Source organism: Thalassospira sp., from assembly GCF_002709775.1.
Classification (GTDB): Bacteria; Pseudomonadota; Alphaproteobacteria; order Rhodospirillales; family Thalassospiraceae; genus Thalassospira.
In genome coordinates this window covers 1-57,671 of the sequence record NZ_PAQR01000024.1, presented here as the reverse complement: position 1 = coordinate 57,671, position 57,671 = coordinate 1, and the positions used below count along the sequence as shown (strand labels likewise).

Sequence of the window (57,671 nt, the reverse complement as noted above, 5' to 3'; positions counted from 1 at the left end):
AGCTCCGCACGGCGCTTTTTCTTTGGCAGTGAAGATTGCCTGATCAGGAACGGGCGGCATCAAACTGACGGCGCGGCATCAGAAGATCGCAGAACGGCAGAACCAGCGTATCAAACGCCGATGCCGCGCGCGGGGCGTCAATCCGGATGATGTGCTGTTCAATATCGCGCTGGGTTGCGAATTCTCCAAGCGGGGCCAGTTCCGGCAGCGCATCGACCATGGTGGCATAAAAGGCAACCTGATCATCGCGCGCCGTTCCGGCGGCAAGATTGCCCAGATGATTATAAAGCGCCATGGCAAGGAACCAGCGGCAATAGGGCATCAGACCTTGCAAAATCTCGCTCCGCTGTTGCGGCTGCACATATTGCTGCAGGTCGCTATCAAGCCAAACGGCATTTTGCACCCCGGCAACAAAGGCATTGCGAAGGGCCGGATATTCATCGCTAAAGAACACGGTCGTCAGCCAGGATGACAGATCATCAAGGGCTGCCCGGCGTGATGCCGGTGTGCTGTCATTTGCAAAATCAAGCGCGGGCATCGGCGGCTTGCCCGACATGGCAAGGCTTGCCACCGCCGGATCAATGAGCGCATTGGAAAGCCACGCCTGATGCCAGATTTTCATTGGTCGGAAATAGGGTTCCTTTTCAGAACCGCCGGCCTCGATCCAGCTTTCAATCAGGTGCGCCCGCCCCAAGGCGATACCAAGACGCAGGGCATCTTCAAACCCCATGCCGTTTCCCAGGAAAGGGGCGCCCAGCATGTCTTCGAGTAACGGCAACATAGCAGCAAAATTGTCAGACCGAAGACCCGCACCCAGCGGCTGATAGAACGATGCACCATCGCTATGGCCCAGAATGGCGCGCGCATGTTTGGCAAAATCACCCCAGAAAACAAGCTTCACCGGCTCTGCCCGTTTGCGCCAGAGCGGTCGGGTCATGTGCCAGTCTTCGCATTCGAAATTCGCCATCGGCATCGCATCGACCAATCGGGCAAGCGGCTTGGCCACCGCCATTTCCAGATTGGCTTCCGATCCGACATGGCCGATCGACAGACGCCAACCCGGTTCTTCATGCGGATGACGATCAAGCCACAACATGGCAAAACCGTTTGAATTGGCGCGCGTCCCCGCAGGCGCGACCAGATCAAAAAACAGCGACAGGGCCGCCGGGATTTCAGGCACCGAATGATCGGTCAGGGCATCGCCCACCGTCCATGTTTTGACCATCACATCATCGGCATCCGGGCGTTTGTGAAAACGCGGCGGCAAAAAGCCGGAATACTCGTTTGCAGGTTGGATGGAATCGGTCATGGCAGCCTCTTGGATGCGAGGGGGGCACGATGATTGGTGACTTCGTGCATCGCGCTGCTGATACCCAAGGAAACCAAGCAGGTCAATCATGTGCCATTCAGTCTGTGTCCGCAGAAGGCACCGAACGTGCGAAAGAATGGGAGCGCCTCAGGCCCGGGTCAGACCGGCATGCCCGATGCTGGCTTCGCGATAGACAGAGGGCGGCATGGCAAGCAAGCGTCTGAAATCGCGCGAGAAATGGGCATTATCAGTAAAGCCGCACCAAAAGCCAATCTCGCCAACCGACAGGTTGGTGCCATACAGCAACCGACAGGCTTCACGCACACGCACCAGACGCAGCAAATCGGAAAACCGGCTATTGGCCTGTTGCAAGCGGCGCTGCAAGGTGCGCCCGGATGTGTCGAGTGCGGCGGCAACCTCGTCAATTGTCCAGCTGCGCCCAACGTCATGTTCCAACACGGTACAAAGCTGTTGCACGATTGGCCGCTGCGCCCCGATCGACGGCGCGGTGCCCGGCATATTGGCCATAAACGGATAGGAAGATGAAACCTGTTCGAAACTGCCCCAATTGATGCGGAAGCGTAATCCGCGCCCGGCAAAGGTCAGCTTGTCACTAATCCGGCCCTTGCGCATGACGCGCACCGCCGGACCATGGCTTGGCAGGATGGTGGCATCAATTTCTTCGGCCCCGGCTGCTTCAAGCAAGCCGATCAAAAAGCCCAGCGACAAAAGGTTTTCAACACGTGCCGGCGGTTGGCCCCGCACAACCCCGCGATGGATCGTCATGGATTTTCCGGTGACGGAAAAGTCGCTGCGCGCGCGGGCATGAGAATAGCCCTCCAACCGGCGCCAACGATCGGCAATGACCGACGGGGTTGCCGAATGGCGCAACATGGTCAGGATCGGTTCCTGTTCCTTGGCGGCAAGGTAACGCCCAAGGCGCACAAGCACGGCCGGACCATTAATCTCTTCAAGGGCGAGCATGATGCTGCGCAACTTGGCAGAGGTCACAACCGTCCCGGCCGGAACAAGGTCATAACCCCGCGGCAACCAGGCCAATTGCCGGATCAGGGCAACATGCAAACCGAAAGAAACAAATTCCTGCATCAAAACGCGCCAAGACAATAAATATTGGCGCGATCATACAAACTAATGACTGAGCTGTCAGCGCAGGATCCAAAATGTCACGAAGCTGTTACATTAACCGTGTTTTTTGGCACAATCGTCAATGGCGCAGCCTTTTGACCCTGACAGGGCATTGCCCGGGGAATGCGACCATGTCACTGTAAAACCTTCTTTTGCGCCCTTCCATCAATACGGATTGATAACGTGATCAAGGTTCTGTTCGTCTGTACCGGTAATATCTGTCGTTCGCCCACCGCCGATGGTGTTTTTCGCAAACTGGTGCGCGATGCCGGGCTGGAGGATCACATTAGCGTCGATAGCTGCGGCTTGTCGGCCTATCACGTCGGTGAACTGCCCGACCCGCGATCACGCGAAATGGCCAAAAGCCGCGGCATCGACCTAACCGACATTCGATCGCGCAAGATCCGCCGGGACGACTATTACGAATTTGACTATGTTCTGGCGATGGATGACGGGCATTTCCACGATATGCGCCGTCAGGCACCCGCCAGCCATCATGACCGGATCGAGATGTTTCTTGATTATCATCCGACCATGGCTGGCCAAAGTGTGCCCGACCCCTATTACGGTGGGGCAAACGGATTTGTGCATGTGTTTGACATGATCGAGGAAGCCTCAAGCAGCCTGCTTTCGCACATCCGCGAAAAACACGGGATCTAGATCCAAACCGAAACCGGGATTCGCCATGGATAAAAGCGCGCTGGCAGATTTGATCAAACGCCACACCGGGGCAGGTCTGAGTTCCGTTACCCCGCTTTCTGGTGGATGCGTTGCCAATGTAATGCGCGCCGACCTTGATGACGGACGGCGAGTGGTGATCAAGCAGGGCACCACAGAGGATGCAGGCCTTCTGATCGAGGCCGAAATGCTGCGCTATTTCAAATCCCATTCTCCAATCATCTGCCCTGACGTCATCCATGCCGATGCGACCTGTCTGGTGATGAGCTTCATTACCAATGACAATCACATGAGCACCCAAGTACAGCTTGATCTGGCCGAACAGCTCGCCGCCCAGCATCGGGTGACATCCGATACCTTCGGACTTGGTTTTGACACCCTGATTGGCGGGCTGCATCAACCCAACACCCAGGAAACAAGCTGGATCACCTTTTTTGCCGAACACCGACTGCGTCATATGGCGGAGTGTGCCCATAGTGAGGGCAAGCTTCCCGGCAGTATTGTCGCACGGCTGCATCGATTGATTGATCAACTGCCGGAATATTTGCCGACAGACAGTACTCCATCCCTCCTGCATGGTGATCTGTGGGGTGGCAATATCCTGTGCCATTCAGACAAGTTGGCGGGCTTGATCGACCCGGCTATCTATTACGGCGACCGAGAGATCGAGCTATCCTTTGGCACCCTATTTGGCGACCTCACTCCGGAATTTTTCGCGCGATATAATGAAATCCTGCCGATTACGCCCGGATTTTTTGAAGAACGCCGTGATTTGTATAACCTTTACCCGCTATTGGTTCATGTCCGCCTGTTTGGCGGGCACTATGTCAGTGCTGTGAACCAGATCCTTGCCCGTTTTGGCCCTTAAACGTCATAATTTCCCGCAACCCGAAAATCTAAAAAGGAAGAGAGATTTGAAAGTTCTAGCAGGTGCCGCCATCGCACTTTCCATGACCGTCAGCATTGCTGCCATCGCCCATGAAGGCGCGACCGGCGTCGTCAAGGAACGAATGGATGGCATGAAGGCCATCGGCCAGCAGGTCAAGATCATGGTGCCGATGATGAAGGGTGCACTGCCCTATGACCCGGCACAGGTCGCAAAATCGGCTGCAATTATTGAAAGCCATTCGGGTGAAACATTCACCGCCCTTTTCCCGGAAGGCAGCAATGAAAAACCGTCAGAAGCGCTTTCAGATATCTGGGATGACTGGTCGAAATTCACCGATCTTGCCAATGAACTGAACAGCACTGCCGGGAACCTCAAAACTGTTGCTGAAAACAACGGCTCGGAAGACGAGTTCAAAGCAGCCCTGGGCCAGATGATGCGCACTTGCAAAGCCTGCCACAGCGATTTCAAGGAATAGCGCGCACTGCAATTTTGCGCGTGGCGTAAATGGAAAGGCCGCAGCATTTATCGTGCTGCGGCCTTTTGTGTTCTCTGGTCGTCGATGTGTGGCTTAGCGGCCAATCATCGCAAAGAATTCGCGCCGCGTGATCGGGTCATCGCGGAACGCACCCAGCATCCGGCTGGTGACCATGGAAACGCCGGTCTTGTGCACACCGCGCGTGCTCATGCACTGGTGATTGGCATCAATCACCACCGCAACACCAAGCGGATCGAGTTCTTCCTGAATGGTGTTGGCGACCTGTGCCGTCATCTTTTCCTGAATCTGCAGGCGTTTGGCATAAACCTCGACAACGCGGGCCAGCTTGGAGATCCCCACAACACGGCGGCGCGGCAGATAGGCGACATGCGCGACCCCGATGATCGGCACCATGTGATGTTCGCAATAGGATTCGACGCGAATGTCGCGCAGAACGACCATTTCGTCATAGCCGTCGGTTTCTTCGAACGTCCGGCGAAGGATTTCAGCCGGGTCCTGCTGATAACCGGCAAAGAATTCGCCATAAGAGCGCGCCACACGATCAGGCGTTCCGCGCAATCCTTCGCGGTCGGGATCATCCCCGGCCCAACGCAGAAGTGTCCGGACCGCCTCTTCTGCTTCTTCGCGTGTCGGACGCTTCACCGGGTTATGTTCGCTGCACATACCAAATCCTTTTGTCATATTCCGCAGGATTAACGCCTGCCTTGGTGGGGCTCCTGACCCGCTTTAACTGATACTGTTGGCTGATCGGATCAGTTCACAGTGTGTTGCCCATGCGGACTGTCGAGCGAAAAGGCCGGAACCGCAATATCAAAATGATTGCCGTCCATATCCGTCATTTCGAAAGTCCCTACCATGAAGCCACTTGGCGTGGTCAATGGCGCCCCACTTGTGTAATTGAAACTTTCACCGCACGCCAGAACAGGCTGTTCGCCAACGACACCCGGACCTTTGACTTCCTGGGTTTCGCCGCGCGAATCCGTAATCCGCCAATGACGGTTCAACAACTGAACGGTTTTCGATCCGAGATTTTCAATCTCGATGCGATAGGCCCAAACATAACGATGGGTTTCCGGATCTGATTCGTCCTCGAGGAACATCGGATTTACCGACACCTTGATATCGTGGGTTACGGTCGAATACATGCATGTCTCCGGGCCAAGTGTGTTCCAGTCAATTTTGCATCAGCCAAGAATGCGATAGATGGACCTTTATGTAGACAATCCGTCCCGAAACTACCAGTCGCCAGTCAAAACAAACCAGCACGGCGTCCAGGGCAGATACGAAAGGGCCCGCACAATGTACGGGCCGGATCGATGTCAGGATTACTGTTGTTCCAAGCTTTTAAACAGCAAGGGCCGCCAACAGATCTTCCTTCAGGTCATCAATGTCTTCCAGACCGACAGATAGACGCAGCATGCCCTCGGTAATGCCCATTGCAAGCTTGTCCTCGCCCGGCACGCGCTGGTGCGTCGTGGTCCAGGGGTGGGTCGCCAGACTTTTGGCATCGCCAAGGTTGTTGGAAATATCAATCAGCTTGAGGTTATCGAGCAGCGAGAAGGCTGCTTTCTTGCCCCCGGCAAGCTCGATTGCGATCAATCCACCACCCCGGCCAGACATCTGGCGCATTGCCAATTCGTGCTGCGGGTGACTTTTCAGTCCCGGATACAGAACGCGCGAAACCTGCGGCTGTTCCGACAGGAATTCGGCCAAGGCTGTAGCATTGCGGATATGTTGATCGACACGAAGGCTAAGGGTTTCAAGGCCCTTGAGCAGCACCCAGGCGTTAAACGGGCTCATGCTTGGCCCGGTATGGCGCAGGAAGGTGGTCAGATGTTCGTCGTGCCATTCCTTGTCGTTAAACAGGATCGCACCACCAAGGCAGCGGCCCTGACCATCGATATGCTTGGTCGCGGAATAGACAACGATATCAGCACCCAGTTCCATCGGCTTTTGCAGGATCGGCGTGGCAAAGACGTTATCAACGATGACCTTGGCCCCGACCTTGTACGCCAGTTCGGAAATGAAGGCGATATCAAGAACCTCAAGCGTCGGGTTCGACGGGGTTTCAAGGAAAACCGCATCTGCCGGTTTGGAAAGTGCCTTTTCCCAAGCAGCCTTGTCCGTGCCATCGACCAGCTCGGTTTCAACGCCAAACCGCGGCAGAAGCGTGGTGAGGATAAATTCGCATGACCCGAACAGGGCGCGTGATCCGACCACACGGCCACCGGCCTTGGTGCTTGCTGCCAATGCATTCCAGACAGCAGACATGCCCGATGCCGTCGCGCGGCAATATTGCGCGCCCTCGATCAGGGCAAGGCGCTCTTCGAACATGCCGACGGTCGGGTTGGCAAAACGGGAATAGACATAACGTTCCGGGCCGCTGCCATCAAAGGAGGCTTCTGCCTCGGCGGCGGTGTCATACACATAGCCGGAATTCATAAAGATGGCTTCGGAAGTCTCGCAAAAGCCGCTGCGCGCTGTGCCGCCACGTACGGAACGGGTCGCCGCGCGCCAGTTATCGGAAGCCTTTTTTTCGGTCGTCATCGTCTTGCTCCTACATGCCCGGAATATGGTGTGATCCGGACACAAAAAAACCCTGACCGGCATGAATGGGTCAGGGCCGAAGCCAAGCTACCCCTCTTTAGCGATTTTTTACGTGGCCGCAAGCCGGTCGACAAATCCCACGATTGGCAGACGATACGTCCAGTTTTCCCCTACGTCAAGCGCCACTCCCTCAGGATTTTTGCGCATATCCGGGTCCGCTATCGCGTCACGTCGGACAAATTCCCCTCACGCAATGGTGAAGGCAGTTCATGAGCAAGTTTTGAATTTTCTCTCTAATGTTGGATCAAATGATGCGATCCTGTTTTGAAGGGTTTGCTCATCACACCAAATGAACGACCTGCAAGAGCCTGAAATAAATGACCAAAACCAGTTCAATGGCGTCACACTTGTCCGACCAGAAACCAGATATCCAAGCGGAAATCAAAGGCGCGTCAAAGCCGCTCTGGCGGAAGCTTTTACCTGTCGCGGTGCTGATTATCGGTCTTGTCATTGCCTGGGCCAGCGGCGCTCTGGATTTGCTGTCATTTGATACGCTGCGTGAAAATCGCGACCTGTTGCAGGGCTTTGTTGCCGATAATCCGGTTTCAAGCGTGCTGTTTTTCATGGGGCTTTATGTTGTTTCCGTTGCCCTGTCCCTGCCGATCGGCTCGATCCTGACCATCACAGGTGGCTTTTTGTTCGGATCGTTCCTTGCGACAAGCTACATCGTGATCGGTGCAACCCTTGGCGCAACAATTGTGTATCTGGCCGCACGCTATGCGTTTTATGACCTGATGCGCGCCAAGGCCGGTAACGCCGTTCGCAAAATGGAAGAAGGCTTTGCCGAAAACGCCTTCAGCTATCTGATGGTTTTACGCCTGATCCCGATTTTCCCGTTTTGGCTGGTCAATCTTGTGCCAGCTCTTCTTGGGGTCAAATTGCGCTCCTTTGTTTTGGGCACCATGATCGGCATTATTCCGGGCACCTTTGTATATGCTTCCATTGGTGATGGGCTTGGAGCCTTGTTTGATCAGGGCAAGACGCCCGATCTAGGCATCATCTTTGAACCACGTATCCTGACCCCGATCATCGGATTGGCCGTGCTGGCCCTTCTGCCGGTGGTTTATAAGAAACTGCGCCAAGGCAAAAGCGGGGCGGACAAACATGAATAAGATCATCCATACTGATATCTGCGTGATTGGTGCTGGGTCCGGCGGCCTATCGGTTGCCGCTGGTGCTGTCCAGATGGGAGCAAAGGTCGTCCTGATCGAAAAGGGCAAAATGGGTGGCGATTGCCTTAATACCGGTTGCGTTCCGTCCAAGGCGCTTTTGGCGGCTGCCCATGCGGCCGAAAATGCACGACAGGCTTCGCGCTTTGGTGTTTTGACCGGATCGGTCGATGTCGATTTTGGCCGGGCAATCGACCATGTCCATTCCGTGATCGCTGGCATCGCCCCGCATGACTCGGTCGAACGGTTCGAAGAACTCGGCTGCACCGTCATTCAGGCAGAAGCACGCTTTACCGGCCCTGGCGAGGTCATTGCAGGGGATAGCACGATCAAGGCCAAGCGCTTTGTCATCGCCACCGGTTCACGCGCCGCCATCCCGCCGATCCCCGGTCTTGAAAGCGTTTGCTATTTCACCAACGAAACCATTTTCGAAAACCGCATTCGCCCCGAACATCTGATCATCATCGGTGGTGGGCCCATCGGTTTGGAAATGGCACAGGCCCATCATCAACTGGGTGCAAAAGTCACCGTGATCGAAATGGGCACCATCCTGCCCAAGGATGATACCGATCTGGTGGCGGTTGTCCGCGACCGCATCAAGGCCGATGGCATCAGCTTGTATGAAGGTGCCAAAACCAAGGAAATCCTTGATGTGAATGATCAGATCAGGGTCGTGATCGAACACCAGGGCATCGAGATCACCCTTGAAGGCAGCCACCTTTTGCTGGCAACCGGACGCAAACCCAATGTCGAAAATCTTGGTCTGTCAGATGCCGGGATTGATCACAGCGAACGCGGCATTTCCGTTGATGCGCGTCTGCGCACCTCAAACCGCAAAGTGTTTGCCATCGGTGACGTCACCGGCGGACTTCAATTCACCCACATGGCCGGTTATGACGCCGGGATCGTGATCCGCAATGCGCTTTTCCGCCTTCCGGCCAAGGTCGATCACAGCGGCGTGCCATGGGTGACCTACACCAACCCGGAACTGGCCCAAGTCGGCCTGACGGAAACGGCCGCGCGTGAAAAGTTCGGCGATGATATCCGCGTTGTGACCTGGGATTATGCCGAAAATGATCGTGCGCGCGCAGAAGCAGACACCGAAGGCTTTATCAAGGTCATCACCACGCCAAAGGGCAAGATACTGGGTGCCGCCATTGTCGGCAGACAGGCGGGCGAGCTGATTGGCGTCTGGTCGCTTGCCATCAGCAAGAAGATGAAGATCGGTGCGATTGCCGGCATGATCGCGCCTTATCCGACCCTTGGCGAACTGTCCAAACGCGTTGCCGGGGCCTGGTATACGCCCAGCCTGTTTAGCGAAAAAACCCGCAAGCTGGTCCGCTTCCTGCTTAAGTTCGGATGACCGGTTTTATTGGTTCGCATATAAAAACAAGCATCTGTATTGCTGTACTTTTTTCGGCTTCTTGGCCTAACATCATCTCATGAATAACCGGCATCTGAAATTGCCCCCATGGGCCAAGTCACTTTCCGCGCGCCTTCTGGTGCTGACGGTAAGCTTTGTGATGCTTGCAGAGGTGTTTGTTTTTGCCCCCTCTGTCGCGCGATTTCGGATTGACTGGCTGAAGGCGCATCTTGATTCCGGCTACCTTGCAGCCCTTGCCCTTGAAGCCACCCCGGATCAAATGATCCCTGATGATCTTGAGCGCGAGCTGCTTTCCAATGCCGGGATCGAGGCCGTTATTCTGCGTCGTGAAGATCGGAAGTTGCTGCTGCAACGCGATGATATGCCTGCCAAGGTCGACAAGGATGTCCAACTGACAAACTTTTCGATCCCGATGGCCCTGATGGAAGGGTTATCAACCCTGACTCAGACCGAGAACCGGGTGCTGCGGGTTGTCGGCATGCCATCCATGGCACCGGATTTCGAGATCGAGGTCCTTGTTCATGAGGACCGTTTGATTGAAGCCATGCGCAATTTCGGTTGGCGGGTATTTGGCCTGTCGCTGATGATTTCGTTCTTTACCGCTGGGCTGGTTTATTTCGCACTCAACCGGTTGCTGGTTCGGCCGATGCGGACCCTGACCCATGACATGATCCGTTTCCGCGAAGACCCGCAGGATAAATCATCGCTGATCGATCCGGGCGAACGTGACGATGAAATTGGCGTTGCGCGTCAGGAACTCGCCATGATGCAGCAAGATATTCAGGCGATGCTTAATCAGCGCCGCCGCCTTGCTGCCCTTGGCACAGCTGCCACCAAGATCAGCCATGATCTGCGCAATGCACTGGCAACTTCGATGCTGATGACCGAACAGCTTGCCAGAAGCCAGGATGACGAAGTCCGCGCTGTTGTGCCGAGGCTTCTATCATCGATGGAACGCGCGGTTTACATCAGTGAACAAACCCTGTCCTTTGCGCGCGAAACCCCGCCACCGCGCGACCTTGCGACCTTTACCCTGATCGAGCTGATCGAAGAAATCCGTGATCAGATTTTGCTGCATAAATGCGAGCAGCTTCTTGATGGCGCCATGGATGACACGCAGAAGGATGATGAACCCTGCCCGACCCGCATCGAAATCGACCTTCCCGAAGACGTCATGCTGGAAGCCGATTACGACATGTTGTTTCGCGCCTTTAGCAACCTGATGCGCAACCCGATCGAAGCCGGGGCAACGGTCGTTACCATCACCCACAACATTCAGGCTGAACCCGAAGCTGGTACGGAAGGCCGCACCGAATCGGGCAAGACCCGCAGTTTCATTGATGTGATCATCACCGATAACGGTCCGGGATTGCCGGAAAAGGCGATCAAAAACCTGTTCGTTCCGTTTGCGGGCAGCGGACGTGAAGGCGGCACCGGGCTTGGTCTTGCCATCGCGCGCGAGCTGATCAGTACCCATAACGGCGAACTTCTCCTCACTGCAACAGGACCGGATGGTGCTGTTTTCACAGTCACATTGCCGATCAGCAGCTGATTGCTGCGGCATTGCACCACCGCAGCGCACCTAATTCATAGATTTTTCCTATCGAATTTTATTTGATATTCGATTTTATCTTTTTAATGGCATTTGCCACCTTGGGTTATGGCGATGCCGGGCCTGATCCCGATCCCCGATCCGCTCCTGACCCAAGGTTCGGTGTCGCCACCCGAATTAAAGCGTTCCGTATTGATATTTAAGCCTCCCGATCCCCTGTTGCACCCTCCCCCTTGGTTGGCACCTCAAGCGATACGGAACGACCGAGACCCTATAATCCTTGCCGGATTATCATCAGGGGATCTGCACCGGTCCCCGCCCTCAAGACCCCTTGTCCCAATACTGGGCAAGGGGTGTTTTTTTTATGGTTTTGCGTTAAACCGGGCGCGTCATTGATAGACGCATGTCTTCAATCTGTTGACGTAAAAAACAACCTTGCGCGTGATCATTGATCAGGCCCATTGCCTGCATGAAGGCAAACACCGTCGTCGGTCCGACAAACTTCCAACCCCGTTTCTTAAGGTCCTTGGAAAGCGCAACGGAGGTCGGCGATGTTGACATAGATTGTGGCGGGTCTACTTCATCTGGTTTCGGCTCGAAGCGCCAGAAATATGCGGCAAGTGACCCTTCCTGCGCGACCATCTCGCAGGCCCGCTTGGCATTGTTAATGGATGCTTCGATCTTGCCGCGATGACGGATGATCCCGGCATCCCCAAGCAAGCGTTCAACATCCTCTTCATCAAATTGCGCGACCTTGTAAAAGTCAAAACCGGCAAAGGCTTTGCGGAAGTTTTCGCGTTTACTCAAAATCGTGCGCCAGCTTAAGCCCGACTGAAAACCTTCAAGGCAGATTTTCTCAAACAGACGGATGTCATCGGTAACCGGAAATCCCCATTCCGTGTCGTGATACGTATTGAACTCAGGTGCTGCATCACACCACGCGCACCGACATTTTCCATCCGTTCCGATTGTTGTTTTGCTCATGGGTCAGGCCATCAGGAAATTAAGGCGTTCATCGGCACGCGCGGGCGAGATTTCATGAATTTCAGATGTCACGATACCCTCGACAACAAACGGGTCATCATTCACACGCGCTTCAATCGCATCTCGCGACACACCATGCGCCAGAACGACACCGCCCATATTGGGTTGTAGGCTCCCGACCATCAGAAACACGCCATCATCAAAACCTTGCTTGATCCATGCCTTATGCGCGTCCATGAATTCCGGGGCTTTTTGGCGATTTTCGGCAAACTTCAAAAAGATCGTAAACATTCCCTACTCCCTGATTGAGTTGTTGGTGGTGGTAAGGCCTGCAATCTGATCATCAAGCCAGGCACACATCAGATCGACCTCGTGATGCAGGAAACCATCATCGTCAAACGCATTGGCAAGGGTCGCAACACCTTGGCTTCGGCCAAGGATATGCATCGCCAATTCGTCCGATCTATCACCAAAGCCCAGACGTTCGAACTGCCGACGTAGCCAACTGCGAAACAGGGTAAACAGTGCCGCTGCATCACTTTTCGCGGCATGGTTCAGTTTCGCCAGTTCTGAGGATAACGTGCCCACCGGGCAGCCGAATTTCCGGATCTTCTCGCCATTCACGATCAGAATATGAATGAAACTGCGAATACGCTCAGCCGGGTCTGAACCGGTTACTTCCCAGCGATCAAGCATCTGCTCGGTATTGGCAAGGCGCCGGTTAATCACGCTATCAAGGATGTCATCCTTGGTTTTGAAGTGGTGATAGAAGTTGCCACGCGATATGCCAACGGCACTGGCAATATCGGCAAACGATGTGGCTTCGAACCCGTGCTGATAAAATAGCAGGTCTGCTGCCTCGATAATTCGATCCCGTGTTTCTACTGCCATTTCCCGATCTATCACCCGATTCAATCTGCATTTGGACAGTCGTCCTATATCTAGAATTAGGTCATTTGTCCTAGACTGTCAACCACATGAAAAAGCACCTGCAAGCATCGCCTGCAGGTGCCTGAAAACTTAAGCGTTAACCGTTGTAGGTGTTGGTTAGTCCCGCCAGAAGGCCGGGAACAGCAAAACCAGAACCGTAAAGACTTCCAGACGGCCAATCAGCATCCCGATCGACATCAGCCATTTTGCCCCGTCCGGAAGGGTCGCAAAGTTGCCCGACGGGCCGACAATCGGGCCAAGGCCCGGCCCGACATTGGCAATCGCCGTTCCGGCACTTGAAACCGCCGTGATGAAATCAAGCCCCATCGCACCAAGGCCAGCGGCCAGCACGACAAAGCAGAAGACAAACAGGAAGAAGAAGCTCAGAACCGATTCCGTGACGTCTTCTGACAGCGGTTTACGGTTATAGTAGGCAATGAAAACGCCATGCGGGCGCAGCATGTGCGACAGCTGGATTTTGGCAATCTCATAAAGAACCTGCAGGCGGAAGATCTTCACCCCGCAGGTCGTCGACCCCGCACAGCCACCAATAAACATGACAAAGAAGAACACCGTCACCGCAAACGGCCCCCAAAGGCCGTAATCGGTGGTGGCATAGCCCGTGCCGGTCATGACCGACATGATGTTAAATGACGTAAAGCGCAGCGCATAAAGGAAGCCAACACCATTGGTTTCCGAATGCCAGAAGGCCAGACCGACAATGATCGCAACCGCAATCGTGATAAACCAGCGCACCTGACTGTCCCGGAACAGGGCGCGTCCCTGCCCGCGCAGCATCTGCAGATACAAAATAAACGGCAAGGCACCGGTCGCCATGCCAAGGGTAATGATCACGTCAATCGCGGCACTGTCATAATGCCCGATCGAGGCATCCTTGGTCGAAAAGCCACCAGTCGCGATCGTTGTCATCGCATGCGCAATGGCGTCAAACGGTGTCATACCCGCCGACCACAGCATGATCGCCCAAAGCCCGGTGAAGCTCAGATACAGCATCGCGATCCCCATCGCGATCTGCGTCGCACGCGGGAAGGCCTTGTCCGACTTGTCGGAGTTTTCCATACGGAACAGCTGCATACCACCAACGCGCAGCATCGGCATGACGGCAATCGCCATCACAATGATCCCGATCCCGCCAAGCCACTGCAACAAGGCCCGCCACAACAAGATCCCCTGCGGGGCATTATCAAGGCCGACAATCACGGTGGATCCGGTGGTGGAAATGCCTGACATCGCCTCAAAGAACGCGTCGGTATAGGACATATCCAGATCGGAAAAGGCAAATGGCAGGGCCGATGCCGCTGTCAATACCAACCAGCTTAATGTCGTCAGGATAAAGGCCTGGCGCGAGTTGATCTTCAGGTTGTCCATGCGGTTCATCATGATCAGTGCCCCGCCGACAAACAGCGACACAAAGGACGCCGCCGAAAACACGATCCAGTCGCTTTGCCCGTAATACAAATCAACCAGTGCCGGGATGAACATGCCAACCGACAACGTACAAAGCAAAATGCCGACGATGAAAAGAATGGGACGGAAATCGATCAATGAAGCGCCTCTTGGCACATATACCGCGCAATCCCCCCGGACAAACGGCATATGGTGCGTCTGATATTCTGTTCTGGGAGGCACTGCATACCCGAAAAATCGGTCAACATGTACCCCATTCATCAAAAGCAGCGAAATTCTTGGCACATGACGCCACAATGTCCAGTCCTTTTCGGCTGTTACGCGCTTGAACACGCCCTCAAAGCCGGCGATTTAGCTGCCTGAAGCGCTGGTTTTCATGAAAAGACACCTGTTTTCGCCGCCATTTGAACGACCCTGCTTACGCCTACCCATACCAAGGCCGCTTTGGAGGTAGCACAGGAATTCCCCTGATTTCCGATGACTGTAAGGTGGGTCAGAAAGCTTCCAGATTGCGTCTCGGTTTGGATTGGTTCACGAGCGTGCCCCGGCCCCGACAAACCTGCCGGCAATTGATTTTGTGTCGTGCAACATGATGCAGTTTCCCCTAGATTAGGGCGGATCAAAACGATGTATCCAATCATCGATTGCCACCTTTTGACTGTCTTTTGGGGAGCTTCCCGTGCGGGGAAAGAAACTATACTTCGCGATTGTTCTGTGCGTTCTGCTTGCGGTCGGTTTCCTGACCACAAGTTTTGTCAGCTTTTATGTCGCCCGGGATTCGCTTGAAGAACAAATCTCCGAAAGCACGCTGCCGCTTACCAGTGACAATATCTATTCCGAGATCCAGCGCGATCTGCTGCAGCCGATCTTCATTTCCTCGCTGATGGCCCATGACACGTTCTTCCGGGACTGGGCCCTTTCCGGCGAAAAGGATCAGGAACAGATCACCAAGTATCTTAGCGAAATCCAGTCACGCTACGATACGATCACGTCCTATTTCATCTCGGATGAAACGCGCAATTACTATCACCCGACAGGGGTGATCAAACAGGTGCACGAAGATGACCCGGCCGATGGCTGGTATTTCCGCGCCCGCGACAGCAAGCAGCCCTATGAAATCAATATCGACCATGACACGGTTGATCGGTCGCGCCTGTCGATTTTCGTCAATTATCAGGTGCGTGATTATGACGGCAATGTCATTGGCATTACCGGTGTTGGCCTTGCGGTGAGTTCCGTTACCAACCTGATCGAGACTTATCAGGCGCGCTATGGCCGCACGATCTACTTCATCGATACCGAAGGCCACGTTACCCTGCGCGGCAGCGGATTTGGCGATGCGCATAGCCTGCAGGAACGCCCGGGCATGCGCAATCAGGCAACCAAGATCCTGACCTCGCCGGGCGCCTCGATCAGCTATGAGGAAGGCGGGCATACCTATTTCGTCAACAGCCGTCTGGTGCCAGAATTCGGCTGGCTTCTGATTGTCGAACAAAGCGACTATTCCTCTGACGAACGTCTTCAGAACACGCTATTCATCAATATCGCGATCTCGCTTCTGATCACTGTCGTCGTGGGGCTCGTCGCCTTCCTGACCGTGCGCAACTATCAGAAACGCCTCGAAGAACTGGCATCACGTGACAAGCTGACCGGCACCTTTAACCGCCAGGTCTTTGACATGCTCTTTGCTCAGGCTGCACAGAACGCCAAGCGTCAGAAAACATCACTCTCGGTCATGTGCTTTGACATTGATGGTTTCAAGGAAATCAACGATGGCTATGGCCATCCGGGCGGGGATGCTGCCCTTCGCGAAGTTCTGACCATGATCCGCCAGAATGTTCAGGAAGCCGACGTAATCTGCCGCTGGGGTGGGGATGAGTTTGTCATCCTGTTCCCTGGAAAGGATCGCAAGGAAGCCCTGACCAAGGCGCGCGATCTTGCCGATGATGTGCGCAATGCCCCGGTTCGCTTTGGCCGCGATCATATCCCGGTCACGATCAGTGCCGGGGTCACGGAATATCGTGACGGCGAAGACCTTGATACCCTGATGGCGCGTGTTGATAACGCCCTTTATACCGCCAAGGCATCAGGACGCGACCATATCTCGCTGTCCTGATCGCGCTGATCAGGCAGCAATAGATACAAAACACCCCCGGCATAACTCTCTGCCGGGGGTGTTTTCTTTTAATTCGGAAAGGTATGCGATCAGTCGGCGATGGATGCCTCGGCGATCTGAACAGCGTTAAGTGCTGCACCTTTGAGCAACTGGTCACCGGCAACAAACAGTTCCAGACCATGATCACCAAAGATCAGGTTGGTGCGGATGCGGCCAACTTCGACGTCATACTGTTCGGTCGCGGTCAGCGGCATCGGGTATTTGTTGTTTGCCGGATCATCGACAAGTTTGACACCCTTGGCCTTTGCCAGCACTTCACGTGCGGCATCCGGGGTAACAACCTTTTCGGTTTCAACCACGATGGCCTCGGAATGGGTACGCTCGGTCGGGATACGAACCGCGGTACACGATACCGGAAGATCCGGCGCGCCAAAGATCTTGCGCGTTTCCCAGGTCACTTTCATCTCTTCACGGGTGTAACCGTTGTCCTGGAAGCTATCGATATGCGGGATCACGTTAAAGGCCAGCGGAGATGAAAACACCTCTGCCGGGACCGGCTTGCCTGCAAGACCGGCCGCCAGACCTTCGCGCAATTCGTTCATACCCGGCTGACCGGCACCCGATGCAGCCTGATAGGTCGAAACGATTACTTTCTTCAGGCCAAAGGCCTGATGCAGCGGCCAAAGTGCGACTGCGGCGATTGCCGTGGTGCAGTTCGGGTTCGCGATCAGTTTTGCCGTCTTGGCAAGGTCGCCATTGATTTCCGGCACGATCAGCGGAACATCGTCATTCAGGCGGAACGCCGAGGAGTTATCAATCACAAGCGCGCCTTCGGCAATCTTGGGAGCATATTCCTTGGCGAAATCACCGGAAACAGCAAGGAAGACAATGTCGCACTGCTTGGCTTCTTCAACAGAAAACAGCGCGACGGTCTTAGTGCCGAACTTAGTCTCCACGGTCTTGCCCGCTGAACGCTCGGAAGCGAACAGGGTGAGTTCACCTACAGGGAACTTGCGATCAAACATAACGTTGATCAGCTCGACGCCAACCGCACCGGTTGCGCCGATCACACCGACATGGAGATTTTCGGCACTCATAATAGTTGTCTAACCTCGCAAAAAATTGTTGTCATATTCGACTGCCGCGATCATTCGCGGGCCGCGCATTATAGGGATTAATCAGGGCAACGCAAATCTACCTTGGTGCATTGCAAGCATGCGCAGCTTTGTTGTGGTTCGAACGCACCAGACAACAGATTGTTCCACGCTGTTTTTCAACGGTTTGATATGAAAAATCCGCCCTTCGACTGAACCACCGCCAAGCAGATGTCAAAGGGCGGATTTAGCCGCCATAAAGACGACATATCCAGACTATGAAAAAGAATCGACCGACCGCATCCAAACGCGATCAGGCGATAACGCCAATTACATCAGGCAATGTTTGGCGAAATCGGCCGCTTCGTTTGCGGTCCAGTCACCTTTCGGCTTTTCCTTAAGGTCATTACACCATTCGTCACTCCCCACCTCGGGCGAGCAGGCCGAAACGGCACCAATGAGGAAAAGGACGGCAAAGGCCCCGACAGTTTTGGTCGCGATTTTCTTTTGCAGTTTCATGTCCGTGTCCAATGTTTGTTTGTTCGTTCTTAGCGCTACGAACTTATCGTCTGCGCGAAAATGACGCAAAGAAAACCGGCGGTCTGTGGCAACCGTCACAGCCCAGAAAAGACAGCACTGAATTCGAAAAGAAAGATCAGTCGCGCCAGAAGGACGGCATCAGAAGGACCAGAAGTGTCTCGAACTCCAACCGGCCCAAAACCATCGCAACATTGAGTACCCATTTCGCGGAATCCGGCAAGGACTGAAAATTACCCGCCGGCCCGATGATATTGCCAAGCCCCGGCCCGACATTGGCAAGCGATGTCGCCGCCGCACTCATCGAGGTAATCAGATCAAGCCCGGTCAGACCCAGCGCAATCGTCACCGCGATATAGCTGATGGTCAGAAGGAAAACATAGACCGTGACCGCGTTATAGATGTCAGACGTTATTTCATGGCGATCAATGCGACTGACCACCACGGCTGACGGGCTGCGCAGGCGCATGAAATGGGTGCGAAGCCCGGTAAACACGACATAAAGGCGAAACATCTTGAACCCGCCCGATGTCGACCCCGAACAACCGCCGATAAAGGTCGCAAAGAAAAACAGCATGACCGCCGCCGGGCCCCACAACAGGTAATCACCCGATGCATAGCCCGTGGTCGTAATCACCGACACAAGGTTAAATGCCGCCATGGTCAGCGACCGGAAGACACTGTCATCTGATATCTGCACCAACCGCACGGTCAGCAACAACGTAAAGCCGGCAATGATCAGGCAGAACAATCTGATCTGCTGATTGCCAATCACGGCCTTGATCGCGCGCTTGCGAAGGAACACCGCATAGGCCGTAAACGGAAGCCCGCCAAAGAACATGAACAGGATGGCAATCCAGTGCAGCGACAGGCTGGTATCGAACTTTGCAAACGACAGGTCCGATGTCGCATATCCCCCGGTCGACAGCGTCGTCATGCCGTAATTGATCGCATCAAACCACCCCATGCCAAAAATGCGATACAACACTATGCACACCACGGTCAGAACGGAATAAATCATCACGATCTGCAGGCACATGTCGCGCATGCGACCGCTGAGTTTCTCCGACCGGTCCGAACTTTCCATCTGAAAAAGCTGCATGCCGCCAACCCGCATCATTGGCAACAGGGCAAGGGCGGTGACAATGATCCCGATCCCGCCCAGCCATTGCATGATAGACCGCCAGATCAACAATCCTGGTGGCAATTGATCAAGCCCCGAAAGGATCGTCGACCCGGTGGTTGTCAGGCCCGACACGGTTTCAAACACCGCATCGCAGAAACTGATTTCAAGGGATGAATACCAAAGCGGCAGGGACCCGGTCAGGCTGATCGCAATCCACGACACCACCGTCAGGACATAGCCCTGACGCGCGGTCACCCGCGGTCCGATATCTGATCGGCAGGCCAGACACGCCATGCCGCCAAGCCCGATGGCCGTCATCGAGGCCTGCGCAAAAATTTTCCAGTCCGGGTTGCCATATGCAAGATCAACAGCAGCAGGCACCATCATCGAAATACCGATGATAATGACCATAACCCCGACAACGAAAAAGATGGGTTGCAGACGAAACAAACAAGCTTCCCCGACAGCGAAAGACAAACCCGCTTGTAGCGCCAAATGACAAATGATGCATCCGGTTTATTGTGCATGGCACACGTGGTGCCAGTAACGTTTGCGCATGACCGGCCTGCCAAGCCCGTCATCATTTTGCCGTTCTTTTTGCTTGTTCTTTTGCCATGACCGTAGTGTCATTCACCTATTCCTGCATTTCATTGAGGTCCGTGTGAAACGCGTTGCCCGCCTGATCATCCTTCTTGCCATCCCCGCCATCGTTGCCTTTGGCCTGCATTGGCGCAGCACCCCGGTTCATGCCGCCGACAACACGTCCGAGCTTGCGGACCCGGGTGGTTTGGTCGCCAAGGGACGCGATGTGCATGTCATTGATGGCGACACCATCATGATTGCCGGGCAGGTCGTTGATATTGCCGGAATGGATGCCCCCGAACTCGGACAGCAATGCCTGCATAATGGCAGTTTCTGGGATTGCGGCATGTCTTCGGCCATGCAGCTGCGCAAATATTTCGCCATGGCACCGTTTGATGTTCATTGCTGGGCCGGTGACGCGGAACGTGCGGGCAAGGCCGATGATTTCCCCATCGTGGAATGTGGCATCGGGGAGCGTGATGTGGCGGCCGCCATGATCAGCGACGGTGAAGCCCTTCCCATCGCAGGCTACTCACACCGCTATGACCGCCTGTCGCGCGAAGCGGACAATGCCGGGATCGGCATCCATGGTGGCGATATGATTGCCCCGGCTGATTGGCGGGCGGGCAAACGCCTTGATGGTGAAACCGGACGCTGCCTGTTCATTGCCGATGGCAAGGGCAATTACCTCAGCACCCTTGATCCACGCTTCGCAGACCTAACCCAGACCAGCAGCAAAATCTGCAGCGACGAGGAAGCCCGTGAAATGGCGCTGAATTACCTGCCACCCGCACCATAAGCATGGCCAGCCTGCAAGGGGCTGTTAAAACCGAAATGATTTTCTAGGGAGAGCTTGGAGCGGGTGAAGGGAATCGAACCCTCGTATGCAGCTTGGGAAGCTGCCGTTCTACCATTGAACTACACCCGCAAAGCGCGCGTTTTATAGCCCGCTTTTCTGCTTAGTGCAAGCTGATCGCAATGCGATCAGGGCAAATATTTGCCCTGATCAAACCCATGAAATTCAGCCTTCCGGCACCATGCGCCAGATCGCGCTGGCATGGTCATCGGAAATCAGGATCGACCCGTCGATATAGTGTTTCACATCAACCGGTCGGCCGATAACCTCACCATTGTTGCGCAGAAAGCCATCAAGAAACGGATTGTCGGTTACCGGCTTGCCATTGATGAATTCGACCCGAACCACCTTGTAGCCATCCGGGATTGTGCGGTTCCACGATCCATGCAGGGCAACCAGTGCATCGCCACCGTCAAAGGTAAAGCCAAGTGGCGCATTATGGGCACTAAAGGTGAATTCCGGGAAAGTGACCTCTTCCGGCAATGATTCATCGGAAAATTGCGGGCTTCTGGTGTCACTACCCGCATACCATGGATAACCAAAGAACTGACCGGACTGGCTGGCACGATTAAGTTCCTCGCGCGGGATATCATCGCCCAGACGATCCCCGCCATTATCGGTAAACCACAGCTCATCGGTTTCGGGGTGGAATGTCAGGCCGACTGAATTGCGGATACCGCTGGCATAGATCTGCGGGGCACCGCCATTGACCGGAATGGAAATGATCGTGCCTTCAAGGCCACTGACCTTGCAGATATTGCACGGCGCTCCGACTGCAACAAACAAACGGTCGCCATCCGGCGACAACGCAGCATACCGCCAGCCATGATGGCGTTCATCGGGCAGATTGGTAAACAGGATGCGCGGACGACCAAGGGTTTCACCATCGAAATTGGCAAGATCGTATGAGACGATACGATGCTGATCAGCGACAAACAGGGTCCCGGGTTTGTAGGCAATCCCGTTGGCCAGCTTGAAGTCATCGGCAATCAGATTGACGCTCTCGGCAACGCCATCCCCGTCTTCATCGCGCACGAAATAAAGATTTCTCCCGCGCGTGCCGACAAAAATACCGCCCAGTTCTGGCGCCACGGCGATGGTGCGGGCATTTGGGACCTCGGCAAAGACCGACAGACGATAGCCGCTTTCGGCCGTCAATAATGACTGCACGCGTGCGACCCGTTCGGACAGCTGCTGGGCCTGCGCTGAGACACTCAACGCTGTGACTGCCACAACGGAAAGGCTGCCCAAACACAAACGCCCAGCCCATCGGCGCGCTTGGTGCAACATACGATGGAAGTCCGGGCGTGAATATTGGGGCATCCTGAAATCTCCTTGTCTGGCAATCGGCCTTACAAGGGATACGGATGGTATCCCCAGACCGATTAACGGACGCGTTCAGAGATCGGAGCGTTAACCGACAGTTCCATGTCCCACGGGAAGTAAATCCACGTATCCTGGGACACTTCGGTCACAAAGCTGTCAACGATTTCGCGGCCAAGCGGCTTGGCATAAACGGTTGCGAAATGCGCATTCGGAAGCTTTTCGCGCACAGCCTTGGCGGTTTTGCCGGTATCGACCAAGTCATCAATGATCAGCATATCGGTGCCGTCACCTTCGACTTCTTTTAGCCATTCCAGATCACCACGCGTCTTGTCAGAGTAGCTGCGAACACAGACCGTATCAATCAGGCGAATATCAAGTTCGCGTGCAATGATGGCCGCAGGCACAAGACCGCCACGGGTGATTGCCACGATTCCCTTGTACGGGCCTTTTTCCAACAGTCGCCATGCCAGTGCACGGGCGTCGCGATGCATCTGTTCCCAGGAAACCGGGAAACCTTTGTTATAAGCAGCTTCGCTCACAAGAATTCTCCTGCGCCAGATCGGTTCGCCAAATGAATGTGCCCGGACATCACCATATGGCGCCATCATCCAGACCCGCATTCCACAAAATCAAGCCGCTTAACTACGCCGAGTTGGGCACGAAGGCAAGTATTCGCTAGCGTGTTCGTTTTTTACCCGGCATTCAGCCGTGCTTGCAGGAGCGTGGAAAAATCACTGCCAAGTTTCTGGATCGGTGCGGACCAGTCATCGGGCTTTTCCTGACGATAGATGCGCATGGTCGGGTACCAGGGGCTGTCAGACCGATTGACCATCCAGCGCCAGTCGGTGGTGTAAAGCTGCAACATCCAGACAGGCACGCCAAGGGCACCGGCAAGATGGGCGGGCGAACTGTCGATGGTAATCACCAGATCCATCTCGCGCATCAGTGCGGCACTGTCACCAAAATCATGAATATGGTCGCCAAGATCCGTGACAAAGGCATGCAGGCCGAGCTTGTCGATATCGGCCCGGCGCTCATCGATCTGGAAGCTGTAGAACGCAGCCCCCTTGGCCGACAAAATCGGAAGCAGGGTCTCAAGCGGGCAGGATCGGTCGCGCGGATTAAGCTTGCCCGCCCAGATCAGCCCGACCTTAAGGGCCGTACCCGGTGGTGGTGCCAAGCGCGCACGTTTGCCCTGCGGCGGGGTCAGGTAACTATCGGTCGAGAGTTTCTGAAGATCCTTCGCGCCAATGCCCATCACATGCGGCAGGCTCAGAAGCGGCACATGCACATCAAATTCCGGAAGCGCGCGCCCCTTCTCGACCACAGTGCCAACACCCGAAACCGTCTTCATGATCGGGATCAATTCCTTGCGGCACTCAAGGATCACATGCCCGGCCTTTTTCGCCACCAGCGGTACGAAACGGGCAAACTGGATCATGTCGCCAAAGCCCTGTTCGGCGCGCAGCAAAACCCGTTTGCCGCGCAGATCCGTCTTGCCATCCCATTCGGGTGCTGTTTCAAGCGGGCGGATCGGATTATCGGCAAGTTTGCGGCGCGTTTCATACCCCGCCCAGCCTTCGGCGTAATTGCCAAGGGCAAGATGCGCCAATGACTTGTCCCAATTGGCATCGACATAATCGGGATCGATCGCAAGCGCGCGCTCGAAATAGTCAAGCGCCTCGTCAAAGCGGTTCATATCACGATAAACAAGCCCGGCATTAAACGTGTGCGACTTGACACTGTCATCAAGTTCGATTGCCTTTTTGTGCGCAACAAGCGCCTCGTCAAAGCGCATCATTTCGCGCAGGCAGTTCCCCATATTCGACCACATTCCGGCATTTTCCGGCCGAAGGTCCGCGGCCCTCCGATAGGCAATCAGGGCCGCGTCGAACTTCTTGCTACGGCGAAGCGCGACACCAAGGTTGTTCCAGACATCGGGTTGATTGGGGTTCTGGCGAAGGGCGGTACTGTATAGGCGAATGGCATCATCAATCTGGCCCGCCTGATGAGCAGCCAGGCCCCGCTGGAACAGATCGCTGATCACCTGACGGCGCTGCACGGCGGCCTCGGCACTTTTGCGCGCAGCCGCTTCGTCGGCCTTGGCGATGGTATCGTCGGTTTTCGGATCGGCGTCATCAGGGGTGGTGCTGGTGGTGGCGGCGACGACGTCTTCCTTCTTGGCAGCCTTGCTGCTTGCAGTGGATTTCGACGCCTTCTTGGCTGGTCGTTTCTTGCGTGTTGTTGCAGCTTTCGCCATTCCCGTTCCCCCGGTGCATTTGCCTTTATATGGCAAATGCCATCGCCCCCTTGAAGGCCTGTCAAATCGATGGATCGCGACACCGACCGATTCGGCGGGGTGCAGCTATATTAGAAGAGAGCATAATTTACCAAAAAAGCCTTACCAATAAGTGGATTTATTCATTTGGTTTTATGGAAATGGAATATTCGCGCCCCCGGTCGTTTCTTGTTTCAGAAATTTTACCGGATGGAGTAGCTTCGATAGTCAATCAATAAACCAATACGTGAGCTGCGACGTCTTTGCGTCGCATTACGAGAAAATAAATGTACGAGCCGGCCACTGTGCAAAACGCGCAGGGTAACAGTTCGTCACACCCTGATTGTCGGTTTCAGGATCGGAGCTTCAGGCCGACCACCGACGTCAGAACTAGGGAATTGGTGAATACTGCCTTTGAAGGAGTGGGAGACCGTAAATGGCTGAACCAAAAAGATCCGGCGCGTCTGTCGGACGTAAAGTGATTCTTGTGATTGTCGGACTGCTTGTCATCGGGTTCGCCGCGATGATGACCATCCAGACCGTTTCACAGCGCAATGCCATGATCGAAATCATGTACAATGAATCGGTCGAAAAAACCGAAATGCTGTCGACTGCCGTTCAGCCGGGCTTCATTGCCATGGATGGTGCATCGGTCGAAAAGGAATTCCGCAAGATCACCGATAAGGAAGGCTCCCAGCTGGCAAGCCTGATCGCGGCCAACCCGGGTGGTGATGCCATCAGCACCTATCAGTCCGAAAACCTGCGCGAACATGATCTGGCTGCCCTGATCGAAGCGCATCTCGAAAAGATCGAGAACAAGGAAGTCGTCAGCTTCATCACCGAAGACGCCGTCATCGTTGCCGCACCGATCACCAAATATTCCAAACGTCGTGACGAAGACCAGTATCGTGGCATGCTTGTCACCGCCTGGTCGCTTGACCGCGTCAGTGCCGAAGTCAAACAGGCCGTCATTGTGCAGCTTGCCCTTGCCGCTGCCATTCTGGTGCTGCTGCTTGGTGTGACCTGGGGTGTTCTGCGCAATCAGATCCTGACCCCGATGGTCAAGATCAATGGCGCCATGCAGTCGCTTGTCGATGGTGAACTGGATGTCGATATTCCCGGTCTCAAACGCAATGACGAGATCGGCGAAATGGCCTCGTCGGTCGAGATCTTCAAGGAAAACGCCAAACGCGTTACCCAGCTTGATCGCGAACGCGAACAGGAACGTGAACGCGCCGAAGCCAAACGCCGCGATGCCATGACCGCCCTTGCCGGTCGGTTTGAACAGACTGTTATGGGTGTAGTCGACAGCGTGTCTGGTGCATCTGGCGAAATGCAGGAAGTTGCCCAGACCATGGTGGCAGCAGTCCAGCAAAACGAAGCCGGTTCACAAGCGGTTGTTGCCGCAGTCGAACAAGCCAACCACAGCGTTGAAACTGTCGCAAGTGCCGCCGAAGAACTGGCTGTTTCCATCCGTGACATCAGTGCACGCGTGAATGAAACATCAAACATCACCGCCAATGCCTCGACCGAGGCCACCCGGGTGAACGAGATGGTTCAGGGTCTTGATGTCTCAGCCCAGAAAGTCGGCGAGGTTGTCCAGATCATTCAGGCAATCGCCGAACAGACCAACCTGCTGGCACTGAACGCCACGATCGAGGCTGCCCGTGCCGGCGACGCTGGCAAGGGCTTTGCCGTGGTCGCCAACGAGGTCAAAAACCTCGCCAATCAGACGGCACGCGCGACCGAGGATATATCGGAACAGATTTCCGGTATTCAGGGATCGACACAGCAGGCCGTTGGGGCGATTGACGGGATCACCGGCATCATTGCCAACCTGAACGAAATCGCATCCGAGGTCGCCGCTGCGGTCGAGGAACAGGGTCAGGCAACCACAGAAATCTCGACCTCGGTTCAGCAGGCTGTTCAAAGCACGCAGGAAGTCTCCAACCACATCCGCGAAATGCAGGAAGCCGCCCGCCAAACCGGCGAGGCCGCACATCAGGTTCTTGGCGCGTCTGACAAGCTTAACAGCCAGTCGGGCACATTGCGTGGTGAAGTCGGCAACTTCCTTGACGAAGTCCGCGCAAGCTAAGCTTTGCGATAAACCCATCAAAAAACGCCGCCCGGCTATCCGTGGCGGCGTTTTTTGTTTGCAAGCTTGATCCTAGCGCAGTGGATCGCGACTTTGGGCGTCACCATCAAGGCGCATCATCATCATGTCATCAAGATCGGCATAGCCCTGCAAACGATAAAGCGGTTGCATATCCCGCGTCGCCAGAAGCCAGCGCTTCACGCGCCGTAATTCGGGATGGGTATGTAGGGCCTCGATCATTCGTGCCGCAATGCCCATCCGTCGATAATCCGGGTCGACAAAGACATCGGCAACATAGGCGATGGCAATCTGATCACTGACCACGCGGGCAAAACCGACCTGACGCCCGTCGCAATAGGCCCCGACGGGAAAGGACATTTCCACCGATCGATCAAATTCACCGCGTGTGCGTCCGCCGGACCAATAGGACGCCGCGATAAAATCATAGCAGTAATCAAGATCAAGCCGCGCCCGATCAATACTGACTTCAATGGTTTTATCGCCATCTGCCATCGTGAAGTTCCCACGCGGATGATTTGATTATTTCAGGTAAACCGCCACGGCCAGGGCCGCAATCGCCACCCACATCACAAGGGTCTGGCGCGATACGCCACCTGACTTTTTCTGGCCATTCCCCGCCTTGCCGCGCATGGCGGCAACCGTTTCAGGATGCAGACGGAGGCCCTGTTCGGTCAGGACCGATGATGCCTGCTCGGCGGCTTCAAGCACACGCGGCAATCGGCGCAACATGGATCCGGCCTGAAGGGTGGCTTCCTTGATCTTGGCTTCCGGGCCAAGGTTTTCGCGCATCCAGTCTTCGATCAGTGGACGCGACAGTTCCCACATATTCTCGTTCGGACTGAGGATTCTTGAAAGCCCCTCGGCAACGATCATGGTCTTTTGCAGCATCAGAAGCTGTGGCTGGGTTTCCATGCCGAACTGCTCGGTAATCTGGAACAGCTGACCTAACAACCGGCCAACAGAAATATCGGCCAATTCCTTGCCCAGGATCGGCTCACCAATCGACCGGCAGGCCTGCTGGAAGTTTTCAAGCGATTGGTTGCGCGGAACGTAGCCCGCTTCAAAGTGGACCTCTGCCACGCGGTGATAATCGCGGGTCAGGAAGCCCAGAAGCATCTCGGCCAGATAAAGCCGCGTCTGCTTGTCCACCCGGCCCATGATGCCGAAATCAACCAGACTGACCCGGCCGTTTTCATCAACAAACAGGTTACCCGGATGCATATCCGCATGGAAAAACCCGTCGCGGAAAACCTGCTGGAAAAACGCCCCGGCTGCCTTGGCAAGCAGGTCGGATCGATCAATGCCCATGCGATCAAGCGCCTCGACATTATCGATACGCACGCCCTTGACCCGTTCCATGGTCATCACATACTCGGCGGTGCGTTCCCAATCGATTTGCGGAATGTAGTAGGTCGGATCATCTTCGAAATTGTCGCGGAATTCCGATGCCGCGGCGGCTTCGAACCGCAAATCCATTTCAAGATGCACGCTGTCTTCAAGCGCCTTGACCGTCTCAATCGGCTTCAGGCGGCGCAAACGCGGTTGGGTCAACTCGACAAGTTCAGCGATCCAGTAAAACAGGTCCATGTCGCGCGCAAAGCGGTACCGAATATCCGGGCGCAGAACCTTGACCGCAACTTCACGCCCGTCGGTCGTGGTCGCGAAATGCACCTGCGCGATCGATGCTGCTGCCACCGGTTCTTCATCGAACTCGGCAAACAGCATGTCAAACGGTTCGGCCAGCTGTTCGGTAATGATGCGTTTGGCGATCTTGGCCGAAAAGGGCGGCAGGCGATCCTGAAGCGACGAAAGGTCGGCTGCCACATCATCCCCAATCAGGTCAGACCGGGTCGCAAGGGTTTGCCCCAGCTTGATGAAGGCCGGACCAAGTTCTTCAAGCGCACGGGCAAGACGCTTGCCCGGCGGCAAATCGGAACGGCGTGAAAAGGGTGCCGTCAGGCGGGCCAAAAACGCGACAAGCTTGCCACCCGGCACAAGGGCCAGTGGAAACAACGCATCATAGCGCGCCAATGTGCGCGCCATGGCAAGCAGGCGGAAACTGTTACGAACGAACCGGATCATGCGTCAAACGCCCTTATATCCGCCAACCGGAATGAATGGCCGCAATCCCGCCAGACAGGTTGCGGTATTTCACACGTTCAAACCCGGCAGCCCGGATCATGGATGCGAAGGTTTCCTGATCGGGGAACTGGCGAATGCTTTCGGCCAGATACTGATAAGCATCACGATTACCCGCAATGAAGCGTCCGATTTCAGGCAACAGCTTGAACGAATAGGTATCGTAAAGCTTGTCAAAGCCCGGCACGACCACCTTGGAAAATTCAAGGCACTGGAACTTTCCACCCGGACGCAACACCCGATAGGCTTCCGAAAGCGCCTCTTCGATGCGGGTCACGTTGCGAATGCCAAAGGCGATGGTATAGGCATCAACCGACTGATCAGGCAGCGGCAATTTCTGCGCATCGCCCACCGTCCAGTTGATGTTTTTCAGAAGTCCGTGATCAACCGCGCGGTCGCGCCCGACATGGAGCATCTCGTAATTGATGTCACAAACCGTGACCGACCCACCGCCATTTTTCAGGAAGCGAAACGCAATATCCCCGGTGCCCCCGGCAACGTCGAGAAGCTTCATTCCCGGACGCGGCTTGAGCTCGTTGATGAAGCTGTCTTTCCACAAGCGATGCACCCCACCGCTCATCAGATCGTTCATCAGGTCATACTTGGACGCGACAGTGTCGAACACCTCGCGCACCATGGATGCCTTCTGGCTTTCGGGAACATCACGAAAACCAAAATGGGTTGTGTTTTCGCCGGTTTCGCCCGCGGCAGGGTCTGTGTTCTTGCTCATGGGCGGGAAAATAGCGCAGCAATGATTATCCTGCCAGTGGAAAGCCACGCCAAAACGCAAATATCCTGTTGGATCGTGGTCATTTCTGTTAAGTCAATCAGATGCAACAACCCCTTGTTGCCAAGATTAGAGCGAAGACAAGAACAGGATGCCCCGATGAGCTGCATGGTCAAAATCTGTGGAATTAACAGCGAAGATGCCGCGATTGCCGCCATGAGTGCCGGGGCCGATGCCCTTGGATATGTCTTCTTCCCACCCAGCCCGCGTCATATATCGCTGAAGGGTGCCAAGACACTCACTGAACGCGTCCCCAACAGCATCTACAAGGTCGGTCTGTTCGTCGAAGCTGGTGACGAGGCGCTTGAAAATGCGATCACCGCTGGCAATCTCGATGTCATTCAGCTTCACGGCAAGGAAAGCCCCGAACGTGTGGCCGAGGTCAAGGAACGCTTCGGCCTCAAAGTCATGAAGGCGATCTCGGTCAGCACAGCCGCCGATATTGAAAATGCCAAGAAGAACTATGACGGCGTTGCCGACTTCCTGCTGTTTGATGCCAAACCACCCAAGGACAGCGTCCTTCCCGGTGGCAATGCCGTGTCATTCGACTGGACGCTTCTGACCGGTCAGAACTTCAAAAGCAACTGGATGCTGGCCGGCGGACTTGATCCCAGCAATGTCGCCGAAGCGGTAAAGATTTCAGGTGCACCGTGGGTCGATGTGTCATCGGGCGTGGAACGCAGCAAGGGTGTCAAGGATGCCCGCAAGATTGCTGATTTCATCCACGCGGCAAAGGGTTACTGATCCGCCGGATTAACCCAGGTCGGGTAGTTTAACCATTTCTGAAATGATTGGCGCAAAACTTGGCGGGCAATAGTGCACCCATTGCCCGGACCGAGTACGCGCGCCATGAAACCGACCCTGCGATCACGAACCCAGAAACTTCTGCATGGTGTCGACCGGGAGTCGCGCTTTTCGCTTCTGGTGCATCTGGTTCTGGCCAGTGCGATCATCATCAACGTTGTCTCGGTGATCTTTGATTCAGTCGAAACCTTTGCCGAGCAGTATTTCTTCCTGTTCGCCACGATTGAAATCGTCTGCACCCTGATCTTTGCTGTCGAATATGGCTTGCGGGTCTGGTCGGCCCCGGATGATCCGCGCTTTGATGGCCGGTTTGCGCGCCTGCGTTATATGCTGACCCCGATGGCGCTGATCGACCTTCTGGCGATCCTGCCGATCTTCCTGTGGTTCTTCACCAGCATTGATCTGCGCTTTATCCGTATTGTTCGCTTGCTGCGTTTGTTGAAATTCACCCGTTATTCCACCGGGCTTGAATTGATGTTGCTGGTCTTTCGCCAGCAGCTTGGCATTTTTGGCGCAGCCAGTGCGGCACTGGCCTGTATGCTGGTGTTCAGTGCCGGCGCGATCTATATCGCCGAACATGAAGCCCAACCCGAACAGTTCGCCAACCTGCTTGATGCCCTTTACTGGAGCGTCATTACCCTTGCCACGGTGGGGTATGGCGACGTTGTACCCGTCACGCCATTTGGCAAGTTTCTCGCCAGTGTCATCTCGCTGACCGGGATCGGGATTGTTGCCGTACCGGCCGGTATTCTGGCATCGGCCTTTAACGCCGAACTGCGCCGCCGCGAAAGCGAATACCGCCATCAGGCCACCCGGCAGTTGCTGGGCAAACGTCTGACCGAACGGGTCCGGCACAAGCTGCGTTCCCATCAGGAGGAACTCGGCATCAGTGAAGAACAGGCGCAATGGATCATCGAAGACATCCGCGATGTGCATCGCAACGAAAGCGACGAAATCCTGACCTGTCCGCATTGCCATCAGCCACTTCATCTTGAGCTGCGCGATGCCGAAACAACACCCCCGCCGCAAAACTCTTGACGCCCGTGTTTTTTGGGCACATGGTTGGGGCATGAAAACACACGGCATGAACCCGACCCTTATTGCAAATCGTTGGTGGTGGCTCGCTTAAGCGGGCGGCCAATACTCATGCCCTAAACATACCGGCCGCCTCATTCTTGCAGGCGGCTTTGTGTTTTCAGACCTTTTTCTTTTTCTGACGATCACATAGCTCCTGCGGCGTAAGGCCCACTCAGGAGTAACAAACGTGACGACCCCGACCACCCAGACCGGCCCTTCGACCGAAAGCAGCGAATACCGTTACACCACCGATGGCGGTGTTGCCGTCATCCGCCGCATGACCGAAGTGGCTTATGAAAACGCAACCGAAGGCCTGATTGATGCCCTTGATGGCACCAAGGGCGTGTTGCTGTCTTCAAGCTATGAATTCCCGGGGCGCTATTCACGTTGGGATATGGGCTTTGATGCGCCGCCGCTTGAAATCGTCGGGCGTGAACGCGGCTTTGCCGTGCATGCGCTCAATGAGCGCGGGCAGGTCCTGCTGGATGTCATTTCGGCTGCCCTTGAAAACCACCCCCATGTCGAAAGCCTGACCAATGGCGAAGACGGCCTTTATGGCGTGGTCAAAAAGCCGGCCTCCTGGTTCCCCGAAGAAGAACGCAGCCAGCAGCCCAGCCTGTTTTCCGTCGTCCGTGCACTGCGTGATCTGTTCGGGCACAAGGGGGATGAACGCCTTGGGCTTTATGGTGCCTTTGGCTATGACATCGCGCTTCATTTCGAACAGATCAACCTGAGCCAGGATCGCCCGGCCGATCACAAGGACATCCACCTGTTCCTGCCCGATCAGATGGTAACGGTCGACCATGCATCCCGCGTGGCAACCCGGATCGATTATGAATTCATCGCCCCTGATGGCCGCAGCACCGCCGGGTTGGAACGCATTTCCCAACCCCATCCGCCATCACGGGGCAACAATGCGGTAATTGAAAACGACATGAAGCAGGGCGAATACGCCGCCATTGTCGATGACGCCAAGCATCGCTTTGCCCGTGGTGAGCTGTTTGAAGTTGTGCCCAGCCGCGTGTTCCGCACCGCATGTGATGTCAAACCATCGGAAATTTTCCGCCGTCTTAAGCGCCGCAACCCGGCCCCGTACGGCTTTTTGATCAATCTGGGGGACGGTGAACATCTGATTGGCGCATCACCGGAAATGTATGTGCGCGTCAAGGGACAGCGCATCGAAACCTGCCCGATTTCGGGCACCATCGCGCGTGGCCGTGATGCGATCGAGGATGCCGAAAACATCCGCACATTGCTGAATTCCGCCAAGGAAGAATCAGAACTTACCATGTGCACTGATGTTGATCGCAACGACAAGGCACGCGTTTGCAAACCGGGCAGCATCCGCATTCTTGGCCGTCGTCAGATCGAAATGTATTCGCGTCTGATCCACACGGTTGATCACGTCGAAGGCCGCCTGCGTGACGGGTTTGATGCGCTGGATGCCTTTCTGACCCATTGTTGGGCGGTGACTGTAACCGGCGCACCAAAACGCGCTGCCATGAAACATATCGAGGCCGTCGAACGCAGTTCGCGTGCATGGTATGGCGGGGCGATCGGGGCGGTTCTGTGCAACGGCGATCTTAATACCGGCCTGACCCTTCGGACCGTGCGCCTCAAACAGGGTGTCGCCGAAGTCCGCGCTGGCGCGACGCTTCTGTTTGATAGCGAATCTGATGCCGAAGAAGCCGAAACCGTGCTCAAGGCTTCCGCAATGATTGATGCCGTCACCCGTGATGCCAAGGACGAGGTCGCCATTGATCCGGCAAGCTCGGGCATTGGCAAACGTGTGCTTCTGATCGATCACGAAGACAGCTTTGTGCAAAACCTGGCCAGTTACATCCGTGCCACGGGTGCCGAAACCCTGACACTCCGTCCGGGCTTCCCCGATCAGGCGTTTGAGGACTTCAAACCTGATCTGGTGTTCCTGTCGCCTGGTCCGGGCCGCCCGGATGACTATCACCTGCGCGACAGCATCGAACGTGCCCTTGCCGCAGGCTTGCCGGTATTCGGGGTTTGTCTTGGTCTGCAGGGGATTGTCGAATTCTTTGGCGGGTCACTCGGCCAACTTGTCACACCGATGCATGGCAAACCGTCAAAGGTGAAACTCGATACAACTGATCCGCTGTTTGATGGCCTGCCCGATGACATCGTTGTCGGACGTTATCATTCCCTGTTTGCCAAGGCCGCCGAACTGCCTGCCGATATCAAGGTAACGGCGCGCAGTGACGACGGGGTGATCATGGGCATCCGCCACAATTCGCTGCCGATCAGTGCCGTGCAGTTCCACCCTGAAAGCCTTTTGACCCTGCAGGGCGATGTCGGCATGCGCATGATTGCCAACCTTCTGCGCAATCCGCATGGCAACCGCCCCGAAGAAGAAACCGACGAACAGGACGACACGACAAACACAAACAAGGACGTGGCCGCAAACGACACCAAGGCCGCCTGATAGACATCACTGCACCCTGATCTGCGATGCGTGCCAAGCCCCCCCTGTCAAAGGCACAGCAATCCCGCAGATCACACACAGCAACGGCCGTGCTCCTCCCTCGCGGCCGTTGCTTCTTTTTATCCAGAGCTTGTTGGAACTAGCTTGGAACGATGCCGCAATCAGGCGTCGTCATCATCCAGTGACCCGTCAATGACCGAATAATCCGGCGGCGGGGCCTGACGGTATTGTTCCGGATCGCCTTTGCGTTTGTCGCGCGTGCGCGAAATCCAGCCGCCATAATGTGCTTCAGGTTTCGGTTCGGTCGGCGCACCGGCACGGACCGGGCGCGGCGCAAACCGACCCAGATTGATCACGCGGTCATACATCACGATATTGGCGGCAATCGCCACATTCACGCAGAAGCTCATCGGGATCTTGATGATCAAATCGCATTTTTCCTGCATTTCATCCGACAGGTTCCCGCGTTCGGGACCAAGGATATAGGCCGCTTGCGACGGATGCTTGAAGCTTGGCAGTTCAATCGCATCCGGGGTCAGTTCAACACCAACCATCCGGCAGCCTTGCGGCAAAAGCAGGCTTTTGTGATCCGGGAAGTGGTAGTAGGGCATCTGTTCGCCCGACTTCGATGTATCGGTGATGTTGGAGCGTTCCTCACGGAAATCTGCATCCACCGTAAACGCAAAGCTTGCGCCAAAGGCATGGGCAGAACGAAACAGGGTGCCCACATTCAAAGGCTTGCTTGCCCCTTCAATTCCAATCCCGAAATAGCCGCGCATATCTTCCTCCGTGCCGCACCAAACCCCAACTCTGGCCAGTGCGAAACCAACTCCATAAAAAACAAACTGCATGGGGCTATACCCGCCCGGGCGCGATAAGGCAAGCACACCACCGGCAATGTTGATCGCGGGAATTTGCCCCCAAACGCCAAAACCGATTTGGAACAAGATGCTCGCCACGTCGTTGACTCTCTTACACGGCGCAAAGCCGGAAACACGAGCAACCGTCAACCAAAGCAGGAGAAAACCATGAATTGGGACCAAATCGAAGGACGCTGGAAACAGCTGCGCGGTGACGTCAAAAGCCAGTGGGGTCGCCTGACCGATGATGACGTCAATGCCGTCGATGGACAGCGCGACAAGCTGGTCGGACTGATTCAGGAGGCCTATGGCGTTGAACGCGAAGAGGCCGACCGTCAGATCCGCGACTGGTTCGACCGCCTTTAAATCACCTGAACCGGCCATCAAAGCCAACAATGTCCGGTTTGGTTCGCGCGTGGGGATCATCCCCCCTTGATCCCTGCGTGCGAAACTGCTTTTTATGGCGATGAAATCTTCTGTTCCCGCTTACAGGCCCATCGTCATGCCCGTTAAATCCCCCTGCATTGGCACCTGCGTGCTCGACCCGAAATCGGGCTATTGCATGGGATGTTATCGCACCGGCGATGAAATCGGTGCCTGGATGGGCATGAGCGACGGCACCAAAAAGCGCGTTATCACCAAGTCCAAGCAACGCCGCACCGAACACAAAAAAGACGCCGCTGTTTCCTGATCAACACCGGATCACGTCGATTCACTGGTATTTGGTGACGTCAGCGCCGTCTGGCTTTCAACCGAAAACGGGCTTTCATGTTTTCCCATCCGTGTCGGGGCGACCTTTGGCAAAACAATCCGGAAGACTGTCCCCGACCCTGGCATTGAAGATACCTTGATCTCCCCACCCAACGTGTTTTGCACGACATTCATCGTGATCGCAAGACCAAGGCCACTGCCACCAGTTGTTGTTGCAAGTGACCAGAATGGTTCAAAAATTCGATCAATATTGTCCGACGAGATCCCGACCCCATTGTCGGCAATTTCCACAAGGTAGCTGTTCTCATCGCGCTTGCTTACGCGAATACTGATTATGCCTTTTTCACGCCCGACAAAGGCATGTTGATGCGCATTCATGATCAGGCTGAGGATCACTTGATCCACCGCATCGCTATAACTGTTCATCCGCGCCGTCTCAGGTAGTGCGATGCTCAGACGAATACCCGTTTTCTCAAGCTGATTACGCAACGTTTCGCACAGATCAGTGACAATTTTGGCCAGATCGAAAACGCGCTGGGTATGCACACTTTGATCGGTAGCAGTCTGATTGAAATGTTTCAGAAGCTCTCTGGTGCGTTCGATATTTTTCTGCAGAATCCTGTTGCCCATCATCAGGGCCTCAATTATCTCCAAGCGTTCTTCACTATCTTCACGCGCCTTGGCCAGATCCTGCTGCAATTCGGCAAGGTCGTCAGACATTGTGGTGCTGACCGTAAGCGCATTGCCAAGTGGGGTGCGCATTTCATGCGAAACACCGGCAACAATCCGACCAAGCGACGCCATCCGCCCCTGCACCATAAGATCCTTTGTCAAAAGAACCTGAAGCTGTGCTGCCTGCCTGCGGCGGAGCATCAGGTAGCCAACCACGCCCGAAAACCCGCAAATCAACATCACCATGAAGGCGACAAAGACTGTCTTGATCGCAATATTTCCGGCCCACGGCTGATAGGCCGGGGCACTCCCGACCAGATGAAACCGCGTACTGGCCGCATGCACGTCGTCGCTGGAAATTGCGTTTAGCATCTGGGAAACCGAAATTGTTTCTACTTCGTAAATCTTCCCGTCAAACTCAAAGCCGCCCTGGTGATCTACTGCGGCAATGCGCTGCCAAAGCTCCGGGTCGGACTGCTTGACCGAGGCGTTATGCTCAAGCATGAAACCCCAGTTGCGGTCATCCTCCGCCCCGGCCAACCAGTACCCTTCATGATCAATCAGTTCGGTACGCATAACGCCACCGGGCGCAACACCATAGGCGTTCAATGGCGTCGCCATGTCCAGATTGACAATCAGATAGCCCGATACTTCCTGATTGTTCGCAATGATCGGGGCCACAATCCTTGTTGTCGGGCGGTGCGGCACTTCGATTTCGCCATTCTCAACATTCAGGTCGAGCTTGCTGACATAGATCTGGCCGGGACGTAGTGATTTTGCTGCTTCGACGTAATACCGACCTGATTTGTCCTGCAATCCTTCAGCCGGTGTGACGATGATATCGCCGCCGCGCGCATCAACCCGCAGGGCTTCCATTCCCGATGGCGATACAATACGGAGTTGGCTGAACCGCGGCACCTCAGCAGCAAGCGTTTTAAAATAGGCGGTCGCTTCGCCCGGACTGGATCGAAAATCTTGAACTGCCGGATGCAAGATCGACATATTCACGGTTTGAATGGCCGTTTCATACCATTGCTGTATGTCAGCAGAACGGTGCGTAACATCAACAACCAGACGTCGAACGGTCTGTTCATCTTCTCGGCTGCCTTCAACCGTATGCCAGAACACCATCAAGCCGGAAAACAGCAACATCCCGATCAGTGCCACAACACCGCTGACACGCCAGAAATACCTGTTCTGAAACCATCTCGATTCCCGTCCATCAATCAGCGGGATTGCGGCGTCTGTGCTGGTTGAGGATTGTGGTTCAGCTTCGACCATGATCCGCCCACCCGTTCAGGTTCCAGTTTTTCAGCCACTCGACATATTTATCGGGGTATAGGCCCGCGCTATAAAGGAACCCTTGGGCGAACTCGATTCCATGTTCCTGACAAATTGCATGCTGATCACGGGTTTCAACACCCTCAGCAACAGACACAAGGCCAAGGGTTTGCGCAATGCCTGCCGCAGTTTCCGCCACGTGACTGGGCCGGCTGTCTGCGGACAAGACACTGATAAAGGACTTGTCGATCTTGATGCCGCGCACGGGCGAAACATCAAGGTGCGTCAGGGACGAATATCCCGTGCCGAAATCGTCAAGCCAAATCTCAAACCCCTGCGCGGCAAGTTTCTGCACACAGGCAGTTGCTTCACCGTCATTGGTAAAATGCTGTGTCTCGGTGATTTCAAAGCTGACCGTTTCCGGACCAAGCCCGTGTTGGTGGCAAACGGCAAGCAACTGATCGACAAAATCCCTATCGGCGATATCGTTTGCTGCAAGATTCACTGCCGCCTTAAGAGGCGGGAGGTTTTCCTGCTGCAAACGTTGGTTCAAATCCCTGACCGCCTCAAGGCACTGGAAGGTAATTTCGCCACTCAATCCAGACCGCTCGGCCACCGGAATAAACCGGCCGGGCGAAACCGGTTCGCCGTCATCCATCCAGCGGCACAGCACTTCGGAACCAACAACCTCCCCAGTCGCCAAACGGACCTTGGGCTGGAAAACAAAGGTCAAAACGCGATCCTGAACGGCCTGACGCAACCTGCCGATCAGGCGCAAGGAATCCTGCACCTCGTCGGCCATCGACGGTTCGAACTCAGCCGTTCCGCCCGGACCTTTCTGTTTTTGTTTTAGAAGCGTAAGCCTCGCTGCGCGCTGAATATCACTTGAACGCCGTCCTTGCGGGTTGCCGCGCACGACACCAATGGTTGCCCTAACAACTACGGGGCTTCCTGCAACCTCGAATGGTTCGTCAAAGATGTTTTCAGCAGCCGAAACTTCAAATTTGCCGCTGCTGTCGACAAGTCCTAGTGTGTATTCGCCAACCCGCGCCACCAACACATTGTCACCCGCGACAGCGCGCAAGCGCTCATACACGGCGTTCATGATCTGGTCGAAATACGTCACACCGAATGCAATAGCGAACTGGGCGGCATCTTCAATCGCGACCATGGCAACCAAAGCTTCGCTTTTGTCGTCATTATCACTACGCGTGATATTCATCAGCTCACGGTCAAAGGCGTTCTGGTTGGGAATTCCGACCCGCTGATCAACAAAGGCCAGTTCACCCAGTTCGGTGATCAGGGCAAGGTTGTCAAAGCAGATCGCAAGATTGGTAACGAAAACCTCGGTCAGAACAACGTCCTGCTGGCTCAGGATCTGCTCGTGCACAAAATAGATCAGCAACCGTCGGCCGGTCTCGCTCTGATGGCTGAATACCAGCTTGTTTTCGGCAACCACCGGCACCCGACCCTTTTCCAAGCTCTGGAAAACCAGATCCTTGTCGATATCATCGACCTCGAACAACTTGCTGCCGACATGCGGAGCAAACCGGCCAATCCCGGAAAGAACAACCAGTTCGTCTTCCTTGTCTGGCAGCTGGGCCAAGGCGCAAATCCCACCTTCCGGACTGACGCGCAAGATCGCGGCAAGCTGGGTCAGAACACCTTCGGCAAACAGATCGAGGCTCTTGTTCTTGTAAAGGTACTGCGTGCCCTCGATCACCATTTCCAGACCGTTACGCGTTCCTTTGAGCGCCCGGATATAGTCAACCGATCTGATGGCTGTGGTAAGCGACGTGACAAGGCGCGTTCGCGTCAACTCGTCCTTTGACCAGTAATCGTCTATTTCGTAATCGCGGATGACTTCCTTTTCCGGGGCATCGCCGGGATATCCCGTGCGCAGGATGATGCGCTGCTCCCGATACCCTTCGGCACGGATTTCCTCGACCAGTCGCAACCCGCTGTCGGGACGTTCCATCACAACATCCAGAAGGATCACGGCAATATCGGGTTGCTTATGGAGGATTTTCAAAGCCTCACCCGCAGAAAGGGCATGGATCAGCTCAAGAGACCGCCCAAGAATTTTGACTCTCGCAAGGGCATAGTCCGTCGCTTCGTGGACATCCGCATCATCATCGACGACCAGAACGCGCCACTTGGTGTTGGTTTGATCCTCAGGTTGAGTGTTTGAACCTGCCTCGGACGGCCAGATTTCAGACTTTTCCTGCTGTAACAACGTTGCTTCCCTTGTTATCCGCACTGACGTCCCGAAGAACCTGTTCGGTCAAATGCGCATTCTTCATTGGGGCGTGGACACAGACCACCCAGAACCCAGGCACGAAACAAGCTCCGCGGAACTGAAACACTATACGATAATATAGCATATTCTAATTTCCGATATGGGATCGCTCGCCACGCCATTCCACCCCAACTGTGGGCAAATTTTTTGTTTTGTTGAACGCAACGCGAATAGTGATTTTTCGCCTGCCTTTATACGTACGGTCTGCGCGGGAATTTTCAACCTATAGGGTAATTATATTATGAATTTTGCACGTAAAAACATGCATGGCTGACGTGTGGTTGCATGGTCGTTCGGTTGGCGATATCTCTTGAGAAACACAAGGGATGACCCAAACGATGTCTGAAACAGCTCCGTCCTCATCCGCCCTGCGCCAGATGTTGCGCCGTGCTGCGCGCGGTGTGCTTGCGACCATTGCCCATGATCACAAGCAACTTGGTAACGGATGGCCCACCGCATCCATGGTGGTTCCGGCCTGTGATATTGATGGCACTCCCATCCTGCTGATTTCCGAACTTGCCGATCACACCCGCCACATCACGGCAGACAGCCGCGTTTCCCTTCTGGTGAGCGAGGCAGACCTGATCACAGCACCAGCACCTGATACCGGCATTCAGACCGATACCGCCCGACTGACCGTGTTTGGCGAAGCCAACCGCGTGACCAACCCCGATGATCTGAAACGGGTTCGCCAGCGCTATCTGCAGGGCCATACGGATGCCGCACAGTATGCCGGGTTTGCCGATTTCGGCTTTTACCGGATCAATGTAACGGCAATCTATTGGGTGGGTGGATTTGGCAAACAGCGCCGCCTGTCGGGCGATAAATTCATCCCCGCCGATGTTACGGCATTGACGGATGGCCATGACGGGATCGTCTCGCACATGAATGCCGATCATCTTGATGCCCTGCGTGACATTGTTGGCCACTACACCACAGCCGATGCGGATGCGGGTTGGCAGATGCAATCGATTGATTGCGACGGGATGGTTTTGACCTCTGATGCCTCTGATAGCACCCCGCTTAGAATCGACTTCCCGCGACCGATTATGACTCCGGGTGACGCACGCGATATTTTGGTCGAAATGTGCAAAATTTCGCGCGCATAAGTAGGACCATTTGTATTCCGAACATTAAAGCCGCGACCCTGAAAAGGTAATTTTCGCAAACGCAAAAACTCTTACGTTTTCCTAGGTATTAGGCAAAAGTGGCGGTTGCTTTTAAGACACCTTTGTAACAATATGTCTCAACGCAACGGATTACCCACAATTTGTTGTGTAAAATAGGACATTAACCCCCAGCTCTTTTAATTCCCACCAGGAGAGATTCGTGCTGCAATCAGGACCCGTTGTCAGCCGTGTAGGCCTTGAAACTCATGGCCTCAAAAACCTTGGCGCCGTTCACTGGAACCTTGACGCTGCAGGCCTTTATGAACATGCGATCCGTCGCAACGAAGGTAAAATCGCCAAAGGCGGTGCCTTTGTCGCCCTGACCGGCGAACATACCGGCCGTTCCCCGCTGGATCGCTTCATCGTCGAAGAAGAAAGCACCAAGGCAGATATTGACTGGGGCGATGTAAACCGCCCGGTCAGCCCGGACGTATTTGAGCGCCTGTATCAGAAAGTGCGCGCATATTTCCAGGGCACCGAACTGTTCGTTCAGGATTGCTTTGCCGGTTCCGATCCGCGTTTCCGCCTGCCGGTTCGCGTGATCAACGAAAATGCATGGCATAACCTTTTTGCACGCAACATGTTCATCCAGCCGCAGAAAGAAGAACTGCGCGATTTCGCGCCGGAATTCACCATTCTGCACGCACCTGGCCTTCAGGCCGACCCGGAAGTCGACGGCACCCGCTCCGAAGTCTTCGTCATGGTCAGCTTCGAACGCAAAATGGTCATCATCGGCGGCACCTGGTATGCCGGCGAAATGAAGAAATCGATCTTCTCGGTTCTCAACCACATCCTGCCGGCCAAGGGCGTTATGCCGATGCATTGCTCGGCCAACATGGGCAAGGACGGCGATACCGCCATCTTCTTTGGCCTGTCGGGCACCGGTAAAACCACCCTGTCGGCTGATGCGTCGCGCACCCTTATCGGTGATGACGAACATGGCTGGGGCGAAGACGGCGTCTTTAACTTTGAAGGCGGCTGCTACGCCAAGGTGATCAAGCTTTCCAAAGAAGCCGAACCGGAAATCTTTGCCACCACCGAGCGTTTCGGTACCGTTCTTGAAAACGTTGTGATGAACAAGCAGTCGCGCGAGCTTGACCTCGACGATGCCCGTCACACCGAAAATACCCGTTCTTCCTATCCGATCGAATTCATTCCGAACGCATCGGAAGACGGCCGTGGCAACCATCCGAAAAACATCATCATGCTGACCTGTGATGCGTTTGGTGTTCTGCCGCCGATCGCAAAACTGTCCTCGGCACAGGCGATGTACCACTTCCTGTCGGGTTACACCGCGAAGGTTGCCGGCACCGAAAAAGGTGTCAAGGAACCGACCGCTGCGTTCTCTGCCTGCTTTGGTGCGCCGTTCATGCCGCGTCATCCGTCGGTCTATGCCAAGCTGCTTGGCGAAATGATGGAAAAACACGAAGCCAATTGCTGGCTGGTCAATACCGGCTGGTCCGGTGGCGGCTATGGCGTTGGTTCGCGCATGAAGATTGCCTATACCCGTGGCCTGCTCAATGCGGCGCTGAATGGCGATCTGGAAAGTGCCGAATTCGCAACCGATCCGTTCTTCGGCCTGGCCTATCCGACCGCTTGCGGCGATATCCCGGCAGAAGTTCTGAACCCGCGTGAAAGCTGGAACGACAAGGCTGCCTATGACAAGGCTGCTGCGAACCTGACCGGCCTGTTCGAAAAGAACTTCGCGAAGTTCGAAGAACATGTCACCGACGATGTACGCGAAGCGGCCATCCGCAACAGCGCGGAAGTAAAAGCCGCCGAATAAGCGCCGTATATCTCGGACGTTATCTTGCAAAAGGCCGGTGATAAACACCGGCCTTTTCGTTTTTCGCGCACTGATTGACGTGCACCTGATCGCGATTCAACTCTTACATCCCGCGTAAAACGTGATAGCATATTGATCTCGTTGATTTTTTTGGAATGGTTCGAACACAATCGCTATGAGTTGGGCCGAACGTTCTCAGTATTGTCTTTTGTACCGCGCCGCGATTGACGCGCGCCAAAAGCTGCGCGCAATAGCAACCTTCATCGGCCTGATGATTTGTGCTGTGGTCCTTCTTGCCAATGCCAAATTGGCATCTGCGCAAAACTCTCTATTGCCACCTGCTGGCAACCAGCAGACCGTCACCTTGGCCTGCAATCCCTTCCCGCCGTCAAAGATTGCCGCCAACGCACCGATGCCGGGCTATGACATCGAAGTGCTGCGCGCGGCATTTGCCACCCGCAACATTACCCTGATCACGCCGTTCTATCCTTGGCAGCGGGCCTATTTCCTTGCCCGCACCGGGCAGGTCGACGGGCTTTGTTCGTGCAGCTACCTGCCCGAACGCGAGGAAGATCTTTATTATTCCTATCTGCTGGGTCACGTCCGGGTCGCGTTTTATGCCATCGGCGACGGCGCTCTTGGCGGACTTGAAGAAATTGCAGACGCCAAGAACATGACCATTGGCGTCGTTAATGGCTATAGCCTTGAGGCCAGCGCACGCGAAGCCGGGCTGGATGTCCTGGTTGTGAACAGCGAAGCAACCCTTCTTGATATGCTGCTGTCACGCCGGCTCGATGTTGCGCTGTCCTATAAGGCGCCGATGGATTTTCAGCTACACAAGACGGACCGCAAGATTGGCGGTCGCGAGCTGATCCGATCCAAGGTGATTTCCAACAATCCCTATTTTTCCTGCATCTCGCGCAAGGCCAAGAACCCGAAGGCCCTGATGCGCGAACTTAATGCCGGCCTTGTCGCCATTCGCGAAAGCGGCCTTTATGACCGGATTCTCGCAAGATACGGCGTATCGGGCGATGAAAGCATCCCGTTGCAGGACTGACCCCGCGCCTAAATCGCCTACGCCACTTTGACCCTAGCGCCTTGCGACGGCATCACGCCAATACAGCGTGATATCGGTTTCAGGTTTCCCGAACAGATACCCTTGTGCATAGTCAAATCCGGCCTTTGTGACCAGTTCGCGCATCTTGTCGGTTTCGATCATTTCGGCCACGACCTCTACATCGATGTCGTGACACAGATCGACCAGCGACCGCAGGAAAGCCAACCCCTTGGCCGTCTTGGTCGATTGCCGGATCGATTCCCCGTCGATCTTCACATAATCGATGTCCATCGCACTCAGATAGCGGAAGTTCGACGCACCGGTTCCAAAATCATCAAGGCAGATCTCGACGCCGAATTCACGGAACCGGGTGATCCACTTGGCGGCGGTATCGATATCCTTGATTTCGGCTGTTTCGGTGACCTCGATCATCAACTGTCCGAGCGCATCACGGTTGCGCTCAAAAAGCGCGATCACGGACCGGCAGAAATCCGGGTTTTCCAAGGAATGGCCGGAAACATTCACCGCGACCCGCGCCGTAATTCCCTGATCAAGCTGCGATCGGATCCATTTAAGGTTTCTGCGCAGCATCGCCAGATCAAGTCGGTGGACCATATTTACCTGCTCGGCGAAGTTAACCAGTTCCTGCGTCGGGATCAGTTTGCCGTCATCGTCATAGAACCGGACAAGCACCTCGAAATGGTGGATTTCAGCTGTCGGCAGGCGCACGATCGGCTGATAGACCGTATCAAACTTCAGCTGATCGATCCGCGTGCCGAAGTCCTGCATCGCCGAAAAGGTATTATTGACCAGGTTATCTGCCTGCCCCATCAGGCGCGAAAACGTAAAGCTGTGTTCCTGACGATCACAGAACCGCCGGATGGAATACAAAACCCCGCGCGTAAGATCACCCGGCGGAATAAGTTCGGCGGTAAAATCGGTCACGGTGGAGTTGACTTCGATGCCGACCCCTGCCGGATCGGCATCGCGCACACATTCGGAAATACGTTTTTCAAGTTCGCCAATCGGAACATCCGGGCGATGCAACATCCCAAACTGCTCTTTGCCCAATCGCCCGGCGGTATCACCCGCGACCGAATGCGCACGCAAAAACGCTCCGACACTGGCCATCAGTTCCGCACGCTCGACCTGTTTCATCCGCTCGCAAAGCGGATCAAAGGCATTAAGCGTCATCAGGGTGAATTTATGCTCGGTCCCGGTTTCGCGCTGGGCGACAAGGCGTTCAGTCACGACCTTTGACAGGCTCTCTTCATCCAAAAGTCCCGTCGCATTATCGCGCTGAAGGGTCGCGACAACGTCGGGCGACAGGGCATTGATCGCCACCCGAAGAGCGACAAAGAAATGATCACCAAGATCAGGCAGGAAATAGCCGCTCATGGAAACCGGCGGGCTTAACATGTCGCCCTGCTGGTTAAAGCGGACCTGAATATTGTCCATCCGCCCGCGCCTGCGTGCGACCTGCAGCATCTCGGTCACAAGCGGGCGATATTGCTTTGCCAGGAACTGGGTGAATGATGTCCCCGCAAGGTTTTGCGGACGATGGCCCAAAATCCCGTCTGATGCGCCAGACGCAAAAACAATGCGCAGATCCCCGTCCAGCTCAAGAAGAAGATCCCCCCAAACAAACGCCAATGCCGCAAAACGGTTTCGCTCGTTCCGCAGTTCGGTTGTTCGAGCTTTGATAATTTTATCCAATGCACCCTCTCACGCTGCCCGGATCTAAAAGCGATTTCCCCTTCCCCCGAACATGGAAACCACCCTGATTGCCTTAATGGCTTTTGGTCATTTTCACCGTTTCTGCTTAACAATGGTTTTACAGACCACATATTTCCTATGCGGACGGATAAGACCACCCCTACCTGACGTCCAAGTCCAGCATCAGGCACCCTTTTGCAGTCTCCTGGTGCAAAAGCCCTCATATATGTTTGGTCTTGTTGGGATTTTTAAACCCCCGGGCCGGTTTTGGCCGCAATCGGGTCTCGGCCACAAAAATCAAATGACCACGGGTTCACCCCTGATTGATCCTGATGGTTTGCAAGAACGTAAGGATCGCTTACAACTGTCGGCGCGCTGGCGCGTCCGTCCACCCATGCATATTCCGGAAGGCCCTTGATCATGACCACCGCTCCGAAACATTCAGCAGCACTGCCCCGCGTTGATAATGACAGCGTGCTGATCTTTGATCTCGACAACACGCTTTATCCGGCGGCCTGCAATCTTTTTTCACAGGTTTCCGATCTGATCGGGCAATATGTTCGCGACGCGCTAAAGCTTGAGGCCGGTGAAGCCTATCGGGTGCAAAAGGACTATTTCCATCGCTATGGCACTACCTTGCGCGGCCTGATGACCGAACATGAAGTCGATCCGGCCGATTACCTCGCCAAGGTCCATGATATTGATCTTTCCGTGGTCGATCCGGCGCCGGATCTTGCCCGCGCACTTGATGATCTGCCGTGCCGCAAGCTGATCTTTACCAATGCTTCGCGCGGCCATGCTGAACGGGTGATGGATCGCCTCGGCATTGCCAATCACTTCGAAACCATCTTTGACATTGTCGATGCCGACTACATCCCCAAGCCCAAGCAGGAACCATATGACCTGCTGCTGGCACGCGATGGCATCGATCCGACCCGTGCGGTCTATTTCGAAGACATGGCCAAAAACCTGCTGCCGGCCAAGGACATGGGCATGACCACCGTCTGGGTTCATACCGATGTCGACTGGGCGCAGGATGGCCGTGATGATCCGCGTATTGATCATGAAACCGATGATCTGGTCGGTTTCCTGCGCGGACTTTCGAGCGGCGCGTAAGCTGGAATGCCTGCAAACAGCCATTTTGTCATCGTTCCAGGATTGAGCTTGGCCCCGTGATCGGCTATTTCTATCACGCCCATGGGACGGGATAGGTGGGCAGGACAAGGATCGGGAACGGAAATCTGCCTGAAACAGGCGTTTCTACGTAAACTGGCGGAGTTGACTTCAAGGTCGGGTTTGACCATTCTCCGCCGACGCAATTTTGGCTGACCGCAAGGACCTTCGAAAAATGAACAGAACCGAGCTTGAAGGCGTGATCAACGTCGCCTGGGAAAACCGCGACGAAATCAACTCCTCCACCCAGGGTGAAATCCGCAAGGCTGTTGAACAGACGCTTGGCGCCATGGATTCCGGCGAACTGCGTGTTGCCGAAAAAACCGACGGCAAATGGGTTGTCAATCAGTGGGCCAAAAAGGCGGTTCTGCTGTCTTTCCGTCTCAATGACATGACCACCATTGCAGGCGGTCCGGGCGAAAACACCAACTGGTGGGACAAGGTTCCGTCCAAGTTCGAAGGTTGGGGCGAAGCCGAGTTCAAAACTGCTGGCTTCCGCGCCGTTCCGGGCAGCATCGTGCGCCGTTCGGCCTATGTCGCACCGGGCACCGTTTTGATGCCGTCCTTTGTTAACCTTGGCGCTTATGTTGATACCGGCGTGATGGTCGATACCTGGGCCACGGTTGGATCCTGCGCACAGATCGGCAAAAACGTTCACCTTTCGGGTGGTGCGGGTATCGGTGGCGTGCTTGAGCCGCTTCAGGCCGGCCCGGTCATCATCGAAGACAATGCCTTCATCGGTGCCCGTTCGGAAATCGTCGAAGGTGTGATTGTCGAAGAAGGTGCCGTGATTTCCATGGGTGTCTTCATCGGCGCATCGACCAAAATCATCGACCGCACCACCGGCGAGACCTTTGTTGGTCGCGTTCCAGCATACTCGGTCGTCGTACCGGGCAGCATTCCGGGCAAGCCGCTTCCGGATGGAACGCCTGGCCCGAGCCTGTATTGCGCGGTCATCATCAAACGCGTTGATGAAAAGACCCGCTCGAAAACCTCGATCAACGAACTGCTGCGTGACTGATTTCTGTCACCGCACTTCGCAATGATTTATAAGGGGCAAAACGGCCAGTCCGTTTTGCCCTTTTCCGCATTTTCCGACCGCTTACAAATACGAGACCGCCAATGTCGACCGCGCTTGAACTTGCACAATCCCTGATCCGCTGCCCGTCGGTCACCCCGGCTGATGAAGGCGCGCTTGATGTGTTGCAAAATGCGCTTGAGGCCCGCGGCTTTGACTGTACGCGCAAGGTCTTTGAAGGTGATGGCAGTGACGCCATCGACAATCTGTATGCCCGTCTTGGCACCAAGGGTCGCAATTTCTGCTTTGCCGGCCATACCGACGTTGTACCTGCCGGCGACGTTGCCGCGTGGACCGTCGATCCATTCGGAGGCGAGGTCATTGATGGTCGCCTGTTTGGCCGCGGTGCAGTGGATATGAAAACCGGCATTGCCTGCTTTGTCGGCGGGGTTGATGCATTTCTTGCCGCCCATCCGGATTTCGATGAGTCGATCTCGTTCCTGATCACCGGTGACGAAGAAGCCGATGCGATTAACGGCACCGTCAAACTTGTCGACTGGTGTGATCAGCAGGGCGAAAAATTCGATGCCTGTCTGGTCGGCGAGCCAACCAACCCGAAATACCTTGGCGAGATGATGAAGGTCGGACGTCGCGGTTCCATTACCGGCTGGCTGACGGTTTATGGCGCACAGGGTCACGTCGCCTATCCGCATCTGGCCGACAATCCGGTCCCGCGCATGATCAAGACGCTTGATGTTCTGAATTCGCGCGAGCTTGATCAGGGGACCGAGCATTTCCAGCCGAGCAACCTTGAAATCACCACGGTTGATGCCGGAAATGCCGCAACAAACGTCGTTCCGGCCAAGGTCAGTGCGGCCTTTAACATCCGCTTTAATGATCAGCACACGGGTGCGGATCTTAAAAAATGGATTGAGGATGTCTGTGCCGAGCATGCCGGTGCGCATGATCTCAAGGTCAAGATTTCCGGCGAAGCATTTCTGTCCAATCCGGGCAAGCTCGCCAATCTGATTGCCGATGCCTCGGAAAAAGTCACCGGTAAACGCCCGGAAATGAGCACGACCGGCGGCACGTCAGACGCACGCTTCATTCAGAAATACACAGAGGTCGCCGAGTTCGGCCTGGTCGGGCAAAGCATGCACAAGGTCGACGAACACGCCATGGTCGATGACATCGAAAACCTCACCAGAATTTACAGCGAAATTTTGTCCGGTTACTTTGCAACATCGTGATCTAAAACGACCCGCTTCCCTTTTCTGATTTTCAGGATTTTCGGACATGACCGGTTCATCGCAAAAGGCTCCAAACATCAGAACCCTCGATTTGGGCGATTTTGTCCCAAAGATCGTTCTGCCCAACACTGCTGGCGAAGGTGTTGATCTGACTTCTCAACTCATTGCCGGAAACACCTTGGCACTGTGGTTGTTTGATGAAAAACCGGGCAAAGCAGATTGGCAACGCATTGATGAGCTTCGCGATGCCACTGTGGATGCAGAATTGCTCCATTTTACGATCATCGGAGGAAAGAAGTCCCCAAAGAAGTCTGGCAAGACAAGCACGAAAGCAACCGAACTATATGATGCTGAAAACAATCTCCGCAAAATGTTCGGGTGCAACGGTAGTAATGTCATTCTGATTGACCCCAACCACCGCCTGAGCACGATTGGGTCGATGCAAGACATCGACAGCCTTGTTGCGACTTGCAACGCAATTGCGACACAAACCTCGCCGACACCAGCGTCCTATCAGGCACCGGTTCTTGTGATGAAGGATGTCCTTGAGCCAGAACTTTGCGCTGATTTTACTCAATTACTGGGAAGCTGGCGAAAAGAAGGCCGATGGCGTATCACAAGGCGATGTTGGCAGTAACATTGCCAAGGCAAACATCAAGAAGCGAAATGACGTTGTTCTGCTCGATGAAACACTCTTTAACCGCGTCAAAGAGCGGCTTCTCACCCGCTTGTTGCCGGAGCTTATGAAGGTCTTCCACTTCAAAACCGCAAGCATGGAAGCTCTGCGTATTGGCTGTTACGACTCAGCCAATCAGGGGCATTTTGGTCGTCACCGGGACAACCGTACGGCCTTCACTGCCCATCGCAGGTTTGCGGTATCTCTCAATCTAAATCCCATCGATTATGAAGGGGGCCAAGTTCGCTTTCCCGAGTATGGCCGCGCTGTTTACGCACCTCCTCCTGGCGGAGCTGTAGTCTTTTCATGTTCGCTTTTGCATGAGGCTCTGCCCGTTACAAAAGGGCAGCGGTTTGCCATGTTTACCTTCTTGACTGACGAAGCCGGTGCACTTGCCGAGCGCAAGATGATGGCGGAGCGTCAAAAACAGATCACACCACTTTCAATGAAATAGCCATCCGGCACATGAACTTAAGAAGCGGATGCCGCTTCGGATCGCATTCCACGGAAAAGCGGAACGCTCTCTCGCGTAGCAGTCAAAATATTTCCGGCCGTTTCTTCGTCGACTGCCCGGCTCAGGACAACGGCCCCAACCATCATTGCCAACATTGATGTGGCTTCTGCCACGTACGTCTTCGAAATACTGGCTACACGGGCATCACCTTCAATGCCTGTATACCCATCTTCCTTGGCAAGTTTCCGGGCCAATCCATCTGATGCTTGCTCAATAAGCTTGGAAAAGGCGGCACGGGCCTGATCGCCAGAACGCGATACTTCGGCAGATAAGGTCGGCAAGGCACAGCCAAGATCGGGGTTTTCGATATGAACCTTCGACAGGTAAAGCTCGGCAAAGGATGTCACCCAATCCTTGCCCTGTTTCTCGGCCTTGCGCAGTTTCGCCAGCACCGGCGATGACAAAAGCGACATGCCGTTTTCAACACAGGCAACAAACAGGTCTTCCTTGTTTTTGAAATGCGCGTAAAACCCGCCGCGCGTCAGCCCGGCAGCCGACATCACCTGATCAATCGTGACATTTTCAAAGCCGTATTTTTTAAAAAGCGCACTCGCCGCATTCACGATGCGAATACGGGTTTTGGCTTTGTGCGTCGGTGCATAGGGCATTTCGAACTCCATCACGTCTTCAAGCGTCGGGTTGGGCAACCAAGCCAACATGACACATCCTGATAATATGTTCTTGAACATATTATGGATGCCGCAATCCTGTCTGCAAGTACACGTCGTCACAACAAACTCACGTCGTAACAAAGGGGCCTTGCCATGTCGGATGTCACAATCATCGGAATGCCACGCAGCAGCCTGACCCGCACGGTGCGTATCGCCTGCCTTGAAAAGGAAATCGCCTTTGACTTCAGCAGCCGGAATGTCCAACCACCCGGCCATCCGCCAACGCATGAGCTTTTGCACAACAATCCGTTCGGCAAGGTGCCGGTCCTGACCCATGGACCCTTTGTTCTGTATGAAACTGCTGCCATCTGCCGCTATATCGATGATAACTTCCCGGGACCACTCCTGCGCCCGGTAAGTGCTCAAAAGGTTGCGCGCATGAACCAGTGGATCAGCCTTGCGATGACTAGGCTCGATCAGGACATCATCCGTAATTTCGTCATTCCGATGGTCTTTGCCGAAGACGCCACACGTCATGATCCGGGCTTTGCCATCCACATGAACAAGATGGCCGATCACATCCGCTATGACCTGCAGGTCTTGAACACGGCCTATGCCGATGGCTGGCTTTTTGGCGACCGTTTCACCATCCCCGACATGATGATCATGCCGATGATCCATTATTTGGGTGCAATGCCCGGCGGGGCGGGAATGCTGGCTGACGCCCCCCATATCGAAAGCGCCTTTGCGCGCTTCAAGGCGCGCAGTTCAGCCGCCCAGACCGATCCGCTTTTGCCCGAAAAGCTTCTGAAAACGGCCTAAGCCACGTACCGCCACCCTGACATTCCCCTTAGTCATGTCAGGGTACTCAGCCACCACAGGCGGGGAAACCCTTCCCCGACTTCCCCCGACCTTGGGCGAAATCCCTGTTTGTGGTGGCTGCTTTTTTTAGTTTTACGGCGTCCAGGTGATCGGAACGTAGCCCGGCACAACAGAGAACCGATCAAGCCACGCACGAATGCCCGGATAAGGCTGAAGGCTGATTTTGCCAAGTTCGGCCCGGTGCGTGTAGGCATAAAGCGAGATATCGGCAATGGTCAGTGACTCACCCACCAGCCAGTTATGACCTGAAAGACGCTTTTCCATCAGATCAAGCGCACGCTTGGCACCTGCCTGCTTCATCGGCTCCAGAATATCGGCATGTTCGGGCAGGCCTTTGATCTCATACCAGGAAATCAGAACGGCAACGTTCGGTTCATGGTCATACTGTTCAAAGAACAACCAGCTCATCATATCGGCCCGCTCATAGGCATCCTCGGGGATGAAATTGGTGCCTTCGGCCAGATAGATCAGGATGGCGTTGCTTTCAGCCAAGCTCCTGCCGTCATCAAGGACAAGTGCCGGGATTTTGCCGTTCGGGTTGACCCTTTCAAGGTATTCCGGCGTGCGGGTTTCGCCCTTCATGATGTCACGTTCGATATATTCGAACTTTTGACCCAACATCGAAAGCATCAAACGGACTTTATAGCCGTTCCCCGACATCAAATAGTCATTCAAAATCATTGTGATAATCCTTGTGGCACATGCGTTGAGAACACTCGTTAACTGCATTGGCCGGCCGGGTTTGATATTTGCCGCTGGATCGCCATCCGACAATCGAATAGTTTTGACCTTATTGTTCAACTTTCTTGATCAAATTTTCTGATCAAAGGAGAAGCCATGGATTCCGACCTGCTCAGAAGCTTCGTCGCCTTTGCCGAATGCGGCAGCTTCAACCGTGCAGCCGACCGCATTGGCCGCACGCCATCGGCTTTCTCCATGCAGATGAAACGCCTTGAAGAACTGGTTGATAACAAGCTGTTTGAACGTGATGGCCGCAATGTCCAACTGACCCACGAAGGCATCACCTTTGTCGGCTATGCCCGACGGATTCTGAGCCTGACGGACGAGGCAATGGGACAGTTGCGCTCCCAGGAAGCCACCCGCCCGATCCGCATCGGCTGCCCGGATGATTACGCGCAAAAGATTTTGCCAATTGTTCTGCGCGCCATCAGTGCCGTGCATCCAAGCGCGCGCTTTTTTGTCTCGGTCAACCCGACCATCCTTTTGCGCCGGATGCTTGATCAGGGCGAACTGGATCTGTCGATCATCAGCCGGTCGGAAAAGGGCGAAGAGGGTTATTTTCTGCGCCACGAACCGGGTGTCTGGGTGACATCACCAATCCATAATCAGCACCATCTCGATCCCCTGCCGCTTGTGCTTCCGGCCGAGGATTGCAAATTCCATGCATGGGCAATTGATGCCTTTTCGAAATCCAATCGCGCGTTCAATCTTTATGCCACCTCGCGCCAGGCCGCCTCGATGCTTCATCTGGTGCGGGATGGATTGGGGGTTGCCGCCCTTGCCGCGGCCAGCGTAACGGATGAGTTTAAAATCCTGGATGCCCGTGATGGCTTCCCGCCACTGCCTGCGGTCGGTGTTGCGGTGATGCTCGCCGATGATGCGCATCCGCTGGTCAATCGCCAGCTTGCCAGTGCCATTCAGAAATATGTCGCCCATCAATTTGATGATGACTTGACCAAACCGGCTGCAAGCTGATTGGATGCGCACCCCGCATCGTTACAAAGCCAACTTATCCCGGATAGACCCAAGCGCATGACGACCAAGCCACGCCTGAACATTTGCACCACCTGCACAGCCTCAAACGCCGACGCGCCAAGCGACCCCAGGCATGGGCAGACGCTTTTTGATCGCATGCAGGAACTTTGTGCCACGCGTGACCTGCCGTTTGATCTCAAGCCGGTTGAATGTCTGACCAATTGCAAGTCGGGCTGTTCCGTGGCGCTGAATGGATCGGGCAAATGGGGATATGTTTACGGCAATGTCGATCCCGAAAGTATGATCGAGGATCTCTGCGAACTGGCATCCAAATATGCCGAAAGTGACAAGGGAATTGTTGCCTGGCGTGAACGCCCCGATACCCTGCGCCGCAATGTCATCGCCCGCATCCCGCCAATGGACTAATCCACTACTGGCTTAGCGCGAAACGCCCCGATGAAGCTGCTGCCACAGGCGTTCAACTTCGCCGTCCTCGTGCAGCTCGGCAATCAGCTGGTTGAACCGCTCAAGCGAGATGGCGGAATTATCCGACAGCACAGAAACCAGATCGTAGGTGGCATCTGGTTGTGACGCGATGGTTACGCGGTCGCGGACGTCCGGATTGGTGCCGAACTCAAGGGCCAGAAAACCTGCCGACACGACACCGATCGGCGCTTCACCGGCAAGCAGTCCATCGAGGACTTCCTTTTCGTTATAGCGCAGCAAAACGTCAAAGTTGCTGCGCATGTATTCCGGATCGGCGTTGAAACCGGCAAAGCCGTAATGGAAACCCAGCACACATAACATCGGATAGCTGGTGACATCGGAAAACCGCATGTCGGCATCACCGCGCCCGGCAAGGGTCAGATAAAGATCCTGTTCCTGAACAATCGGATCCGAGAACAGAACATCAAGCTCTTCCCATTCCCATTTCGAACTTTCAAGCAAGACAAGATCAACCTCGCCATTGGTCACCGACCGATATCGGCGGCGCGATGAGGTTTCGACAAGCTCAAAGGCATATTCATCCTGGGAGTCGTTCAAAAGCCTGATCAGACTTGGAACCATGCCGCTGGGTCGGCCATCATCAAAGAAATAGACCACGCCATATTCATAGGCGCCGACCTTGACGGGGACCCGTTCCTGGCCCTGCGCGGTGCTGATGGCAAACAGGACGGTCAGCACACCAAGAACAATGCCGGCTAAAAGCCCATCACGTATGAAACGTATTCTCGCCAAAGCACTTTCCCGACATTCGACCGCACAGCGCACTAAAGAAACACGACCTCACCAGAACGGTGAGTAGGACGCGCCCTTTATTATACACTTTACTAAACTATACGCTTAACTATATGCGGCCCGCGCACCAGTTTTCCAGCAGGAAGCGGGCAATTGATATCGGTCGCGGCAAATTAATGCCTTTTTCGGGCAGGCTCGGTACATCATCGCGATGCACCCACATGGCAAATTCGATCTCGTCATTATCGGGCATAAGCTCGGTGGTTTCCGCCTCGGCAATGAAACCCAGCATCAATGACCCCGGAAACGGCCAAGGCTGGGATGCGACATATTGCGGCCGTTTGATCTTGATCCCGACTTCTTCATAGACTTCACGCGCAACCGCCTGTTCAAGGGTTTCACCCGGCTCGACAAAGCCCGCCAGAACCGACACCATCCCCGGCAGGAATTGCGGCGAACGCGCCAACAGAACGTGATCCTGATGATGGATCAACATGATGACGGCCGGATCCGTACGCGGGAAATGCGATTTGCCACAATCGGGGTTACTGCATTGCAGGCGATATCCTGCCTCCGCCACCATATTGGGATGGCCGCAGGCCCCACAGAACTGATGCCCCTGATGCCAATGGAAAATTGCGCGCGCCTGCGCGGCAAGGGCCGCCTCATCGACCGAAAGATTGGCCATGCGGGTACGCATGTCGCCAAACCCGCCGCCCAGTCTGCGCACGGCATCGTCACGATCGGAAACCACCGGCGCGACATCGACCGCAATCACCGGTCCACCTTCATCGCGGCCAAGATAAATCCACTGCCCACCATGCAGATCAACATCCAGATGCGGAACGGCCGGGGCACCCAGCACCACAAGTTCATGGGCATCCATGTCCTCTGGCCATGCAAATAGCGGATCGCCCGCATGACAGATCAGGATGCGCAGCGACTCCTCGGCCAATAGAACCTGTTGCCAGTCTTCGCGCTTGCGCAAGCCAGCGTCGCGATCAAGATCAACGGATTCATAAAATAGCCTGTTCATGGCAGTGGTTTTCCCAAAATTCTTTTTGGCAAATATCGGCCAAACCCATGGGATCGCCGATATTTCCTGTGGTGACGGAAGACGACATTAACGCGCGCACAGGCCAGCCAAAAGCCACGATTGCTTGATCACAGAAAAAATCCCAGCCAACGCTTGCGTTCTAGCGATCTTTGCGCGATATAGGGGGCGAGAGGCTGGCAGTGGACGGACCGCTCGCCAACCCGGTCAGGACCGGAAGGTAGCAGCCGTAACGAGTTTTTCCGGGTCGCTGTTCAGTCTCTCACCCTTTCATTTCTCCCATTGAAATCGCTGATATTTGCCATGCCCCTGACATTCGCGGGCAGATGGTTTTTTGTATGGGAAATTTCCCACTTGGCCTTTCCCATACGGTCGCGAAGCTGCTAAAACCAATGAGAATTAAAACAATCCGGACCGGATGAATGAGCGATCAGATCGAGACCGCGAGCGAAACTGCGCCAGAAGGTGAGACACCGTCAGCCAAGTCAGCTAACGTTGCGGAAACAACCGCACCCGTCGCCACCCCAGAACCCGAAGCCAAAAGCGAATATCAGGTTCTTGCGCGCAAATACCGCCCGAAATCCTTTGATGAACTGATCGGCCATGGGCCGATGGTCAAGACGCTGTCAAACGCGCTTGAAAGCGGCCGGTTGGCACATGCCTTCATCCTGACCGGGGTGCGCGGGATTGGTAAAACCACGACTGCGCGTATCATTGCGCGCGCGCTGAATTGCATTGGCGTCGATGGCAATGGCGGCCCGACGATCGAGCCGTGCGGCGTGTGTGAACATTGCCGCGCAATCGCAGAAGATCGCCATGTTGATGTACTGGAAATGGATGCGGCGTCACGCACCGGTGTTGATGACATTCGCGAACTGATCGAAGGCGTGCGTTATCGCCCGACCTCGGCACGCTACAAGATCTACATCATCGATGAAGTGCACATGCTTTCGAAAAGTGCGTTCAACGCGCTGCTCAAGACGCTTGAAGAACCGCCAGAGCATGTGAAATTCATCTTTGCCACCACCGAAATCCGCAAAATTCCGATCACGGTCCTGTCGCGTTGTCAGCGCTTTGACCTGCGTCGCGTGCAAACCGACGAACTGGCCGCCCACTATACCCGGATCGCTGGGCTCGAAAATGCCGAGATCGAAGAAGAAGCCGTTACCCTGATCGCGCGTGCCGCTGATGGATCGGTCCGTGATGGCATGAGCCTGCTTGATCAGGCGATCTCGCATGGTGCTGGCAAGGTCACGACCCAGCAAGTGCGTGACATGCTCGGCCTTTCGGACCGCTCACGGATTTTCGATCTGTTTGATTTCACCATGAAGGGCGAAATCAACGAGGCCCTTGAACTTTTGGGCGCACAATATGCTCTTGGCGGTGACCCGCCCGTCATGCTGCAGGATATGCTTGATCTGACCCATTGGCTGACCCGTGTGAAGCTCTCACCCGATGCTGCCAATGATCCCGGCGTGTCGCAGATCGAGCGCGAACGCGGCAAGGAAATCGCAGCCAAGCTTGCCATGCCGCAATTGACCCGCGCCTGGCAGATGCTGCTTAAGGGCCTTGAGGAAACGCGCATTGCGCCGTCCCCCATTCAGGCCGCTGAAATGATCCTGATCCGTCTGGCCTATGCTGCGGAAATGCCGCCACCGGGCGATCTGATCAAGAAGCTCCGTCAGGACATGAACAATGCCGGCAATGGCGGCGGCGCGCCTCAAGGCGGCGGCAATGGCGGCGGTGGCCCCGGCCCGCGCATGCAGGTGGTTAATGGCGGCGGTGCATCCGCCGTCGCACAGCGCCGCCCGGACCCGCTTGGCGAACCCGAACAGGTCGAACAACCTGTTTATGCCAAGATGCCCGAAACGTTCGAAGAAGTTGCCGAACTGCTGGGCAAGGACCGCGAAACCACCGGTCTTGCCATGCAGGTCAAAAACTATATGCATCTGGTAAAGTATGAACCGGGTCGCATCGAATTTCGCCCTGCACGCGGGGCCGGGTCGGACCTTTCGACCAAACTGATCAAGACGCTCAATGGCCTGACAGGTCATCGCTGGCTGGTCAGCGTGTCGGAGCGCGAAGAAGGGGCACCGACCCTTAAGGAACAGGAACTTGAAGCCCT

52 protein-coding genes, 1 tRNA gene, 1 other RNA gene and 1 riboswitch are annotated in these 57,671 nt (G+C 55.1%); of the genes, 27 read left to right on the top strand and 27 right to left on the bottom strand.

Annotation, left to right across the window (positions count from 1 at the left end; genetic code table 11):
• Nucleotides 1-43: 43 nt before the first annotated feature.
• Nucleotides 44-1,309, bottom strand: coding sequence for a hypothetical protein (locus CMO10_RS10035; protein ID WP_297021438.1), 1,266 nt, complete (start codon nucleotides 1,307-1,309; stop codon nucleotides 44-46).
• 147 nt (nucleotides 1,310-1,456) lie between these two features.
• Nucleotides 1,457-2,416, bottom strand: a complete 960-nt coding sequence (locus CMO10_RS10030; protein ID WP_297021435.1) for a helix-turn-helix transcriptional regulator — start codon at nucleotides 2,414-2,416, stop codon at nucleotides 1,457-1,459.
• A gap of 222 nt (nucleotides 2,417-2,638) precedes the next feature.
• Here CMO10_RS10030 and CMO10_RS10025 point away from each other — a divergent pair, with 222 nt between their 5' ends.
• The 3 genes from CMO10_RS10025 to CMO10_RS10015 are packed head-to-tail and all read left to right on the top strand — an operon-like array spanning nucleotide 2,639 to nucleotide 4,497.
• Nucleotides 2,639-3,115 (top strand): low molecular weight protein-tyrosine-phosphatase, encoded by a 477-nt coding sequence (locus tag CMO10_RS10025; RefSeq protein ID WP_297021434.1) that lies wholly within the window; start codon nucleotides 2,639-2,641, stop codon nucleotides 3,113-3,115.
• Nucleotides 3,116-3,140: 25 nt separating this feature from the next.
• Nucleotides 3,141-4,001 (top strand): fructosamine kinase family protein, encoded by an 861-nt coding sequence (locus tag CMO10_RS10020; protein ID WP_297021431.1) that lies wholly within the window; start codon nucleotides 3,141-3,143, stop codon nucleotides 3,999-4,001.
• A 46-nt stretch (nucleotides 4,002-4,047) separates the two neighbouring features.
• Nucleotides 4,048-4,497, top strand: coding sequence for a c-type cytochrome (locus CMO10_RS10015; RefSeq protein WP_297021428.1), 450 nt, complete (start codon nucleotides 4,048-4,050; stop codon nucleotides 4,495-4,497).
• A gap of 93 nt (nucleotides 4,498-4,590) precedes the next feature.
• Here CMO10_RS10015 and folE read toward each other — a convergent pair whose 3' ends face one another.
• The 3 genes from folE to metZ form a co-directional block, all read right to left on the bottom strand.
• The gene (folE, locus tag CMO10_RS10010; RefSeq protein WP_008889129.1) at nucleotides 4,591-5,181 is read right to left on the bottom strand and encodes a GTP cyclohydrolase I FolE; all 591 of its coding nucleotides are present in this window, start codon (nucleotides 5,179-5,181) and stop codon (nucleotides 4,591-4,593) included.
• Nucleotides 5,182-5,270: 89 nt separating this feature from the next.
• On the bottom strand, nucleotides 5,271-5,663 hold the full coding sequence (gene apaG / locus CMO10_RS10005) for a Co2+/Mg2+ efflux protein ApaG (protein WP_044830237.1): 393 nt from the start codon (nucleotides 5,661-5,663) through the stop codon (nucleotides 5,271-5,273).
• Between the two features lie 199 nt (nucleotides 5,664-5,862).
• Nucleotides 5,863-7,065: an O-succinylhomoserine sulfhydrylase gene (gene metZ, locus CMO10_RS10000; protein WP_297021423.1), complete on the bottom strand. Its 1,203-nt coding sequence runs from the start codon at nucleotides 7,063-7,065 to the stop codon at nucleotides 5,863-5,865.
• Between the two features lie 76 nt (nucleotides 7,066-7,141).
• Nucleotides 7,142-7,216: riboswitch (SAM riboswitch) on the bottom strand.
• 226 nt (nucleotides 7,217-7,442) lie between these two features.
• Here metZ and CMO10_RS09995 point away from each other — a divergent pair.
• The 3 genes from CMO10_RS09995 (at nucleotide 7,443) to CMO10_RS09985 (ending at nucleotide 11,230) form a co-directional block, all read left to right on the top strand.
• Nucleotides 7,443-8,237 carry a TVP38/TMEM64 family protein gene (locus CMO10_RS09995; protein ID WP_297021420.1) on the top strand — a complete coding sequence of 265 codons (795 nt, stop codon included), beginning with the start codon at nucleotides 7,443-7,445 and terminating at the stop codon, nucleotides 8,235-8,237.
• Entirely contained in the window at nucleotides 8,230-9,657 is a 1,428-nt protein-coding gene (locus tag CMO10_RS09990; RefSeq protein ID WP_297021417.1) for a dihydrolipoyl dehydrogenase family protein, read from the top strand. Before CMO10_RS09995 ends, CMO10_RS09990 begins: the two co-directional genes overlap by 8 nt.
• Nucleotides 9,658-9,736: 79 nt before the next feature.
• Nucleotides 9,737-11,230: a sensor histidine kinase gene (locus CMO10_RS09985; RefSeq protein ID WP_297021415.1), complete on the top strand. Its 1,494-nt coding sequence runs from the start codon at nucleotides 9,737-9,739 to the stop codon at nucleotides 11,228-11,230.
• Between the two features lie 375 nt (nucleotides 11,231-11,605).
• Here CMO10_RS09985 and CMO10_RS09980 read toward each other — a convergent pair whose 3' ends face one another.
• The 4 genes from CMO10_RS09980 to CMO10_RS09965 form a co-directional block, all read right to left on the bottom strand.
• The gene (locus CMO10_RS09980; protein WP_297021412.1) at nucleotides 11,606-12,214 is read right to left on the bottom strand and encodes a DNA-3-methyladenine glycosylase I; all 609 of its coding nucleotides are present in this window, start codon (nucleotides 12,212-12,214) and stop codon (nucleotides 11,606-11,608) included.
• 3 nt (nucleotides 12,215-12,217) lie between these two features.
• On the bottom strand, nucleotides 12,218-12,505 hold the full coding sequence (locus CMO10_RS09975) for a YciI family protein (RefSeq protein ID WP_297021409.1): 288 nt from the start codon (nucleotides 12,503-12,505) through the stop codon (nucleotides 12,218-12,220).
• 3 nt (nucleotides 12,506-12,508) lie between these two features.
• A complete protein-coding gene (locus tag CMO10_RS09970) occupies nucleotides 12,509-13,105 on the bottom strand; it encodes a TetR/AcrR family transcriptional regulator (RefSeq protein WP_297021407.1) in 597 nt (198 codons plus the stop codon).
• A 156-nt stretch (nucleotides 13,106-13,261) separates the two neighbouring features.
• Nucleotides 13,262-14,710: a TrkH family potassium uptake protein gene (locus tag CMO10_RS09965; protein WP_297021403.1), complete on the bottom strand. Its 1,449-nt coding sequence runs from the start codon at nucleotides 14,708-14,710 to the stop codon at nucleotides 13,262-13,264.
• Nucleotides 14,711-15,251: 541 nt separating this feature from the next.
• Here CMO10_RS09965 and CMO10_RS09960 point away from each other — a divergent pair.
• Entirely contained in the window at nucleotides 15,252-16,688 is a 1,437-nt protein-coding gene (locus tag CMO10_RS09960; protein ID WP_297021400.1) for a sensor domain-containing diguanylate cyclase, read from the top strand.
• An 89-nt stretch (nucleotides 16,689-16,777) separates the two neighbouring features.
• On the opposite strand, the gene CMO10_RS09955 is transcribed toward CMO10_RS09960, so the two are convergent.
• The 3 genes from CMO10_RS09955 to CMO10_RS09945 form a co-directional block, all read right to left on the bottom strand.
• Nucleotides 16,778-17,785 carry an aspartate-semialdehyde dehydrogenase gene (locus CMO10_RS09955; RefSeq protein ID WP_044830229.1) on the bottom strand — a complete coding sequence of 336 codons (1,008 nt, stop codon included), beginning with the start codon at nucleotides 17,783-17,785 and terminating at the stop codon, nucleotides 16,778-16,780.
• A 327-nt stretch (nucleotides 17,786-18,112) separates the two neighbouring features.
• Nucleotides 18,113-18,301 (bottom strand): DUF3012 domain-containing protein, encoded by a 189-nt coding sequence (locus tag CMO10_RS09950; RefSeq protein WP_297021396.1) that lies wholly within the window; start codon nucleotides 18,299-18,301, stop codon nucleotides 18,113-18,115.
• A 136-nt stretch (nucleotides 18,302-18,437) separates the two neighbouring features.
• Nucleotides 18,438-19,895: a TrkH family potassium uptake protein gene (locus CMO10_RS09945; protein ID WP_297021393.1), complete on the bottom strand. Its 1,458-nt coding sequence runs from the start codon at nucleotides 19,893-19,895 to the stop codon at nucleotides 18,438-18,440.
• 211 nt (nucleotides 19,896-20,106) lie between these two features.
• On the opposite strand from CMO10_RS09945, the gene CMO10_RS09940 reads away from it, so the two are divergent.
• Nucleotides 20,107-20,826 (top strand): thermonuclease family protein, encoded by a 720-nt coding sequence (locus CMO10_RS09940; RefSeq protein WP_297021390.1) that lies wholly within the window; start codon nucleotides 20,107-20,109, stop codon nucleotides 20,824-20,826.
• A gap of 55 nt (nucleotides 20,827-20,881) precedes the next feature.
• Here CMO10_RS09940 and CMO10_RS09935 read toward each other — a convergent pair.
• The 4 genes from CMO10_RS09935 to CMO10_RS09920 form a co-directional block, all read right to left on the bottom strand.
• Nucleotides 20,882-20,955, bottom strand: a tRNA-Gly gene (locus CMO10_RS09935).
• Between the two features lie 93 nt (nucleotides 20,956-21,048).
• Nucleotides 21,049-22,101 (bottom strand): PQQ-dependent sugar dehydrogenase, encoded by a 1,053-nt coding sequence (locus tag CMO10_RS09930; protein WP_297021386.1) that lies wholly within the window; start codon nucleotides 22,099-22,101, stop codon nucleotides 21,049-21,051.
• Between the two features lie 167 nt (nucleotides 22,102-22,268).
• Nucleotides 22,269-22,748 (bottom strand): xanthine phosphoribosyltransferase, encoded by a 480-nt coding sequence (gene gpt / locus CMO10_RS09925; protein ID WP_297021383.1) that lies wholly within the window; start codon nucleotides 22,746-22,748, stop codon nucleotides 22,269-22,271.
• Nucleotides 22,749-22,900: 152 nt separating this feature from the next.
• Nucleotides 22,901-24,469: a tetratricopeptide repeat protein gene (locus tag CMO10_RS09920; protein WP_297021381.1), complete on the bottom strand. Its 1,569-nt coding sequence runs from the start codon at nucleotides 24,467-24,469 to the stop codon at nucleotides 22,901-22,903.
• Between the two features lie 454 nt (nucleotides 24,470-24,923).
• Here CMO10_RS09920 and CMO10_RS09915 point away from each other — a divergent pair, with 454 nt between their 5' ends.
• Complete coding sequence (locus CMO10_RS09915; RefSeq protein ID WP_297021378.1) at nucleotides 24,924-26,582, top strand: methyl-accepting chemotaxis protein; 1,659 nt, start codon at nucleotides 24,924-24,926, stop codon at nucleotides 26,580-26,582.
• Nucleotides 26,583-26,654: 72 nt separating this feature from the next.
• Here CMO10_RS09915 and CMO10_RS09910 read toward each other — a convergent pair whose 3' ends face one another.
• The 3 genes from CMO10_RS09910 to ubiE are packed head-to-tail and all read right to left on the bottom strand — an operon-like array spanning nucleotide 26,655 to nucleotide 29,472.
• A complete protein-coding gene (locus CMO10_RS09910; RefSeq protein ID WP_297021376.1) occupies nucleotides 26,655-27,095 on the bottom strand; it encodes a GNAT family N-acetyltransferase in 441 nt (146 codons plus the stop codon).
• 27 nt (nucleotides 27,096-27,122) lie between these two features.
• A complete protein-coding gene (gene ubiB, locus CMO10_RS09905) occupies nucleotides 27,123-28,685 on the bottom strand; it encodes a 2-polyprenylphenol 6-hydroxylase (RefSeq protein ID WP_297021373.1) in 1,563 nt (520 codons plus the stop codon).
• Between the two features lie 13 nt (nucleotides 28,686-28,698).
• Nucleotides 28,699-29,472: a bifunctional demethylmenaquinone methyltransferase/2-methoxy-6-polyprenyl-1,4-benzoquinol methylase UbiE gene (ubiE, locus tag CMO10_RS09900; RefSeq protein ID WP_044830219.1), complete on the bottom strand. Its 774-nt coding sequence runs from the start codon at nucleotides 29,470-29,472 to the stop codon at nucleotides 28,699-28,701.
• 156 nt (nucleotides 29,473-29,628) lie between these two features.
• Between ubiE and CMO10_RS09895 the strand changes: the two genes are divergently transcribed.
• From CMO10_RS09895 to CMO10_RS09885, 3 genes are all read left to right on the top strand, one after another.
• Complete coding sequence (locus CMO10_RS09895; protein WP_297021367.1) at nucleotides 29,629-30,273, top strand: phosphoribosylanthranilate isomerase; 645 nt, start codon at nucleotides 29,629-29,631, stop codon at nucleotides 30,271-30,273.
• 105 nt (nucleotides 30,274-30,378) lie between these two features.
• Nucleotides 30,379-31,371 carry an ion transporter gene (locus CMO10_RS09890; protein WP_297021365.1) on the top strand — a complete coding sequence of 331 codons (993 nt, stop codon included), beginning with the start codon at nucleotides 30,379-30,381 and terminating at the stop codon, nucleotides 31,369-31,371.
• 226 nt (nucleotides 31,372-31,597) lie between these two features.
• On the top strand, nucleotides 31,598-33,862 hold the full coding sequence (locus CMO10_RS09885) for an anthranilate synthase component I (protein ID WP_297021362.1): 2,265 nt from the start codon (nucleotides 31,598-31,600) through the stop codon (nucleotides 33,860-33,862).
• A 161-nt stretch (nucleotides 33,863-34,023) separates the two neighbouring features.
• On the opposite strand, the gene CMO10_RS09880 is transcribed toward CMO10_RS09885, so the two are convergent.
• On the bottom strand, nucleotides 34,024-34,641 hold the full coding sequence (locus tag CMO10_RS09880) for an RNA methyltransferase (protein WP_297021360.1): 618 nt from the start codon (nucleotides 34,639-34,641) through the stop codon (nucleotides 34,024-34,026).
• Between the two features lie 249 nt (nucleotides 34,642-34,890).
• Here CMO10_RS09880 and CMO10_RS09875 point away from each other — a divergent pair, with 249 nt between their 5' ends.
• Together CMO10_RS09875 and CMO10_RS09870 are read left to right on the top strand one after the other, a co-directional pair.
• Nucleotides 34,891-35,088 carry a CsbD family protein gene (locus tag CMO10_RS09875; protein WP_044830215.1) on the top strand — a complete coding sequence of 66 codons (198 nt, stop codon included), beginning with the start codon at nucleotides 34,891-34,893 and terminating at the stop codon, nucleotides 35,086-35,088.
• 136 nt (nucleotides 35,089-35,224) lie between these two features.
• Complete coding sequence (locus CMO10_RS09870; RefSeq protein WP_297021354.1) at nucleotides 35,225-35,413, top strand: DUF1289 domain-containing protein; 189 nt, start codon at nucleotides 35,225-35,227, stop codon at nucleotides 35,411-35,413.
• A gap of 11 nt (nucleotides 35,414-35,424) precedes the next feature.
• Here the strand turns inward: CMO10_RS09870 and CMO10_RS09865 are convergent, their stop codons facing one another.
• Nucleotides 35,425-37,386: a sensor histidine kinase gene (locus CMO10_RS09865; protein WP_297021351.1), complete on the bottom strand. Its 1,962-nt coding sequence runs from the start codon at nucleotides 37,384-37,386 to the stop codon at nucleotides 35,425-35,427.
• Entirely contained in the window at nucleotides 37,373-39,622 is a 2,250-nt protein-coding gene (locus tag CMO10_RS09860) for an EAL domain-containing protein (protein ID WP_297021349.1), read from the bottom strand. The genes CMO10_RS09865 and CMO10_RS09860 overlap by 14 nt, the downstream gene beginning before the upstream one ends.
• A 401-nt stretch (nucleotides 39,623-40,023) precedes the next feature.
• Here CMO10_RS09860 and CMO10_RS09855 point away from each other — a divergent pair, with 401 nt between their 5' ends.
• From CMO10_RS09855 to CMO10_RS09845, 3 genes are all read left to right on the top strand, one after another.
• Nucleotides 40,024-40,794 (top strand): HugZ family pyridoxamine 5'-phosphate oxidase, encoded by a 771-nt coding sequence (locus tag CMO10_RS09855; protein WP_297021346.1) that lies wholly within the window; start codon nucleotides 40,024-40,026, stop codon nucleotides 40,792-40,794.
• Nucleotides 40,795-41,014: 220 nt separating this feature from the next.
• The gene (locus CMO10_RS09850; RefSeq protein ID WP_297021345.1) at nucleotides 41,015-42,640 is read left to right on the top strand and encodes a phosphoenolpyruvate carboxykinase; all 1,626 of its coding nucleotides are present in this window, start codon (nucleotides 41,015-41,017) and stop codon (nucleotides 42,638-42,640) included.
• A 175-nt stretch (nucleotides 42,641-42,815) separates the two neighbouring features.
• Entirely contained in the window at nucleotides 42,816-43,697 is an 882-nt protein-coding gene (locus CMO10_RS09845) for a substrate-binding periplasmic protein (RefSeq protein WP_297021343.1), read from the top strand.
• 33 nt (nucleotides 43,698-43,730) lie between these two features.
• Here the strand turns inward: CMO10_RS09845 and CMO10_RS09840 are convergent, their stop codons facing one another.
• Entirely contained in the window at nucleotides 43,731-45,413 is a 1,683-nt protein-coding gene (locus CMO10_RS09840) for an EAL domain-containing protein (RefSeq protein ID WP_297021340.1), read from the bottom strand.
• A 420-nt stretch (nucleotides 45,414-45,833) separates the two neighbouring features.
• On the opposite strand from CMO10_RS09840, the gene CMO10_RS09835 reads away from it, so the two are divergent.
• The 5 genes from CMO10_RS09835 (at nucleotide 45,834) to CMO10_RS09815 (ending at nucleotide 49,984) form a co-directional block, all read left to right on the top strand.
• Nucleotides 45,834-46,529, top strand: a complete 696-nt coding sequence (locus CMO10_RS09835; RefSeq protein WP_297021337.1) for a pyrimidine 5'-nucleotidase — start codon at nucleotides 45,834-45,836, stop codon at nucleotides 46,527-46,529.
• Nucleotides 46,530-46,761: 232 nt separating this feature from the next.
• Nucleotides 46,762-47,607, top strand: a complete 846-nt coding sequence (dapD, locus tag CMO10_RS09830) for a 2,3,4,5-tetrahydropyridine-2,6-dicarboxylate N-succinyltransferase (protein ID WP_044830207.1) — start codon at nucleotides 46,762-46,764, stop codon at nucleotides 47,605-47,607.
• Nucleotides 47,608-47,708: 101 nt separating this feature from the next.
• Entirely contained in the window at nucleotides 47,709-48,854 is a 1,146-nt protein-coding gene (gene dapE, locus CMO10_RS09825; RefSeq protein ID WP_297021334.1) for a succinyl-diaminopimelate desuccinylase, read from the top strand.
• Nucleotides 48,855-48,900: 46 nt separating this feature from the next.
• Entirely contained in the window at nucleotides 48,901-49,491 is a 591-nt protein-coding gene (locus CMO10_RS09820) for a hypothetical protein (protein WP_297021331.1), read from the top strand.
• Nucleotides 49,400-49,984 (top strand): 2OG-Fe(II) oxygenase, encoded by a 585-nt coding sequence (locus CMO10_RS09815; RefSeq protein ID WP_297021329.1) that lies wholly within the window; start codon nucleotides 49,400-49,402, stop codon nucleotides 49,982-49,984. The genes CMO10_RS09820 and CMO10_RS09815 overlap by 92 nt, the downstream gene beginning before the upstream one ends.
• Before the next feature lie 17 nt (nucleotides 49,985-50,001).
• Here CMO10_RS09815 and CMO10_RS09810 read toward each other — a convergent pair whose 3' ends face one another.
• Nucleotides 50,002-50,703, bottom strand: coding sequence for a TetR/AcrR family transcriptional regulator (locus CMO10_RS09810; RefSeq protein ID WP_297021326.1), 702 nt, complete (start codon nucleotides 50,701-50,703; stop codon nucleotides 50,002-50,004).
• A gap of 105 nt (nucleotides 50,704-50,808) precedes the next feature.
• Here CMO10_RS09810 and CMO10_RS09805 point away from each other — a divergent pair, with 105 nt between their 5' ends.
• Nucleotides 50,809-51,477 carry a glutathione S-transferase family protein gene (locus tag CMO10_RS09805; RefSeq protein ID WP_297021325.1) on the top strand — a complete coding sequence of 223 codons (669 nt, stop codon included), beginning with the start codon at nucleotides 50,809-50,811 and terminating at the stop codon, nucleotides 51,475-51,477.
• Nucleotides 51,478-51,609: 132 nt separating this feature from the next.
• On the opposite strand, the gene CMO10_RS09800 is transcribed toward CMO10_RS09805, so the two are convergent.
• The gene (locus CMO10_RS09800; RefSeq protein WP_297021323.1) at nucleotides 51,610-52,218 is read right to left on the bottom strand and encodes a glutathione S-transferase family protein; all 609 of its coding nucleotides are present in this window, start codon (nucleotides 52,216-52,218) and stop codon (nucleotides 51,610-51,612) included.
• A gap of 156 nt (nucleotides 52,219-52,374) precedes the next feature.
• Between CMO10_RS09800 and CMO10_RS09795 the strand changes: the two genes are divergently transcribed.
• Together CMO10_RS09795 and CMO10_RS09790 are read left to right on the top strand one after the other, a co-directional pair.
• Complete coding sequence (locus CMO10_RS09795; protein WP_297021320.1) at nucleotides 52,375-53,253, top strand: LysR family transcriptional regulator; 879 nt, start codon at nucleotides 52,375-52,377, stop codon at nucleotides 53,251-53,253.
• A 57-nt stretch (nucleotides 53,254-53,310) separates the two neighbouring features.
• On the top strand, nucleotides 53,311-53,679 hold the full coding sequence (locus CMO10_RS09790) for a DUF1636 domain-containing protein (RefSeq protein WP_297021318.1): 369 nt from the start codon (nucleotides 53,311-53,313) through the stop codon (nucleotides 53,677-53,679).
• A 12-nt stretch (nucleotides 53,680-53,691) separates the two neighbouring features.
• Here CMO10_RS09790 and CMO10_RS09785 read toward each other — a convergent pair whose 3' ends face one another.
• Together CMO10_RS09785 and nudC are read right to left on the bottom strand one after the other, a co-directional pair.
• A complete protein-coding gene (locus CMO10_RS09785) occupies nucleotides 53,692-54,492 on the bottom strand; it encodes a substrate-binding periplasmic protein (protein WP_297021316.1) in 801 nt (266 codons plus the stop codon).
• 109 nt (nucleotides 54,493-54,601) lie between these two features.
• Nucleotides 54,602-55,528: an NAD(+) diphosphatase gene (gene nudC / locus CMO10_RS09780; protein ID WP_297021314.1), complete on the bottom strand. Its 927-nt coding sequence runs from the start codon at nucleotides 55,526-55,528 to the stop codon at nucleotides 54,602-54,604.
• Between the two features lie 189 nt (nucleotides 55,529-55,717).
• Between nudC and ffs the strand changes: the two genes are divergently transcribed.
• Nucleotides 55,718-55,812: signal recognition particle sRNA small type (ffs, locus tag CMO10_RS09775), an RNA gene on the top strand.
• A gap of 156 nt (nucleotides 55,813-55,968) precedes the next feature.
• Nucleotides 55,969-57,671 (top strand): DNA polymerase III subunit gamma/tau (locus CMO10_RS09770; RefSeq protein WP_297021312.1); only part of this gene is annotated, 1,703 nt, incomplete at its 3' end.

What these genes read in the sequence shown, in the direction of transcription:
- CMO10_RS09800 (WP_297021323.1), bottom strand. Translation starts at nt 52,218, where the DNA reads ATGATTTTGAATGACTATTTGATGTCGGGGAACGGCTATAAAGTCCGT.
- CMO10_RS09820 (WP_297021331.1), top strand. Translation starts at nt 48,901, where the DNA reads ATGACCGGTTCATCGCAAAAGGCTCCAAACATCAGAACCCTCGATTTG.
- CMO10_RS09970 (WP_297021407.1), bottom strand. Translation starts at nt 13,105, where the DNA reads ATGGCAGTAGAAACACGGGATCGAATTATCGAGGCAGCAGACCTGCTA.
- CMO10_RS09805 (WP_297021325.1), top strand. Translation starts at nt 50,809, where the DNA reads ATGTCGGATGTCACAATCATCGGAATGCCACGCAGCAGCCTGACCCGC.
- CMO10_RS09990 (WP_297021417.1), top strand. Translation starts at nt 8,230, where the DNA reads ATGAATAAGATCATCCATACTGATATCTGCGTGATTGGTGCTGGGTCC.
- CMO10_RS09920 (WP_297021381.1), bottom strand. Translation starts at nt 24,469, where the DNA reads ATGGCGAAAGCTGCAACAACACGCAAGAAACGACCAGCCAAGAAGGCG.
- CMO10_RS09855 (WP_297021346.1), top strand. Translation starts at nt 40,024, where the DNA reads ATGTCTGAAACAGCTCCGTCCTCATCCGCCCTGCGCCAGATGTTGCGC.
- CMO10_RS09995 (WP_297021420.1), top strand. Translation starts at nt 7,443, where the DNA reads ATGACCAAAACCAGTTCAATGGCGTCACACTTGTCCGACCAGAAACCA.
- CMO10_RS10030 (WP_297021435.1), bottom strand. Translation starts at nt 2,416, where the DNA reads ATGCAGGAATTTGTTTCTTTCGGTTTGCATGTTGCCCTGATCCGGCAA.
- CMO10_RS09980 (WP_297021412.1), bottom strand. Translation starts at nt 12,214, where the DNA reads ATGAGCAAAACAACAATCGGAACGGATGGAAAATGTCGGTGCGCGTGG.
- CMO10_RS09950 (WP_297021396.1), bottom strand. Translation starts at nt 18,301, where the DNA reads ATGAAACTGCAAAAGAAAATCGCGACCAAAACTGTCGGGGCCTTTGCC.
- CMO10_RS09870 (WP_297021354.1), top strand. Translation starts at nt 35,225, where the DNA reads ATGCCCGTTAAATCCCCCTGCATTGGCACCTGCGTGCTCGACCCGAAA.
- CMO10_RS09910 (WP_297021376.1), bottom strand. Translation starts at nt 27,095, where the DNA reads ATGGCAGATGGCGATAAAACCATTGAAGTCAGTATTGATCGGGCGCGG.
- CMO10_RS09890 (WP_297021365.1), top strand. Translation starts at nt 30,379, where the DNA reads ATGAAACCGACCCTGCGATCACGAACCCAGAAACTTCTGCATGGTGTC.
- CMO10_RS09975 (WP_297021409.1), bottom strand. Translation starts at nt 12,505, where the DNA reads ATGTTTACGATCTTTTTGAAGTTTGCCGAAAATCGCCAAAAAGCCCCG.
- CMO10_RS09790 (WP_297021318.1), top strand. Translation starts at nt 53,311, where the DNA reads ATGACGACCAAGCCACGCCTGAACATTTGCACCACCTGCACAGCCTCA.
- ubiB (WP_297021373.1), bottom strand. Translation starts at nt 28,685, where the DNA reads ATGATCCGGTTCGTTCGTAACAGTTTCCGCCTGCTTGCCATGGCGCGC.
- CMO10_RS09865 (WP_297021351.1), bottom strand. Translation starts at nt 37,386, where the DNA reads ATGGTCGAAGCTGAACCACAATCCTCAACCAGCACAGACGCCGCAATC.
- CMO10_RS09985 (WP_297021415.1), top strand. Translation starts at nt 9,737, where the DNA reads ATGAATAACCGGCATCTGAAATTGCCCCCATGGGCCAAGTCACTTTCC.
- CMO10_RS09880 (WP_297021360.1), bottom strand. Translation starts at nt 34,641, where the DNA reads ATGCGCGGCTATTTCGGGATTGGAATTGAAGGGGCAAGCAAGCCTTTG.
- CMO10_RS09915 (WP_297021378.1), top strand. Translation starts at nt 24,924, where the DNA reads ATGGCTGAACCAAAAAGATCCGGCGCGTCTGTCGGACGTAAAGTGATT.
- ubiE (WP_044830219.1), bottom strand. Translation starts at nt 29,472, where the DNA reads ATGAGCAAGAACACAGACCCTGCCGCGGGCGAAACCGGCGAAAACACA.
- CMO10_RS09795 (WP_297021320.1), top strand. Translation starts at nt 52,375, where the DNA reads ATGGATTCCGACCTGCTCAGAAGCTTCGTCGCCTTTGCCGAATGCGGC.
- metZ (WP_297021423.1), bottom strand. Translation starts at nt 7,065, where the DNA reads ATGACGACCGAAAAAAAGGCTTCCGATAACTGGCGCGCGGCGACCCGT.
- folE (WP_008889129.1), bottom strand. Translation starts at nt 5,181, where the DNA reads ATGTGCAGCGAACATAACCCGGTGAAGCGTCCGACACGCGAAGAAGCA.
- CMO10_RS10020 (WP_297021431.1), top strand. Translation starts at nt 3,141, where the DNA reads ATGGATAAAAGCGCGCTGGCAGATTTGATCAAACGCCACACCGGGGCA.
- CMO10_RS09810 (WP_297021326.1), bottom strand. Translation starts at nt 50,703, where the DNA reads ATGTTGGCTTGGTTGCCCAACCCGACGCTTGAAGACGTGATGGAGTTC.
- nudC (WP_297021314.1), bottom strand. Translation starts at nt 55,528, where the DNA reads ATGAACAGGCTATTTTATGAATCCGTTGATCTTGATCGCGACGCTGGC.
- CMO10_RS09895 (WP_297021367.1), top strand. Translation starts at nt 29,629, where the DNA reads ATGAGCTGCATGGTCAAAATCTGTGGAATTAACAGCGAAGATGCCGCG.
- CMO10_RS10035 (WP_297021438.1), bottom strand. Translation starts at nt 1,309, where the DNA reads ATGACCGATTCCATCCAACCTGCAAACGAGTATTCCGGCTTTTTGCCG.
- CMO10_RS09845 (WP_297021343.1), top strand. Translation starts at nt 42,816, where the DNA reads ATGAGTTGGGCCGAACGTTCTCAGTATTGTCTTTTGTACCGCGCCGCG.
- dapE (WP_297021334.1), top strand. Translation starts at nt 47,709, where the DNA reads ATGTCGACCGCGCTTGAACTTGCACAATCCCTGATCCGCTGCCCGTCG.
- apaG (WP_044830237.1), bottom strand. Translation starts at nt 5,663, where the DNA reads ATGTATTCGACCGTAACCCACGATATCAAGGTGTCGGTAAATCCGATG.
- dapD (WP_044830207.1), top strand. Translation starts at nt 46,762, where the DNA reads ATGAACAGAACCGAGCTTGAAGGCGTGATCAACGTCGCCTGGGAAAAC.
- CMO10_RS09835 (WP_297021337.1), top strand. Translation starts at nt 45,834, where the DNA reads ATGACCACCGCTCCGAAACATTCAGCAGCACTGCCCCGCGTTGATAAT.
- CMO10_RS09955 (WP_044830229.1), bottom strand. Translation starts at nt 17,785, where the DNA reads ATGAGTGCCGAAAATCTCCATGTCGGTGTGATCGGCGCAACCGGTGCG.
- CMO10_RS09875 (WP_044830215.1), top strand. Translation starts at nt 34,891, where the DNA reads ATGAATTGGGACCAAATCGAAGGACGCTGGAAACAGCTGCGCGGTGAC.